The 57,671-nt window shown below is 63.1% G+C and carries 47 protein-coding genes and 4 pseudogenes (1 of these 51 running past the window's edge); 29 read left to right on the forward strand and 22 right to left on the reverse strand.

The window, feature by feature from the left end:
• Nucleotides 1-136: 136 nt before the first annotated feature.
• Nucleotides 137-367 (reverse strand): hypothetical protein, encoded by a 231-nt coding sequence (locus P0D89_RS26400; RefSeq protein WP_408360199.1) that lies wholly within the window; start codon nucleotides 365-367, stop codon nucleotides 137-139.
• Nucleotides 368-795: 428 nt separating this feature from the next.
• On the opposite strand from P0D89_RS26400, the gene P0D89_RS26405 reads away from it, so the two are divergent.
• From P0D89_RS26405 to P0D89_RS26425, 5 genes are all read left to right on the forward strand, one after another.
• Complete coding sequence (locus tag P0D89_RS26405) at nucleotides 796-1,731, forward strand: RNA polymerase sigma-70 factor (protein WP_408360222.1); 936 nt, start codon at nucleotides 796-798, stop codon at nucleotides 1,729-1,731.
• A gap of 180 nt (nucleotides 1,732-1,911) precedes the next feature.
• Nucleotides 1,912-2,391 (forward strand): carboxymuconolactone decarboxylase family protein, encoded by a 480-nt coding sequence (locus P0D89_RS26410; RefSeq protein WP_408360197.1) that lies wholly within the window; start codon nucleotides 1,912-1,914, stop codon nucleotides 2,389-2,391.
• Between the two features lie 73 nt (nucleotides 2,392-2,464).
• Entirely contained in the window at nucleotides 2,465-2,872 is a 408-nt protein-coding gene (locus P0D89_RS26415; protein ID WP_408360195.1) for a cupin domain-containing protein, read from the forward strand.
• A 115-nt stretch (nucleotides 2,873-2,987) separates the two neighbouring features.
• Nucleotides 2,988-4,016, forward strand: a complete 1,029-nt coding sequence (locus tag P0D89_RS26420) for a LysR family transcriptional regulator (RefSeq protein ID WP_408360220.1) — start codon at nucleotides 2,988-2,990, stop codon at nucleotides 4,014-4,016.
• Between the two features lie 199 nt (nucleotides 4,017-4,215).
• Nucleotides 4,216-5,025, forward strand: coding sequence for an SDR family oxidoreductase (locus P0D89_RS26425; RefSeq protein ID WP_408360193.1), 810 nt, complete (start codon nucleotides 4,216-4,218; stop codon nucleotides 5,023-5,025).
• 145 nt (nucleotides 5,026-5,170) lie between these two features.
• Here the strand turns inward: P0D89_RS26425 and P0D89_RS26430 are convergent, their stop codons facing one another.
• Together P0D89_RS26430 and P0D89_RS26435 are read right to left on the reverse strand one after the other, a co-directional pair.
• Nucleotides 5,171-6,976 (reverse strand): NAD(P)-binding domain-containing protein, encoded by a 1,806-nt coding sequence (locus P0D89_RS26430; protein WP_408360191.1) that lies wholly within the window; start codon nucleotides 6,974-6,976, stop codon nucleotides 5,171-5,173.
• An 84-nt stretch (nucleotides 6,977-7,060) separates the two neighbouring features.
• Complete coding sequence (locus P0D89_RS26435) at nucleotides 7,061-8,221, reverse strand: GAF domain-containing protein (RefSeq protein ID WP_408360189.1); 1,161 nt, start codon at nucleotides 8,219-8,221, stop codon at nucleotides 7,061-7,063.
• 489 nt (nucleotides 8,222-8,710) lie between these two features.
• Between P0D89_RS26435 and P0D89_RS26440 the strand changes: the two genes are divergently transcribed.
• From P0D89_RS26440 to P0D89_RS26460, 5 genes are all read left to right on the forward strand, one after another.
• Nucleotides 8,711-10,084 (forward strand): MFS transporter, encoded by a 1,374-nt coding sequence (locus P0D89_RS26440; protein WP_408360187.1) that lies wholly within the window; start codon nucleotides 8,711-8,713, stop codon nucleotides 10,082-10,084.
• A gap of 63 nt (nucleotides 10,085-10,147) precedes the next feature.
• Nucleotides 10,148-10,978 carry a phosphogluconate dehydrogenase C-terminal domain-containing protein gene (locus P0D89_RS26445; RefSeq protein WP_408360185.1) on the forward strand — a complete coding sequence of 277 codons (831 nt, stop codon included), beginning with the start codon at nucleotides 10,148-10,150 and terminating at the stop codon, nucleotides 10,976-10,978.
• A gap of 46 nt (nucleotides 10,979-11,024) precedes the next feature.
• On the forward strand, nucleotides 11,025-12,269 hold the full coding sequence (locus tag P0D89_RS26450; RefSeq protein WP_408360183.1) for a ribulose-bisphosphate carboxylase large subunit family protein: 1,245 nt from the start codon (nucleotides 11,025-11,027) through the stop codon (nucleotides 12,267-12,269).
• 7 nt (nucleotides 12,270-12,276) lie between these two features.
• On the forward strand, nucleotides 12,277-13,650 hold the full coding sequence (gene oiaK / locus P0D89_RS26455) for a 3-oxo-isoapionate kinase OiaK (RefSeq protein WP_408360218.1): 1,374 nt from the start codon (nucleotides 12,277-12,279) through the stop codon (nucleotides 13,648-13,650).
• A gap of 113 nt (nucleotides 13,651-13,763) precedes the next feature.
• Complete coding sequence (locus tag P0D89_RS26460; RefSeq protein WP_408360181.1) at nucleotides 13,764-14,468, forward strand: transcriptional regulator NanR; 705 nt, start codon at nucleotides 13,764-13,766, stop codon at nucleotides 14,466-14,468.
• A 74-nt stretch (nucleotides 14,469-14,542) separates the two neighbouring features.
• On the opposite strand, the gene P0D89_RS26465 is transcribed toward P0D89_RS26460, so the two are convergent.
• The 4 genes from P0D89_RS26465 to P0D89_RS26480 form a co-directional block, all read right to left on the reverse strand.
• Nucleotides 14,543-14,926, reverse strand: coding sequence for an SEN1984 family lipoprotein (locus tag P0D89_RS26465; protein ID WP_408360179.1), 384 nt, complete (start codon nucleotides 14,924-14,926; stop codon nucleotides 14,543-14,545).
• 194 nt (nucleotides 14,927-15,120) lie between these two features.
• The gene (locus P0D89_RS26470; RefSeq protein ID WP_408360177.1) at nucleotides 15,121-15,267 is read right to left on the reverse strand and encodes a hypothetical protein; all 147 of its coding nucleotides are present in this window, start codon (nucleotides 15,265-15,267) and stop codon (nucleotides 15,121-15,123) included.
• 66 nt (nucleotides 15,268-15,333) lie between these two features.
• Nucleotides 15,334-15,696, reverse strand: a complete 363-nt coding sequence (locus tag P0D89_RS26475) for a DMT family transporter (protein WP_408360175.1) — start codon at nucleotides 15,694-15,696, stop codon at nucleotides 15,334-15,336.
• 16 nt (nucleotides 15,697-15,712) lie between these two features.
• A complete protein-coding gene (locus P0D89_RS26480; protein ID WP_408360173.1) occupies nucleotides 15,713-17,275 on the reverse strand; it encodes a UbiA family prenyltransferase in 1,563 nt (520 codons plus the stop codon).
• A 598-nt stretch (nucleotides 17,276-17,873) separates the two neighbouring features.
• On the opposite strand from P0D89_RS26480, the gene P0D89_RS26485 reads away from it, so the two are divergent.
• The gene (locus P0D89_RS26485) at nucleotides 17,874-19,145 is read left to right on the forward strand and encodes a glycosyltransferase family 87 protein (protein WP_408377468.1); all 1,272 of its coding nucleotides are present in this window, start codon (nucleotides 17,874-17,876) and stop codon (nucleotides 19,143-19,145) included.
• A gap of 21 nt (nucleotides 19,146-19,166) precedes the next feature.
• Here the strand turns inward: P0D89_RS26485 and P0D89_RS26490 are convergent, their stop codons facing one another.
• The gene (locus P0D89_RS26490; RefSeq protein ID WP_408360167.1) at nucleotides 19,167-20,093 is read right to left on the reverse strand and encodes a LysR family transcriptional regulator; all 927 of its coding nucleotides are present in this window, start codon (nucleotides 20,091-20,093) and stop codon (nucleotides 19,167-19,169) included.
• Between the two features lie 108 nt (nucleotides 20,094-20,201).
• Between P0D89_RS26490 and P0D89_RS26495 the strand changes: the two genes are divergently transcribed.
• The 5 genes and pseudogenes from P0D89_RS26495 to P0D89_RS26515 form a co-directional block, all read left to right on the forward strand.
• Nucleotides 20,202-21,296, forward strand: coding sequence for a tartrate dehydrogenase (locus tag P0D89_RS26495; RefSeq protein ID WP_408360165.1), 1,095 nt, complete (start codon nucleotides 20,202-20,204; stop codon nucleotides 21,294-21,296).
• A 77-nt stretch (nucleotides 21,297-21,373) separates the two neighbouring features.
• On the forward strand, nucleotides 21,374-21,634 hold the full coding sequence (locus P0D89_RS26500; protein ID WP_408360163.1) for an MOFRL family protein: 261 nt from the start codon (nucleotides 21,374-21,376) through the stop codon (nucleotides 21,632-21,634).
• Nucleotides 21,618-23,036 (forward strand): pyruvate kinase, encoded by a 1,419-nt coding sequence (pyk, locus tag P0D89_RS26505; protein ID WP_408377470.1) that lies wholly within the window; start codon nucleotides 21,618-21,620, stop codon nucleotides 23,034-23,036. Before P0D89_RS26500 ends, pyk begins: the two co-directional genes overlap by 17 nt.
• Before the next feature lie 187 nt (nucleotides 23,037-23,223).
• On the forward strand, nucleotides 23,224-24,537 hold the full coding sequence (locus P0D89_RS26510) for an MFS transporter (RefSeq protein WP_408360160.1): 1,314 nt from the start codon (nucleotides 23,224-23,226) through the stop codon (nucleotides 24,535-24,537).
• Nucleotides 24,538-24,769: 232 nt separating this feature from the next.
• A pseudogene (locus P0D89_RS26515) lies at nucleotides 24,770-25,242 on the forward strand (ATP-grasp fold amidoligase family protein); the annotation flags it as partial.
• Between the two features lie 52 nt (nucleotides 25,243-25,294).
• Here P0D89_RS26515 and P0D89_RS26520 read toward each other — a convergent pair.
• The 8 genes from P0D89_RS26520 to P0D89_RS26555 form a co-directional block, all read right to left on the reverse strand.
• Nucleotides 25,295-26,458, reverse strand: coding sequence for a glycosyltransferase family protein (locus P0D89_RS26520; RefSeq protein ID WP_408377472.1), 1,164 nt, complete (start codon nucleotides 26,456-26,458; stop codon nucleotides 25,295-25,297).
• 503 nt (nucleotides 26,459-26,961) lie between these two features.
• Entirely contained in the window at nucleotides 26,962-27,918 is a 957-nt protein-coding gene (locus P0D89_RS26525; protein ID WP_408360156.1) for an ABC transporter permease, read from the reverse strand.
• Nucleotides 27,915-28,922 (reverse strand): ABC transporter permease, encoded by a 1,008-nt coding sequence (locus P0D89_RS26530; protein ID WP_408360154.1) that lies wholly within the window; start codon nucleotides 28,920-28,922, stop codon nucleotides 27,915-27,917. The genes P0D89_RS26525 and P0D89_RS26530 overlap by 4 nt, the downstream gene beginning before the upstream one ends.
• A complete protein-coding gene (locus P0D89_RS26535) occupies nucleotides 28,919-30,457 on the reverse strand; it encodes a sugar ABC transporter ATP-binding protein (RefSeq protein ID WP_408360152.1) in 1,539 nt (512 codons plus the stop codon). Before P0D89_RS26535 ends, P0D89_RS26530 begins: the two co-directional genes overlap by 4 nt.
• Nucleotides 30,458-30,476: 19 nt before the next feature.
• The gene (locus tag P0D89_RS26540; protein WP_408360150.1) at nucleotides 30,477-31,496 is read right to left on the reverse strand and encodes an ABC transporter substrate-binding protein; all 1,020 of its coding nucleotides are present in this window, start codon (nucleotides 31,494-31,496) and stop codon (nucleotides 30,477-30,479) included.
• Nucleotides 31,497-31,747: 251 nt separating this feature from the next.
• Nucleotides 31,748-33,085, reverse strand: a complete 1,338-nt coding sequence (locus tag P0D89_RS26545) for a metal-dependent hydrolase family protein (protein WP_408360148.1) — start codon at nucleotides 33,083-33,085, stop codon at nucleotides 31,748-31,750.
• A 121-nt stretch (nucleotides 33,086-33,206) separates the two neighbouring features.
• Nucleotides 33,207-33,992 carry an alpha/beta fold hydrolase gene (locus tag P0D89_RS26550; protein WP_408360146.1) on the reverse strand — a complete coding sequence of 262 codons (786 nt, stop codon included), beginning with the start codon at nucleotides 33,990-33,992 and terminating at the stop codon, nucleotides 33,207-33,209.
• Nucleotides 33,993-34,871 (reverse strand): fumarylacetoacetate hydrolase family protein, encoded by an 879-nt coding sequence (locus P0D89_RS26555; protein ID WP_408360144.1) that lies wholly within the window; start codon nucleotides 34,869-34,871, stop codon nucleotides 33,993-33,995.
• Between the two features lie 140 nt (nucleotides 34,872-35,011).
• Between P0D89_RS26555 and P0D89_RS26560 the strand changes: the two genes are divergently transcribed.
• The 3 genes and pseudogenes from P0D89_RS26560 to P0D89_RS26570 all read left to right on the forward strand — a co-directional run bounded on the left by P0D89_RS26560 (nucleotide 35,012) and on the right by P0D89_RS26570 (nucleotide 39,238).
• The gene (locus P0D89_RS26560; RefSeq protein WP_408360142.1) at nucleotides 35,012-35,743 is read left to right on the forward strand and encodes a FadR/GntR family transcriptional regulator; all 732 of its coding nucleotides are present in this window, start codon (nucleotides 35,012-35,014) and stop codon (nucleotides 35,741-35,743) included.
• 488 nt (nucleotides 35,744-36,231) lie between these two features.
• A pseudogene (locus P0D89_RS26565) lies at nucleotides 36,232-37,161 on the forward strand (autotransporter-associated beta strand repeat-containing protein); the annotation flags it as partial.
• Nucleotides 37,162-37,774: 613 nt separating this feature from the next.
• A complete protein-coding gene (locus tag P0D89_RS26570) occupies nucleotides 37,775-39,238 on the forward strand; it encodes a PQQ-dependent sugar dehydrogenase (RefSeq protein ID WP_408360140.1) in 1,464 nt (487 codons plus the stop codon).
• 438 nt (nucleotides 39,239-39,676) lie between these two features.
• Here P0D89_RS26570 and P0D89_RS26575 read toward each other — a convergent pair whose 3' ends face one another.
• A complete protein-coding gene (locus tag P0D89_RS26575; protein ID WP_408360138.1) occupies nucleotides 39,677-40,813 on the reverse strand; it encodes an alpha-hydroxy acid oxidase in 1,137 nt (378 codons plus the stop codon).
• Between the two features lie 102 nt (nucleotides 40,814-40,915).
• Here P0D89_RS26575 and P0D89_RS26580 point away from each other — a divergent pair, with 102 nt between their 5' ends.
• Nucleotides 40,916-41,749, forward strand: a complete 834-nt coding sequence (locus tag P0D89_RS26580; RefSeq protein WP_408360136.1) for an IclR family transcriptional regulator — start codon at nucleotides 40,916-40,918, stop codon at nucleotides 41,747-41,749.
• A 37-nt stretch (nucleotides 41,750-41,786) separates the two neighbouring features.
• Here the strand turns inward: P0D89_RS26580 and dapA are convergent, their stop codons facing one another.
• The 5 genes and pseudogenes from dapA to P0D89_RS26605 all read right to left on the reverse strand — a co-directional run bounded on the left by dapA (nucleotide 41,787) and on the right by P0D89_RS26605 (nucleotide 48,273).
• Nucleotides 41,787-42,692 (reverse strand): 4-hydroxy-tetrahydrodipicolinate synthase, encoded by a 906-nt coding sequence (gene dapA / locus P0D89_RS26585; RefSeq protein WP_408360134.1) that lies wholly within the window; start codon nucleotides 42,690-42,692, stop codon nucleotides 41,787-41,789.
• A gap of 23 nt (nucleotides 42,693-42,715) precedes the next feature.
• The gene (locus tag P0D89_RS26590; RefSeq protein ID WP_408360132.1) at nucleotides 42,716-44,533 is read right to left on the reverse strand and encodes an ABC transporter permease subunit; all 1,818 of its coding nucleotides are present in this window, start codon (nucleotides 44,531-44,533) and stop codon (nucleotides 42,716-42,718) included.
• Between the two features lie 3 nt (nucleotides 44,534-44,536).
• Nucleotides 44,537-45,633: pseudogene (locus tag P0D89_RS26595) on the reverse strand (ABC transporter ATP-binding protein).
• Between the two features lie 32 nt (nucleotides 45,634-45,665).
• On the reverse strand, nucleotides 45,666-46,763 hold the full coding sequence (locus P0D89_RS26600) for an ABC transporter substrate-binding protein (protein ID WP_408360130.1): 1,098 nt from the start codon (nucleotides 46,761-46,763) through the stop codon (nucleotides 45,666-45,668).
• Between the two features lie 82 nt (nucleotides 46,764-46,845).
• Nucleotides 46,846-48,273 carry an FAD-binding oxidoreductase gene (locus P0D89_RS26605; RefSeq protein WP_408360128.1) on the reverse strand — a complete coding sequence of 476 codons (1,428 nt, stop codon included), beginning with the start codon at nucleotides 48,271-48,273 and terminating at the stop codon, nucleotides 46,846-46,848.
• A gap of 328 nt (nucleotides 48,274-48,601) precedes the next feature.
• On the opposite strand from P0D89_RS26605, the gene P0D89_RS26610 reads away from it, so the two are divergent.
• From P0D89_RS26610 to P0D89_RS26650, 9 genes and pseudogenes are all read left to right on the forward strand, one after another.
• The gene (locus tag P0D89_RS26610; protein WP_408360126.1) at nucleotides 48,602-49,363 is read left to right on the forward strand and encodes an enoyl-CoA hydratase/isomerase family protein; all 762 of its coding nucleotides are present in this window, start codon (nucleotides 48,602-48,604) and stop codon (nucleotides 49,361-49,363) included.
• A 91-nt stretch (nucleotides 49,364-49,454) separates the two neighbouring features.
• Nucleotides 49,455-50,516, forward strand: coding sequence for an ABC transporter substrate-binding protein (locus P0D89_RS26615; protein WP_408360124.1), 1,062 nt, complete (start codon nucleotides 49,455-49,457; stop codon nucleotides 50,514-50,516).
• A gap of 11 nt (nucleotides 50,517-50,527) precedes the next feature.
• Nucleotides 50,528-51,588, forward strand: a pseudogene (locus tag P0D89_RS26620) (ABC transporter ATP-binding protein).
• Nucleotides 51,589-51,638: 50 nt separating this feature from the next.
• Complete coding sequence (locus P0D89_RS26625; RefSeq protein ID WP_408360122.1) at nucleotides 51,639-53,435, forward strand: ABC transporter permease subunit; 1,797 nt, start codon at nucleotides 51,639-51,641, stop codon at nucleotides 53,433-53,435.
• 20 nt (nucleotides 53,436-53,455) lie between these two features.
• Complete coding sequence (locus P0D89_RS26630) at nucleotides 53,456-55,000, forward strand: AMP-binding protein (protein WP_408360120.1); 1,545 nt, start codon at nucleotides 53,456-53,458, stop codon at nucleotides 54,998-55,000.
• Nucleotides 55,001-55,074: 74 nt separating this feature from the next.
• The gene (locus P0D89_RS26635) at nucleotides 55,075-55,920 is read left to right on the forward strand and encodes an IclR family transcriptional regulator (RefSeq protein WP_408360118.1); all 846 of its coding nucleotides are present in this window, start codon (nucleotides 55,075-55,077) and stop codon (nucleotides 55,918-55,920) included.
• A gap of 429 nt (nucleotides 55,921-56,349) precedes the next feature.
• The gene (locus P0D89_RS26640) at nucleotides 56,350-56,535 is read left to right on the forward strand and encodes a hypothetical protein (RefSeq protein ID WP_408377474.1); all 186 of its coding nucleotides are present in this window, start codon (nucleotides 56,350-56,352) and stop codon (nucleotides 56,533-56,535) included.
• Nucleotides 56,536-56,687: 152 nt separating this feature from the next.
• Nucleotides 56,688-57,173 carry a universal stress protein gene (locus tag P0D89_RS26645; protein WP_408360116.1) on the forward strand — a complete coding sequence of 162 codons (486 nt, stop codon included), beginning with the start codon at nucleotides 56,688-56,690 and terminating at the stop codon, nucleotides 57,171-57,173.
• Between the two features lie 132 nt (nucleotides 57,174-57,305).
• Nucleotides 57,306-57,671: the 5' portion of a flavin reductase family protein gene (locus tag P0D89_RS26650; protein ID WP_408360114.1), read on the forward strand. 186 nt of this gene lie beyond the right edge of the window; 366 of the gene's 552 nt are visible here — the first part of the coding sequence; it begins with the start codon at nucleotides 57,306-57,308; the stop codon falls past the right edge of the window.

Raw genomic sequence — 57,671 nt, forward strand, 5'->3', positions numbered from 1 at the left:
GATCGCGACAGTCAGGAGCGCACAGAACAGCGCGACGCAACCCAGCGCCACGTACAGATAAAGCACTCCTGGATCATCCATAGGATTCCTATTGTTTGAGGCGCAAAGAGAGCCCTCCCGGAACCGGGCGCTCGCGTCAGTGGGTCATGACAGACGGCACTGCAAGGAGATACCACTGACCGCCGCCGTCGTCGTCATCGCTCAGGGCGCTGCCGGAGAGTTCGTCGCGAATCCGGCTAGTGCGTTGTAACACCTTCAGGTAATCGCGACCCTCGTCATGGCACTGCCCTGCCAGTCGCCGAAGTGTTGCCGCCAGCGCGGCGCGGTCGGCTTCGCGCACATCGCCTCGCGCGATGGCTCGCGCCATTGCGCCGATCTTCGCAAAATTGGCCGCCTGACGGTGCGCGGTCTCAACGGCAGCGCGCGCTATTGAGTCGAGAACGGCGTTTTCCTGCCCAAGTCGGAGATTGGATTCGATGAGTTTGGCAAGCGTCGGGGGGCATCGCTTTTCTGCATGGTGCGTCCTTCTTTCCGTGGGGGAAGGAAAATTGAGGTATTCGGAGACTGATGGTTTGATTTTTCAGTTACCGTCGACGAAAGCCCTCCCACACCCGTCATGCCGGCCGGTGAACCTCGCGAACCCGGCAAAGCTGGCGAATCCAACCGCGGTCGTGTACGGTTAGCTATCGTCCGTCACAAAATCCCTTCGTGAAACGTCTTGTGTCTGGCACCCCTTAGCCTCGTGGCCGGCTCGCCCTGCGCAAGCCCCGGCGCGCGTTGACGAGAACCACCGGAATATCCTCGACGATGAAGCCCACTCCATCCCCCACCGCTAACCAACCCCCAAAAATCGACGAAGCCACCCGCGCCTTCGACCAACTTCGTCCGCGTCTGCAAGGTATTGCGTACCGGATGCTCTCGTCGGTCGCGGAGGCCGAGGACGTGGTCCAGGACGCGTGGCTGCGCTGGCACGGCGCGGACCGCGCCAACATCGACAATCCGGAAGCATGGCTGGTGTCCGTCACGACGCGTCTGTCGATTGATCGGCTTCGCGCGGCCAAAGTGCAACGCGAGCACTACGCGGGCATTTGGCTTCCCGAGCCGCTCATCATCGACTCACCGGTCACGCCCGAGGAGATCAAGGAGCGTGCGGACGACGTATCGGTCGCCTTCCTGATCCTGCTCGAACGGCTGACACCGGAGGCGCGCGCGGCATTCCTGCTGAGAGACGTTTTCGATGCCGGTTACGACGAAGTGGCAAGCGCCATCGGCAAGAGCGAGGCCGCCTGCCGGCAGCTGGTGAGCCGTGCCAGGACGCAACTGCGCGACGAGCGGCCACGTTTCGCGGTATCGCGCGAGAGTCATCTGCGGATGCTGCAGATTTTCGCTCAGGCCTTGGAGCGAGGCGACTTTGCCGCGATCAACGGCATGCTCGCTGAAGACGCGGAACTGGTCGGCGACGGCGGCGGACGCGTGCCGAGTTTTCCGAAGCCGATGGTCGGCGGCAGGCGCATCGCGCAATTGTTCTACGCCGCGAGCGTTCGCTTTGGGAGCGCATTGCACATCGAACTGGCGGTCCTCAACGGGCAGTGGGCGTTGTTGCGATTCATCGACGGCACGTTGGAATCCGCACAGACGTACGAGACCGATGGCGAACGGATCGTGCGCATTCAGGTGCAGCGCAATCCCGACAAGCTGGTACGTCTCGCGGCAGCGTTCGGAGGTTGCTAGACGGTTTCATCCAGGGCAAGCGGAATGAGCGGGATTGGTGTCGCGCGGGCAATAGCGTGAGCACGACGGCGTGTCTACCGGGCGCGGGCGGCAAAACCTAACATGAGTTTCGTACGGCGCGTCGCCGACACCGATGTCCGGTCCCGCAGGGCGCCGGTCTTATTCCCGCCAGGAGAAATCATGAGCCAACGCATCAACTACATTCAGCAATCGCCCGAACTGTTCAAGAAGTATCTGGAGTTCAGCAACCGCCTGCACGACAGCGCGATCGAAGAATCGGTCCGTGACCTCGTCGCGATCCGCGCCTCGCAGATGAACGGCTGCGGCTTCTGTGTCGACATGCACGTGAAGCAGGCGAAGATCCACGGCGAACGCGAGCTGCGCCTGCATCATCTCGCGGCATGGCGCGAGTCGACGCTGTTCGCGCCGCGCGAGCGGGCCGCGCTCGCGTGGACCGAAATCCTCACGCGGCTGCCCGAACAAGGCGTGCCCGATGAGATCTATGAGCGCGTGCGCACGCAACTCTCGGAGAAGGAGCTATCGGACCTGACCTTCGAGGTGATGGCGATCAACGGTTGGAACCGCGCGAACGTCGCGTTCAAGACCGTGCCGGGCTCGTCGGACAAGGCGTTCGGTCTCGACAAGGCCGGCCTCGCGTAAGCGGGATCAGGCGCTATCAACAGGCATGAGTGGCGGCCGCGCATCGCGCGGCCTTCTTTACTGAGGAAACGTCATGTCAATATTGAAAAGACTCGCATTGCTGACACCGCTGCTAGGCGCGGCGTGGCTGGCGCAAGCGGCCGGGGCCGCGCCAGAAGCGGCCGTCACACCGCTGATGGAAAAGCCGCTTGCGGACTACCCCGGCAAGGAAGCATTGATGATCACGGTCGAATACCCGCCGGGCGGCGCTGATCCTGTGCACCGGCATGACGCGCATGGCTTCATCTATGTGCTGGAAGGCTCGGTGGTCATGGGCGTCAAGGGCGGCAAGGAAGTGACGCTGACGCCGGGCCAGACCTTCTACGAAGGGCCGGACGACATTCACACGGTCGGCCGGAACGCCAGCGCCACGCGGCCGGCGAAGTTCATCGTGTTTCTGCTGAAGAATCAGAACGCACCTGTGCTGATACCGGTGAAATGATTGGCCGTTCTGTGACACAGTCCGTCGATCAAAAAACGGCGGACTATGTCACAGAATGCTCGCGCGGCCCGTCTTTGGGATATGCACCCCTTCGATTCGAGCCGCCATGTCTGACATGCACACGTTGCGCCGATCTTCGGCACAGTCTTCCACTTCGTCCGGTTGCGATGATTCGCTCGCAAGCAGCTTCGCCACCAGTTACGCCGGCGTCATCGCGTTTCTCGCGGTCGCCAGCGAAGGCAGCTTCGCGAAAGCCGGCGACCGGCTCGGCATTGGCCGCTCCGCCGTGAGCCGCAACGTCCAGAAGCTCGAGGCGCAACTGGACGCACGCCTCTTTCTGCGCACCACGCGTAGCACGTCGCTGACTCGCGAAGGCGAACTCTTCTACGAGAACTGTCATCCGGGTGTGGAGCGCATCGCCCAGGCACTGGAAGAAATGCGCGAGCTTCGCCACGGGCCGCCGCGCGGCCAATTGCGCATCTGTTCGACAACCGGTTTTGGGCGCGCGATCGTCGCGCCGCTGCTACGCGGTTTTCACGAACGCTATCCCGGCATCGCGCTCGACCTGCTGCTCAACGACAGCCCCGCTAACTTCACAATCGATCGTGTCGATGTCGCGTTCCGCGACGGACGCATGGAGGACAGTCAGGTCGTCGCCAAGCAGTTGATCCCGATGCGGATGTTCGTCTGCGCATCGCCAGAATACGCGCGCATGCACGGCTTGCCACGCAGTGTGGACGAACTGGCGGGGCATCGCTGCATCAACTTGCGGATGGCATCGGGGCGCATCGGAGAATGGGAGTTCAAGGTGGGCGGCCATCCACAGCGGGTGACGCTCAACGCGCCGCACACGTTCAACGATCCGGACCTTGTGCTGCAAGCCGTCCGCGAAGGGCAGGGCATCGCGCAACTCGCCGCGTATCAGGTCTGCGACGCGCTGCGTGACGGGCTGCTGCTGTCCTGTCTCGATCAATACGCACCCGATGATCGCGGCCACTACATCTGCTACCTCAGCCGGAAACATCTGCCGACACGCATTCGTGTGTTCGTCGACTACATGACCGAGCAGACGCGCGCGCTCGACCTCGACTGCGTGACCGTGCTGCCTGCGCTCTCCTCATTGTCCGCGATGGGCGCGCGCTGATTGGTGTCGCGGCGGCAACAGGGCGAGTCGCGGCGCGGCTCTACTGCGAACCGCGCGCGACGCCTACGATCTTGTCCGTACCGTGGCCGACCGTAGCAGGCTTCGGACACAGCCGTTGCGGCGCATCGTCTACGATGCGCGCCGGACCCAGCGACATATCCAGCGGTGCATAGCGCCCGAAACTCAGTGAGGGAACATCATGAAGATCGTCGTCATTGGCGGTAGCGGACTCATCGGCAGCAAAGTCGTCAACGAGCTGCGTGCGCGCGGTCATGAAGCGGTTGCTGCGTCGCCGGCGTCGGGCGTGAATACGCTTACCGGCGAGGGGCTCGCAGAAGTGCTGACCGGCGCGCAGGTCGTTGTGGACGTCGCCAACTCGCCGTCGTTCGAAGACAACGCCGTGCTCGAATTCTTCGAGACGTCCGGGCGCAACCTGTTCGCGGCGGAAATCGCGGCGGGCGTCACGCATCACGTCGCGCTGTCGGTGGTCGGCACCGACCGGCTCGCGGAGAGTGGTTATTTCCGCGGCAAGATCGCGCAGGAGAAACTGATTCGCGTGTCCGGCGTGCCGTACACAATCGTCCATTCGACCCAGTTCCTCGAATTCCTCGGCGGTATCGTGCAATCGGGCACCGAAGGCGACACCGTGCGGCTTTCTCCCGCGTACATCCAGCCGATCTCGTCGGACGACGTCGCGCTTGCAGTCGCGGATTATCCGGTCGGCACGCCGCTGAATGGCGTCGTCGAAGTGGCGGGCCCGGAACGGTTCCGGCTCCCGGACCTCGTGCAGCGCTTCCTGAGCGCGACGCACGATCCGCGCAAGGTGATCGCGGACCCGCACGCGCGCTACTTCGGCGCTCAACTGCATGACGACACGCTGGTGCCGGGCCGCAACCCGCGCCTCGGCACGGTCAACTTCGACGCGTGGTGGTCGAATACAGCTCGCGAAAATCCTGCCCGTAGTACTTGTCGAGCAGTGAGAGCGGTGGCGGGCGCAACGGCGTCATGACGGGCGGCTTGCGGGCTATGCATCAGCGAGCGGCTTGCGAGCGGCTGAACCATTCGCTCAAGGAGAGTCCGTACAAGGCTGGCTGACGGTCGCGGCGCTCACTCGCTCGTGAGGCACGCTTGCGGCGTGCCCCACGACCCTTCGCCTACGAAAGGTGATGCACTTCCTGCAACCCGAACACCGGCGTCGGTATGCCTTCCATCCGCGCCTTCAGTTGCAGCGACAGATACTGCGAGTAATGGCGCGACTGATGCAGATTGCCGCCGTGAAACCACAGCGCCGGCTGCTGCGTGGGCTTCCACATGTTGCGCTGTTCGCCTTCCCAGGGCCCGGGGTCCTTCGTCGTATTCGAACCGAGTCCCCACACCTTGCCGACCTTGTCGGCGACTTCGCGCGAGATCAGGTCGGCGGCCCAGCCGTTCATCGAACCGTATCCGGTTGCGTAAACCACCACGTCCGCTTCGAGTTCGCTGCCGTCGCTCAGCAGCACCGAGTGCTCCTTCAGCTCCACCACGTCGACGCCGCTCTTCAGCTTGATCTTCCCGTTAGCCACCAGCTCGGACGCGCCGACATCGATGTAGTAACCCGAGCCGCGCCGCAGGTACTTCATGAATAGGCCCGAATCGTCATCGCCGAAATCGAGCATGAAGCCGCTCTTTTGGAGGCGCTCGTAGTACTCGGCGTCGCGCTCCCTGATCGCGTTGAACACCGGAATCTGGAATTCGTGAAGGATCGCGTACGGAATCGATGCGAAGGTCAGATCGGCTTTCGCGGTCGTCATTCCAGCGGCCACCGCGCGCTCCGAATAGAGATCGCCGAGCGCGAACTCCATCAGCGAGTCCGACTTGACGATGTGTGTGGACGAGCGCTGGACCATCGTCACGTCGACGCCGGCTTCCCACAGCGCGGCGCAGATGTCGTGCGCCGAATTGTTCGCACCGATCACGACGACCTTCTTGTCGCGATAGCCATCCGGGCCGGGATGCCGCGACGAATGGTGCTGCTCGCCCTTGAACACGTCCATGCCCTTGAACTTCGGCAGGTTCGGCTTGCCCGACATGCCGGTGGCGAGCACGAGCTGCTTGGGCCGTAACGTGACGTTGCGCCCGTCGCGCTCGACTTCCACGATCCATTCGCCTTTGGCCTCGTCATAGCGCGCGGACTTGCAGTTGGTCGACCCCCAGTAGTTCAGCTCCATCACCTTCGTGTACATCTCCAGCCAGTCGCCGATCTTGTCCTTCGGCGTGAACACCGGCCAGTTGTCAGGGAAGGGCAGATACGGCATGTGGTCGTACCAGACCGGATCGTGCAGGCAGAGTGTCTTGTAGCGGTTGCGCCACGCGTCGCCGGGCCGGGCGTTCTTATCGATGATGATGGTCGGCACGCCAAGCTGCCGCAGCCGCGCACCCAGACCGATCCCGCCTTGCCCGCCGCCGACGATCAGGCAATACGGCTGCGACGAGTTGCCGAGCGCGTCGAGCTCGGCCTCGCGGTTTTCCTTCCAGCTCGTGCGGTCGGGACGCGCGCCGTGCTCGGCGCCCATCGGCCGACGCTGTCCCTTCGGCTCTTCGTGGCCCTTGAGTTCGGCCATCGTCGTGAGCAGGGTCCAGATGCGTCCGTTTTTCAGGCGAATGAATCCGCTGCCGCGCGCCACGTCGGTTTCGAACGTGATCCAGCCTTGCGTCACGCCGTTCGCGTCGGTGGCGGGCTCTTCTTCTTCCGCGAGCTTCAGCTTCGAAGGCTTGATCGCGCCGAGTTGCGAATCCAGCATCGCGGCGATCTGCTCGCGGCCTTCCATGGTCTTGATGTTCCAGGTGAACGCGACCAGATCGCGCCAATAGCAATCGGGCTGGAACAGTTCGACGGCTGCCGCGGTGTCGCCGCTTTGCAGTGCGGCGTCAAGCGCTTCCAGAACGCGGGAGATCGGTCGGTTGACGTTGTTTTCAGGCATGGTTGCTCCTCCATACAGAACGGATAGTGAACTTCGATTGGAAACGCGGGTTCTGCGCCCGCTAAGGGAATCGATGCAGCGCGGCTAGCACTTGTGCGGCGGCAGGATGTGCAGCTTGGCAATGCGCCGGTATAACGTCGCGCGTGACATGCCGAGCGCCTGCGCGGCCTGCTCCGTTCGCCACTTTGCCTCGCCCATCGCGGCGACGATGCGGCTGCGTTCGAGCGCATCGCTGTCGGACATCGCGGGCGTGCCGGGTGCCTCGGCAGCGGTGGCGTTGGCGCGTTGCACTGGGGCCGCCCGTTTCGCCGGCATGCGCGCGACGGGCGGCGGCCGTACGCGTGCATAAAGCGTCGAGCCCGAGTCGTTCAGTCTGAGTGCGACGAGGCCACGGCTCGCCTTGGCGGCAAACAGGCGCTCCGGCGCAATGTCGAACAACTCGGCGACGGGACGCGGCAACTGGTTGAGCGCGGGCACGCATTCGCGCGCGCGGCGGTTCGCGGCGATCGCGTGGCCGCATGCATCGATCGCAATGAGAATTTCCGGCTGCGCTTCCACGTAGTGACGATTGCGATGCGCGAGCAGCACCCAGCAGTCCGCTGCGGCGTTCAGAAAGTACGCGTCTTCGATCAGCAGTGCACTCTGCCGCACGATATGGTTGACGAGCCGTTGGCTCTCGCGCTCGTCGGGCGAGCGCACCGCCGATGCGTCCAGCACGCCGAGCAGTTCACCGTGCAAGCCGAAGATCGGCGATGCGCTGCAGGTCAGCGTCGTGAATGCCGCGCGAAAGTGATCGGTTCGGTGCACGGTGATCGGTTCGGCGTCGAGCAGCACCGACGCAACGCCGCAGGTGCCTTCTTCGCTCTCCGACCAGCACGAGCCGAGGTAAAGACCCGCGCGCTTGAAGTCGTGGCGGCGGTCGCGATCGACGCGGTAGTCGATCGTCACGCCTTGCGCGTCGGTGAGCATCACGCAGTAGTCGGCTTCGCGCACCATTTCATGCAATCGCGACAGACACTGGCCGGACGCACGCAGGAAGGTTTCCTCACGATGCTGCACGTCGCGCAATTCGGGCGTGGTGAGAACGCGCGGACCGGCGGTCGCGCCGGGGTCGAGATGATATTGCTCCAGCGAACGCCGGTACGACGACGCGAGCCGCTTGCCGTCCGCGCCGGGCCGCATGGTCCGTCCTTCGATCACATTGCAGACGCGGTCGATATGTCGGGTCGACGGAACGTAGGGCATCACGAGCCTCCGGGCGAATACAGCGCGAATACGACGCGAGCAGCGTGCTGGAGGCATTGTGCGCCGCCTGTGGCGCCACGTGTCTCCAAAGCTGAAACGGACAACGTACAGGACGGTTTTTAACATGCGTGTTCCGGCAAATCACACTGCGCTGCACCATGGAGGCGAATGAGATTTTTTTCTCATCGGCAGGTCCGGCCCGACGGGTGGGGCGTGCCTTTTCGGGGCCGCATGACTCTGCTTGCCGGTTGGCGAAAACCCTGGAGCGCATTCGCTTGAAACAGCCATCCTGTTGGAGTGATGACAGCATAAGCGATGGGCGGAACACACCACCGTCGACTGGTTTCAGGCGGTGCCTTGCAGTCCAGTCGTCTCGGTAGTAAACCCAGTGCCCACAATTTAAGCATAGTGGTCTACTCATCACACCAACACAGCACATGTGTGATCTGTGGATTCTCGCCGAGGTCGCGAGTCACGTCGGAGGACGCAATGCAAACCGCAACGCAAACCGCTCAGGCCAGCCAGCTGGAGCGCTCGACCATACGAAAGGTGTCGATGCGGCTCGTGCCGTTCGTCGCGCTGATGTTCTTCATCAACTTCCTGGACCGCACCGCGATTTCCTTCGCGGGACCCAACGGCATGACGAAGGACCTCGGCCTCGATGCCGCGCAGTTCGGCTTTGCGGCGGGTGTGTTCTTCATCGGCTACATCTTTCTGGAAGTGCCGAGCAACCTGGCGCTGCATAAATTCGGCGCGCGCCGCTGGCTCGCGCGAATCATGGTGACGTGGGGCATCGTCGCGCTGCTGTTCACGTGGGTGAGCAGCGTGCCGGGCCTATATGCGCTGCGTTTTCTGCTGGGCGTCGCCGAAGCGGGCTTCTTCCCCGGCGCGATTCTGTTTCTGAGCACATGGGTGCCGCAGCGTCATCGCAGCCACATCCTCGCGCTGTTCTATCTCGCGCAACCGCTGACGATCGTGATCGGCGCGCCGTTTGCCGCGCTGCTGATCGGCGCGCATGGCGTGTTCGGCCTCGCCGGCTGGCGCGTGATGTTTCTCGGCGTCGCCGTGCCGGCGATCGTGATCGGCATTGTCGCGTGGTTCTATCTGGCCGACCGGCCGTCCGACGCGCGCTGGCTCACGCAGGACGAGCGCGGCTGGCTCACCGCCGAACTCGAAGCCGAGCAGCGTCAGCGCGAATCGAGCACTGTCCACCACCGGCATCACGCAGGCGCCGCGCTGAAGAGCGGCCGCGTGTGGATGTTCTCGCTGATGTACTTCGGCCTGATCTACGGCCTGTATGCGCTCGCGTTCTTTCTGCCGACCATCATCGGCGGATTCGAAGGGCAGTTCGGCTCGCATTTCAACGTGTTCCAGAAGGGCTTGATCACCGCGGTGCCGTATCTGCCCGCCGCCATCGTGCTGTTCCTCTGGAGCCGCAACGCGACGAAGCATGGCGTGCGCAACTGGCACATCGGCATTCCGGCGCTGGTCGGCGCGTTGAGTATTCCGCTCGCGCTGTTCATGAAGTCGCCATCGGCGAGCATAGCCGTCATCACGATCACCGCCTGCGCGATCTTCTCCGCGCTGCCGAACTTCTGGGCGCTGCCCGCGCGCTTTCTGTCCGGCGCGGCGGCTGCCGCGGGTATCGCGCTGATCAACACGGTCGGCAATCTGGCGGGCTTCGTCGCGCCCTACCTGACCGGCGCGATGAAAGACGCGACCGGCTCGTATCACGCGCCGATGTTCGTGGTCGGCGCCTTCATGCTGATGAGCGCCGTGCTCGCTTTCGTGTTCTGCGCCGAGCGCCGCACAGGAATGGCCGATGAATCGGCCGCTATCGCGCTCGACCCGCATGCCGGCTGAGCGTCGCGACACATACCGAACAGACACCGAACCAACACCGAACCCTTCGAAGGAGCCAGGACCATGAAAGAGAAAATCGCATTGATCGGCGCGGGCGGAAAAATGGGCTTCCGCTTGACCAGCAATCTGTTGAAATCGGACTACCGCGTGTCTCACGTCGAAGTGAGCGAGGCGGGCCGCAAGCGCCTGAAGGACGAACTGAACGTCGACTGCGTGTCCATCGACGCGGCGATCGACGGCGCGCAGGTGGTGATCCTCGCCGTGCCCGACACGCTGATCGGCAAGCTCAGTCACGAGATCGCACCGAAACTGCCGTCCGGCACGATGGTGATGACGCTCGACGCGGCCGCGCCGTTCGCCGGCCATCTGCCGAACCGGCCCGACTTGACGTATTTCGTCGCGCACCCATGCCACCCGCTGATCTTCAACGACGACCCCGATCCGAAAGCACGGCGCGATTTCTTCGGCGGCGCGTATGCGAAGCAGTCGATCACGAGCGCGTTGATGCAAGGGCCCGAGTCCGCATTCGACCTCGGTGAGGACGTGGCGATGACGATCTACCAGCCGATCCTGCGTTCATACCGGCTGAGCGTCGATCAGATGGCGCTGCTCGAACCGGGCCTCTCCGAGACGATCTGCGCGACGCTGCTCTACGTGATGCGTGAAGCGATGGACGAGACCGTGAAGCGCGGTGTGCCGAAGGAAGCGGCGCGCGATTTCCTGCTCGGCCACATGAACATCCTGAGCGCGGTGATCTTCAACGAGATTCCGGGCGCGTTCTCCGATGCGTGCAACAAGGCGATCGAGTTCGGCAAGCCGCGCTTGATGCGCGACGACTGGAAGGGCGTGTTCGAGCGCGACGAAATTGCCGAAAGCATCCGCCGCATTACCTGATGCGCACCGCGACTTCTCCTTACCGACTTTCAACGGGGACTGCATTGTGAGCGAACGCATCTACGCGACTTACTGGCTGGAAACGGGCGACGATCCACGCCGCGCCGCCGATACCATCGCGGGCGAACAGTCGAGCGGCACCTTCGTGGCGCTGCCGACCGAGACGCCCGAGCTGAAGGCGCGCTCGGGGGCGCGCGTCGAGCGGCTCGAGATTCTCGACACTGCCGACAAGCCCCATCTCGCCGGCGGTCTCGCGGCGAACCGCTATACGCGCTGCGCGCTTGAACTGTCGTGGCCCATCGAGAACTTCGGCCCGTCGTTACCGAACCTGATGTCGACCATCGCAGGCAATCTGTTCGAGTTGCGTCAGGTGTCGGGCTTGCGGCTCACCGGTTTGAAGTTGCCGCCCTCGTTCGCCGCGGCCTATCCTGGACCGGCATTCGGGATCGAAGGCACGCGTCGTCTGAGCGGTGTCACGCATGGTCCGTTGATCGGCACGATCATCAAGCCGAGCGTCGGGCTGTCGCCTGGCGAGACCGCGCAGCAGGTGCGGGAACTCGTCGAGGGCGGCGTCGATTTCATCAAGGATGACGAACTACAGGCCGACGGTTCGCACTGCCCATTCGACGAGCGTGTGAAAGCGGTGATGCACGTCGTCAACGAGCATGCGGATCGCACCGGCAAGAAGGTGATGGTGGCCTTCAATCTGACCGGCGACCTCGACCAGATGCGCCGCCGTCACGATCTCGTGCTCGAACAGGGCGGCACCTGCGTGATGGCAGTGCTCAATTCCGTGGGGCTTGTCGGTCTGCATGAATTGCGACGCCATTCGCAACTGCCGATTCATGCGCATCGCGCGGGCTGGGGTTATCTGACGCGCGGCGAAGGGCTCGGTTGGGACTACGCGCCGTGGCAGATGCTCTGGCGCCTCGCAGGTGCGGATCACATGCACGTGAACGGCTTGCGCAACAAGTTCAGCGAATCCGACGACAGTGTGATCGCCTCAGCGCGTGCGGTGCTCGCGCCGGTCATGCCGGAAGCGCCGATGACCGCGATGCCGGTGTTCAGCTCGGGCCAGACAGGTTTGCAGGCCGCTGACACCTATGCCGCGATTGGACGCGCCGACCTGATTCATACGGCGGGCGGCGGCATCTTCGGCCATCCGCAGGGCGTCGCGGCGGGCGTCGAGGCGCTGCGCGAAGCGTGGGTCGCCGCGATCGAAGGTGTGCCGCTCGAACGTCATGCCGGGCGTCATCCGTCGCTGCGTGCGGCGCTGGGCTTCTGGAAGTGAGTACGTGATGACCGATCCAGCGAAAGAAGCATTCGGCAACGGGCTGCTGCTCGCGTATTACGGCGACGACTTCACCGGTTCGACCGATGCCATGGAAGCCATGACGGCGGCAGGCGTGCCGACCGTGCTGTGCCTGGACACGCCGACGCCGGATCTGCTCACGCGCTTTCCGGACGTGCGCTGCGTCGGCCTCGCGGGTTCTTCGCGCGGCCGCAGCCCCGTATGGATGCGCGACGTGCTGCCCGCTGCATTCGCGGGGCTCGCGGCATTGGGTGCGCCGATCCTGCAATACAAGGTCTGCTCGACGTTCGATTCGTCGCCGCAAGTGGGCTCGATCGGCGCGGCCATCGACATCGGCGTGAAGCTGATGCCCGCGCAGTGGTCGCCGATGGTGGTTGGTGCGCCGCGTCTGAAGCGCTATCAGATGTTCGGCAATCTGTTTGCCGCCGTCGATGGTGTCGGCTACCGGCTCGATCGCCATCCGACCATGTCGCGCCATCCGGTCACGCCGATGGACGAAGCGGATCTGCGCGTTCATCTTGGCCGGCAGACTTCGCGACGCGTGGATCTCGTCGACATGCTGCAACTGCGCGCGGGCGAAGGCGCATCACGGGTGCGGGCATTGAGCGCGGCCGACACGCCCGTCGTGATGATCGACGTGCTCGATGACGAAACGCTCGTCGAAGCCGGGCGGCTCGTGTGGGAGCAGCGCGCGGACGGTGTGTTCACCGCGTCGTCGTCCGGGCTGCAATACGCGCTGGCCGCATACTGGCGCTCGCGTGGCTGGTTGCCCGCGACGCCTTCGTTGCCTGTTGCCAGGCCAGTCGAACAGATTGCGGCCGTGAGCGGAAGCTGCTCGCCGGTCACAGCGGTGCAGATCGCGTGGGCACGTGCGAACGGCTTTCATGTCGAACGGCTCGATCTGCATCGCGTGCTCGATCTCCGCACGGGCAATGGCGAGATTCTTCGCGCGGTCGAGGTTGCCGCCGACGCGATCCGCGCGGGCAAGAGCGTGATCGTTCACAGCGCGGAAGGGCCGGACGATCCGGCAGTGCAGGCATTCGACACGATTGCGCGCGACGCTGGCTTGACGCGGCAGGAAGCCGCGCGGAATGTCGGCGGCGCGCTGGCTGAAGTGATGCGTCAGTTGCTGGAGCGGGTCGAGCTTTCGCGCGTGGTGGTCGCGGGCGGCGACAGTTCCGGCGAAGTCGCGAGCACGTTGGGGATCGATGCGCTGAGTGTCGCCGCCGGGCTCGCGCCTGGCGCGCCGTTGTGCCGCGCATGGTCGTCGTCGGCGCGGCGCGATGGCCTTGAAATCGCGCTGAAGGGAGGCCAGATTGGCGGCGCGGACTTCTTCGGCACAGTCAGAATCGGTCGCTAGCATCTCCTCCGATTGCTTCGATGCACACCGTGCCTCGTCGCTGCAGTTCCTCGCAAAGACCTGAGAGTGTATGGTATCGTCATCAGACCAGAAGCTTGAATGACGAAAACGAAATGGGCGAGATCATCCCGCGGCGGAAACTGTACCAGGAGGTCGTGGACCGTCTGATGGAGCGTATTCGCTCGGGCGAGATCGCGCCCGGTGCCCAGTTGCCGTCGGAACGCGAACTGATGGAAATTTACGGCGTCGGGCGGCCTGCTGTCAGAGAGGCGCTGCAGACGCTCGAACGTTCGGGCATCGTCGAGATCGTGCATGGCGAACGCGCGCGCGTCGTCGTGCCCACCGCGGACCGGCTCATCGGCCAGATTGCCGGCGGCGCGATGCATCTGCTGCGCACGCATCCGGACATGCTGGAGCATCTGAAGCACGCGCGCCTCTTTCTGGAGACGGGCACCGCGCGCATGGCCGCCGAACGTGCGACCGAAGAGGACGTCGCGCGGCTGCAATTGAGCGTGGCTCAACATCGCGCATCGATGGTCAACCTCGAAGAGTTCATTGAACGCGACATGGCATTTCATCGCGAGATCGCTAAGATCAGCGGCAATCCGATTTTTCCGTCGATCGTCGAATCGCTGTTTCGCTGGGCCGGCGAATACTATCGACCGCTGGTCCGCGCACCAGGCGCAGAGGAACTGACGCTTTCGGAGCATCAGCGCATTGTCGATGCGATCGCCCGGCACGACGGCGACCAAGCTGCGGAAGCGATGCGCGCGCATCTGACTCGCGCCAACGAGCTTTATCGCACGTTGATCACGTGACGCAGCCGTGAATCAGGCGCAAGTCAGATAACCAGTTGGTTAAGCGGCTCGTATATTCCACGAGCCGAAGTTTTTTACTGGTTGAAAATGCCCGTCTTGACAGTCACGTCCGACACGCTCATCGAATAGCGCTTCACGACGTTGGACGAATCGAACAGAACGACCAGTTCTTTCTTCTCGCCGCTCTGGCTGGAGCCAAACCAGTTCACCACGGGAATGAAATTAACCCCGTCGGCGTGCATCTTCGCGAATTCATAGCGCCAGACTTCAAGTCCCGCGTCCGTGAATTCCGTTTTCTGCGGCGAGCCGAATCGTGCGCGGATTTCCTGCTTGGTGGTCTTTCCCTCTGCGATCTTTGTCGAGACCGTAGCTTCCGATTCAGAACGCAAGCTCTCATTGCCAGTGCCGGCGCAGCCAGCCAGAACCAAAGCTAGAGCAAGTACAGCGATTTTCTTCACGCATCCCCCGTATGGTCTAAAAGATTAATGAACAACGCCCGCCTGATTGTGAATAGTCGCGGGACGTCATCCATTCCTGTTATCGGGAGGCTGTAAGAAAAATTAAGGGTTGAGGAAATAAATTTTCCGCTTTCGCTTTGCACGGCCATAACGTGAGTACGACAAACAGCACGGGAATAGTGGTCGCTGGTTAGTCACTGCTGACGCTGCCGGCAAAGCCCATTGGCGCGAATGAGGAACTCTGAAAGCTGCCGAAAAAGGCCGCACGTTGCCGGGAGCGAAGTCGTCGTGACCGACAGCGCCATGCCGACGAGCAGCGGGTTCGCCGTGTCGAAGGTCATGAACTGCGGATCGCTGCCCAGCAGCGCAACAGCGTACCGAAGAAGAACACGCGGTGGGCCTCAGACTCAAGCGGGCGCGCCCCGCGACGAATACATCAACCAGACGCCGGCCACCAGCAGCGCGGCGCCGGAGACAGTCTTGAACGACAAACCATCGCCGGTCCATAGACTGAACAGGTATAGCTCGATCACGGTGACCGCCACCATCACCGGATACGCGATGCTCAACTCGACACGCTTGAGCGCCAGCGCATATAACAGGAAACCGACACCATAAGCGCCCAGCGCCGCGCCGCGTATCAGATTTGGCCGCGCGAACAGCAGGGTGGTCAGGTCGTCGCTCACGACCGCATACTGGCTCGCCACACGCAGCAGAATGCTGGCGACCGCGCTGCACGAGCCGCTAATCAGAAGCAACAGAATCGACATGGGTCAACGCGTCCACTCAGATCGCCAGCATGACGGAAAGCACGCACAGACTGATGACGATCAGGCTCGTGCGGTCCTTGATGGCGAACACGATCGGGTCATCGTTCATCTGGCCGCGAAACGCGAGCATCCAGACACGGCTGATCCAGTAGAGCAACAGGCCGAACAGCACCCACAGCGCGGGCTTGTGGCTATACAGCGTGCTGATTTCGGGCGAGTTCATGTAGAGCGCCAGCACCAGCACGGCCGCATAGGCGGAGGCCGTGCCGAATGCGCACAGAATCATGATGTCCTGCGCGAGATAGCCGCGCCCGGCCGCCGCCTGCTTGCCGCTGCGCACCAACGCGTCGAGTTCGGTATAGCGCTTGACCATCGCAAGGCTGAGGAACAGCAAGCCCGAGAACAGCACCAGCCAGTACGACAGCACGATTTCGTCGGCCGCGCCGCCTGCGACGATGCGCGCGGTATAGAGACCGGCCAGCGTGAACACGTCGATCAGAATGTGGCGCTTGAGGAAGAACGAATAGGCGAGGGTGGCGCCGAAATAGCTTGCCAGCACCAGCGCGAATCTGGCGGGCAACAGCACGGCGAGTGCAGCACTGCCGATCATCAGCACGAACGACAGCCCGAGTCCGAGCGACACCGGTAATTGGCCCGACGCGAACGGCCGGTTGCGTTTGCGCGCGTGGCGGCGATCGGCGTCGAGATCGAGCAGATCGTTGAGCAGATAGACCGACGACGCGCACAAGCTGAACGACGCGAACGCGATGGCCGCGTGGACGATCGACGGGACATCGGTGAAATGATGGGACGCGAGCAGTGGCACGAAGATCAACAGGTTCTTGACCCACTGATACACGCGCATTTCCTTGGCAATCAGCCGCAGCAGCGCGCTTTTCTTTTCGAAGAACACGATGCTGCCGTTCACCTTGGCGGCGGCCGCGGCAATCCGTTTGGTCCCCACGACGATCGCGCGGCGCGATTGCACCCACACCGGTATGTCGATCATCGCGTCGCCGCAATAGTCGAAACCGTGTGGACCGAACCGGCCGACCAAGGCCTCGGCCTTGTTCTTGCCGGACAGGTTGTGCGCGTCGTTACTTGCCATCACGCCGTCGAAGATGCCGAAATGGTCGGCGATTTTCTGCGCAAGGCTCCAGTTGGCCGCGGTGCATAGGAACAGGCTGCGGCCTTGTGCCTTCTGTTCGCTCAAATAGGCCAGCAGTGCGGCGTTGTACGGCAGCACGGCGATGTCCATCGCGACGCGCTTAGCGATCTGCGTCTTCAGCCACGCCTTGCTCTTGAGCAGCCAGAAAAAGCACATGAAGATATACAGCGGGTTCTGCTTGACGAGTACGAGAAACGATTCGATCAGCAGATCGGTGTCCGTGAAGGTGTGATCGAGATCGACGCACAGCGGCACGTTCTCGCCGTCGTTGGCGGCGAAGCCGTCGCCGAGCGGCACGCTCATGCTGCCCGTGCTGCCTGCCACCCCAAAGCCGGCCAGCGCCGCGCCGCGGCTGCTGTTCGCAAGGTAATACGCAGTCGTCGTATCAAGTGCTCGTGTGTCTTTGCGCATGCGTGGCTCCTCCATTCCATGAAGAGCTTAGTGACCGTGCCCGCAAAGATATGTGCGCTAAGCGACGCACGCGGATCGGCGCCTCGACTGGATTCAGCGGGTCCAGGCGCTTTCGCGCTGCGTGCGGCGGATAGGTCCGATGTTTGGATGCCTGGCTCGGTAAAAGTTAAGTTGACGCCCCGCTTGCGCGCGTGTTCCCGCAAGACGGGCGACGGATGCGCTCCAACGCACATATCGGAGCAGGGGGAATCGTTAGGCTAGCTCGAGCGGTCCGGGGGCGAGTGCGGCGACGGGTCGGCCGCCGAGGGTTCTGGTGCTTCATACAACGCAGGTTTTGCCGATCTTCGCGCGAGTGACATTCGTCGGGACGCGACTTCCAATTCCGCATCGCATCGATTGATGCATCGCCGGGCCGGTCGGGTCGCGACGCGTTTCAGCGTCTTCAAGGACAGTCCCGGCAAGCAACGATTGCCTCACCGGCCGCCGAGCGACCGGGCATGCAATAACGCGTGCGCGCCATCGCTCGAGTTCGGCATGCGAGCCGGTTACTCCTGCAGTTCGCAAGTTTTCAACTCATACATCGCACAGTGGGGGCTTCATGTTCAATACAAGGGCTATCCGCGCGAAGTCGGGATTGAGCTTCAGTGCAGGTGCAATCATCCTTCTCGTGATTGCGGTGGGCTGCCTCGCGATACACGTCCTGCACCTCTACGTGAAGTTTCGCGCGAACCCGCCCGATGCGTTCGGCGACTTCAATTTCTATCTTTACGCATTCAACACGGTGCTGGAAGATCCGGCGCGCCTCTACGATCACGACGGGCTCGTTGCGTTCTTGCAGGGCATCGGCGCACGCTCCACCGGCGACGATGTCTTCTATGCCTATCCTCCACAGTTTGCGCTGCTTTTTTCGCCGCTCGCGCTGCTCACGCCGCTCGCCGCGAAGTTTGTCTGGATGTCGATGTCGCTTGTGCTGTTCGCGATTGGCGTGCTGCTTATCGTGAAGATGGCGTATCGCGGCGACGAGCGCGGCGTGCCCATATTGCTGGTGGCGATCGCGCTGTTGAGCTTCCCGCTGGTGGAAGATGCGTACGATGGTCAGTCGAACCAATTGCTGTTCTTTCTGCTAGCCGCCACCTTTTTCCTGGTCGATCGCGGCAACCGGTACGTTGCCGGCCTCGTCCTCGGACTGGCGATCGTGCTCAAGCTCACGCCGCTCGCCATCGCCGGCTTGCTGCTGCTGCGGCGCGAATGGCGTACTTTCATCGCCGCCATGGTCGTGTCGATCGCACTCACGGTGATTACCGCGGTTCAAGTGGGCCCGGGCGTTGTGTTGCAGTACTTCCTGTCGGACATGCCGCGCCTGAGTGCACTGAATCAACTGGTGGGCGGCGGGGGCCTGCCGAGCAACAATTCGCTCAGAGGCGCATTCCAGACACTCTCGGCGCAAATCGGCATGCCGATGTCGAGCGACATGCTCACACTCGTGTCGCTCGCGTTTGCGCTGGCCGCGTGCCTGCTTTCCGCGTATCTCGTGTTTCGCCGCCACGAGGACAGTCGGATGGACTACGCGCTCGCCGCGATGACGATGTTGATGGCTTACCCGGTGCTCGAACCGATTCACCTCCTGGTTGCGCTGATCCCATTGTTGATTCTGTTCGGCACCGCGCTCGAATCGGAAAGCAGGCAGCTTTCCGCGATCAAACCCAAAGTGGAATTGCTGTTGGCGGCAATCGCCGTGCTGATCCTGTTCTTCGCGGCGAAGTTCGTGTCTTACACCGTCGCGTCGCTGATCATTTACGGGCTATGCGTCGCGCGCTATTTTGCGCCGAAGGTGGTGCGTCGCCGGCATCGCCCGACGCGGTTCGCGTGACCGGTCGGGTGAGGGGAGCCGCTACGCCTGCTCCCCCACCTCGCGCTTCAGATCGAGCGCGATGAAATCGACGAACGCGCGAATGCGATTGGACATCTGATGCCGCTGCGAATAGACCGCGAAGATATCGGCGTTCGGTGTTTCGTGATCGGGAAGCACGCGAACCAGCGAGCCGTCTGCCAGATACTGCTTGATATCCCATTCGGCCCGCATCAGGATGCCGTGTCCTTCGAGCGCCCATTTGACGGCGATTTCGCCGTCATTGGTCGTTAGCGTGCCTTTGATCCGCACCGCCTCCGTCTTGCGGGCCGCGCCTCTGCCCGACGTCAACCGCCATACTCCATAAGCTTCGTCACCCTGCCGGATGCCGACGCAGTTGTGCCGCGTGAGGTCATGCGCGGTTACCGGCATGCCGTGCGCGGCAATATACGAGGGCGCTGCGCACAGCAGCCGCCGGTTCGCGGCGAGACGTCTCGCGACCACCCGCGTATCGGGCGGCTCGCCGAAGCGGATGCAGACGTCGAACGTGTCGTCGGTCAAAGGCGGCGGCGTCACCGACAACTGAAGTTGCACGGACACCTGCGGATACTTCGCGACGAACCGCGAGATCGCTGGCGCGACGTGGCTGCGTCCAAAGCCGAGCGTCGCGTTCACACGCAGCAATCCCTTCGGACTTTCCCTTGCCGTTCCAAGCAGCTCCGACAGCTGAGCGATCTCGTCGAGAATCCGGCGCGCGTGCTCCACATAAAGCTCACCCTCGGGCGTGAGCATCATCCTGCGCGTGGTCCGGTTGATGAGCGCCACGCCCGCGCGGCTCTCCATTTGCGTCAGGTGCTTGCTGACGGCAGCCGGCGTCAGCCCCAATTCGCGCGCGGCCTCGCTCAGGCTGCCCGACGCCGCAAGCGTCGAAAAAAAACTCAAATCGGCCGGTTGGACGGTCTCGCGCATCGCGTGAACTTGTGAATTAAATTTAAAGATGGTTTGAGTTTAGCACCGGTTTTGGAGTCCGGATGTAGGTAAAGTTCAGTCACACCCAACACCATGAAGGACGGAGACATGAAAACCTATCGCATCGCGACGATTCCGGGCGACGGCATCGGCAAGGAGGTCGTGCCGGCCGGTCAGCAGGTTCTCGAGGCGCTCGCGAATTCAGATAAGTCGTTCGCATTCGAGTTCGAAGACTTCGACTGGGGCGGCGACTATTACCGCAAGCACGGCGTGATGATGCCGGAGAATGGTCTGGACGCGATTCGCGACAAGGACGCGATTCTGTTCGGCTCGGCGGGCGACCCCGATATTCCCGACCACATCACGCTGTGGGGCCTGCGCCTGAAGATCTGCCAGGGCCTCGATCAATACGCGAACGTGCGGCCGACCCGCATCCTGCCGGGCATCGACGCGCCGCTCAAGCGCTGCAAGCCGGAAGACCTGAACTGGGTGATCGTCCGCGAGAACTCCGAGGGCGAATATTCGGGCGTGGGCGGCCGGGTCCATCAAGGGCATCCGATCGAAGCGGCCACGGACGTTTCGATCCTGACTCGCGCCGGCGTCGAGCGGATCATGCGCTTCGCGTTCCGGCTTGCGCAATCGCGTCCGCGCAAGCTGCTGACCGTCATCACGAAGAGCAACGCCCAACGCCACGCGATGGTGATGTGGGACGAGATCGCCCTCGAAATTTCGAAGGAATTCCCGGACGTCAAATGGGACAAGGAGTTGGTGGACGCGTCGACCGCGCGCATGGTCAACCGTCCCGAGTCGCTCGATACGATCGTCGCGACCAATCTGCATGCGGACATTCTCAGCGATCTGGCCGCAGCCCTTGCCGGCAGTCTTGGGATCGCGCCGACCGGCAATATCGACCCTGAGCGCCGCTATCCGTCGATGTTCGAGCCGATTCACGGCTCCGCCTTCGACATCATGGGCAAGGGGCTTGCCAATCCGGTCGGCACTTTCTGGTCGGTCGTGATGCTGCTCGAACATCTCGGCGAATTCGACGCGGCAACGCGTGTGATGCAGGCCGTCGAAAAAGTCACCGCCGACAAGTCTCTCCACACACGCGACCTCGGCGGCACCGCGACGACGGTTCAGGTCACCGACGCCGTCTGTGCGCTGCTCGAAAAGGCCGCGATCCCCGCGAGCCACGCGGCGTAAGCAAGACTGAATTGAACGCCCGGCGCGGCACGTTCGCCCGAGGGCGGGCGTGCACAGCGAGCAGTCGCGACAGCACGATGCGCGCACATGACCGCAGCGGTTCGCGGGCCGGATCGACTCTTCCCGACGCTCTGAAGACGATGAAGCGGGCCCGCGAGCGCGGCATCCGCGCGTCCGAGCGCCTCGACAACAACGACGCTCACGGCTTCTTTCAGGCGCTTGGCGACTCGGCCGTCACCGGGCCGACGCTGACCAGCGTCAACGATTTCGTGCCATCTTCATCGCCGCGCAGCACGGCGAACTTTCCGGGAGCCGATAAAGATGCGCCGCACTCGTAATGCCAAAATCGTCGCTACGCTGGGTCCCGCGAGCACGAGTCACGACACCATCGAAGCGCTGTTCAATGCAGGAGCCGATGTCTTCCGGCTGAACTTCAGCCACGGCACGCACGACGATCATCAGCGTCGCCTCGAAGTCATCCGGTCCATCGAGACGAGCATGGGTCGACCCATTGGCGTGCTGCTCGATCTTCAGGGACCGAAGCTGCGGATCGGTACGTTTGCGCACGGCCCGATTTTCCTGGAGAAGGGCGCTACGTTTCGACTCGACCTCGATTCGAAGACGCCCGGCGGCGTTAACCGCGTTTCGCTTCCACACCCCGAAATCTTCGCAGCCCTGAACGCGCAGACCAACCTGTTGCTCGACGATGGCCGCGTGCAGTTGCGCGTCGAGCGGTGCGGGCCGGACTTCGCCGAAACGACCGTGATCGTCGGCGGGCCGCTGTCCGAGCACAAGGGCGTCAACGTTCCCGATGTGGTGCTGCCGCTCTCGGCGATGACGGAGAAGGATCGCCGCGATCTGGAATTCGGCCTCACGCTGGGCATCGACTGGCTGGCGCTTTCTTTTGTGCAACGCGTCGAAGATATTCGCGAGGTCCGCAAGATCGTCGGCGACCGGATCGGGATCGTCGCGAAGCTGGAGAAGCCGGCGGCGATCGGCTGCCTCGATGCGATCGTCGACGAGGCGGATGCCGTGATGGTCGCGCGCGGCGACCTTGGCGTCGAAATGCCGGCCGAGCAGGTGCCTGCGATCCAGAAGCGAATCGTTCGCGCGTGCCGCAAGGCCGGCAAACCGGTCATCGTCGCGACGCAAATGCTCGAATCGATGGTTACGGCGCCAGTGCCCACGCGGGCCGAAGCCTCGGATGTCGCGACCGCCATCTACGACGGCGCGGACGCCGTGATGCTGTCGGCCGAATCGGCAAGCGGCAGATACCCTGTCGAAGCCGTGCGCATGATGGATCTCATCATCTCGCAAACCGAACGCGACCCTTACTACCGCGAAGTCATCGCGGCGTCGCACGCGGCGCCTCGCGCCAACACCTCGGATGCGATCGGCTACGCGATGCGGCACGTCACAGGCCTCCTGAACGCGGTCGCGACGGTTGCGTACACCAGCTCCGGCTACTCGGCGCTGCGCATGGCGCGCGAGCGGCCGTGCGCGCCGATCGTCGGCATGACGCCGCAGACCGGGACGGCACGTCGTCTGGCGCTGGTTTGGGGTGTCCACCCCATCGTGTGCAAGGAAGTCGTCGATGCGCTCGAAGTGAGCGAGCTTGCCTGCGACACCGTGCGCGACGAAGGTTTCGGCGCAAGCGGCCAGACCGTCGTAATCTCCGCCGGCATGCCGTTCGGCACGCCCGGCACGACCAACCTTCTGCGCATTGCGCAAATCCAGTGAGGCATCGAATGGCACCCATCAGGGACCTTCACGGCTTCTTCGAGCTGCCCGATTCTCGGCGCAGCGGCGCCAGGGTGCTGGCTTCAGAAGTCCGATAAGAAGCGCCGCGCAGACGGCTAGCGGACGACGTACCGATAACACCGCACCTTCCCATAGAGCACTGCTCGACCTCCAAGGAGGAGACAAAATGATTTCCGATCTCGAAGCCCGGGTTTCCCGCAAGCTGATGCTGCGGATTATTCCGTTTGTGATGTTGCTGTACTTCGTCAGCTTTCTCGACCGTGTCAACGTAGGGTTCGCGGCGATGACGATGAACAAGGCAATCGGGCTTTCGCCGGCCGCGTTCGGCCTTGGCGGCGGCCTTTTCTTCATCGGCTACTTTCTTTTCGAAGTGCCCTCGAATCTGATTCTCCACAAGGTGGGCGCGCGCAGGTGGATCGCACGGGTGATGGTGTCGTGGGGCATCGTGTCGGCGGCCTCCGCCTTCGTCGTCGGGCCCACCAGCTTTTACGTGCTGCGCTTCACACTGGGTATCGCCGAGGCCGGCTTCTTCCCCGGCATCATTCTTTACCTCAGCTTGTGGTTCCCGACCCGGCAACGCGCAGTAGCGGCGGCGTGGTTCATGGCGGCCGCTCCGATCTCGACGGCTATCGGCTCGCCGCTTTCGGGCGCAATCATGAAACTCCCGCCGATGTGGGGTTTGGCCGACTGGCAGTTGCTCTACGTCATCGAAGCCGTGCCCGCGATCGTTCTCGGCTTCGTCGTGCTGAAGTTCCTGACGGACTCGCCTTCGAAGGCGCAATGGCTGCAGACTGACGAACGCGAATGGCTGATCGCCAGATTGAAAATGGAAGCGGACGCCAGGCAGTCGCATGCCGGTCACACGGCGGGTGCGCTCAGTGCATTGCGTGACCCGCGTGTGCTTGCACTGGCACTGATCTACTTTGGTACCTCGGCCGGACTCTACACACTGGGTCTGTGGGCGCCGCTGATCATTCGCCAGTACGGCTTCGGTTCATTCGAAACCGGGCTCATTGCAGGGGTGCCCAGCATTCTCGCCGTCGTCGCGATGATCGTGTGGGCGAAGCATTCTGACCGTACCGAAGAACGGACGTGGCACGTGGTGATTCCATGCGTGATTGCTTGCCTCGGATTCATTTGTGCCGGCGGAGCCAGCAGCGCGTTGATGATTATTCTCGCGCTCGTCGTGGTGAACATCGGGATCAGCGCCGCCAAAGCGCCGCTGTGGGCGATGCCGAGCATGTTTCTCTCGGGCGCCGGGGCGGCTGCGGGTATCGCAATGATCAATTCTGTCGGCAACCTGGGCGGCTTTGTCGGCCCGTTCGCGATAGGGTGGCTGAAGGAGGTGACGGGCGGGTATGCGGCTGGTTTGTATGTGGTGGGAGCGACGCTCGCTGTGTCTGCGGTGGTGACGCTATTGCTGAGCCGGCAGGCGAAGCAGCAGACGCCGGCTGTGGCGGGCGAGCGGCACGGGCATTGATGGCGTGGGCGAGATCCGCAACTCGCTTCTCTGGATATTCGACGCCATTGCGATACGGGCTATGTCGATGAACTCCTGGGGCGTGGCGGAACATGCTTGCCACCTACGACATAGCATGTCTACCGCCCCTGTGAACACCTACTGTCGCTGAATAGAAGTCCGATTGAAACTGATTCGCCCCAGATCTGCGAAGAGACAGGGAGGGGTGATCCAAACCACGTCGCGAGCAGATCCGTTGATTGCGACGCCACCGTTATCACGCGGGCGGTCTTCGATGCGCTGCCCAACACCTTCGTAATGAAAGCGGATCACGGAAGCAGTTTTGTCGAAGTCGTTCGGGACAAGTCGCAACAAACCTTTGAGAGCTTGCAGGTTCTTACAGACCTGTGGATGTCTACCGACTTCTACAGAATCGCGCGGGAATGCCATTACCGGGAAATTCAGCCGCGTATTTTCGGAACCATCTTGACGTGGGGATCTGCCCTTACGCTCGCAGTACGACGCCCGCGCCGCCTGCGGAGAATCTGCCATCGATTCTGGAGACGGCGGCTATCTTGTCGGAGGATTTCAACTATGTTCGCGTACGACCTGTACGCTCCCAACAATGATGTGTACTTTGGCGAGCGAACCTTTACGCCGGGTGCTGGTGTGGTTCTCATGAGGCCCGACCGGGTCGATTTCGAGTGGGGACGACCATTGACGTGAGCAGCTGAACTACGCAATAGATCGCAATGCGCTAATTCAACAGAACTGTTCACTAAACGGCCGGCCTCTCAGCCGCATTCTCCTGGCCCACGACGGTTTCAAAGAACTGCTCGTAACGCCGGCAACAGGCATTCCAGCCGAATTCATCGACAGCCACAGCGTTGCTCGCATTGCTGGCAATGGTCGGCCACGACTCGCTAATTGAGCGCACGATCTTCGGCAGTTCGGAGACGTCATTGAACAGAATGACATTGTCGAACTTCCTTGCAGCCCAGATCATGAAAGGCGTCGAGCGCGAGATGAGCAACGGCACCCGTCCGATGGCCTCGAAAAACGCGCCGCTCACCAGCATTGAATCTGCCGCGTGCGGCAGGATTAGTACGTCGCTATCGACAATGCTTTGCGCAAACTCCGCATCGGACAGGAACTTGGCGTCCAGTTGCACGACGTCGCGCAGTGACCGCTTATCGATAATCTGATTCAGCGTTGCGAGGTAGGCTTGCGTGCCTTGTCCGGCGATGTACAGCTTGCTCTCGCTTGGCCAGACATCGAGTACCGCATCGATCTGCTTGTACGGGCGAATAACGCCGAGCATCGAGAACAACGGCGTTGCATGAACGGTCTTGGGTTTAGTCGGCGTCTGGCCAGGCGCGTCCCAATACAGCGGATGTGGCAGATAGCGCGCGTTGTACTCGGCCTGAAAATCCGGCGCATGGACGACACGGAAGTCCGCCAGCCGGCGCACGAAGCCGATAATTCGAATCGACAGGCTCCGGTTGAAGCCGACCGTATCGTGGACCGCTTGATCGTGGACGAAATACACGACCTTGGCCCGCCCGATCAACATCAGCGAGCAGTAAAACGCGAAGAGCAGGGAGCCCGCCAGGTTCAGGCGAGCGGTGCCTTCTTTCCGCTTGAATGGCCGGTATTCAAGCCAATGAAAAGCAAGAATGTTGTTCGGTTTGAACAGCTGGGCGAATCCGCCTTTGAATAGCCCTTTTATGGAAAGCGGCACGACGTCGTAACCGATCGATCTGTAGAGTTCCTTTTGAATCTCTATATAGCGATTTGTATGGTTAGTGAACGGGGACATCATCACAAGCGGCCGTGGTCCATTGATCTGGCCGCTTTCAATCGTGCTATCTGCTTCCTCGATAGACTGCGTCATCTGTACATTTCCAATTGAGCTGTACGTCGCAAGGTATGGGATGCGCACGCCGGAAATCAGCCGGGTCTTGCCTCAATTTTAAAGCGTGCAACGCACTAAGCGTCTAATGAATGGCTTCATCTGTGTGTTTAGCTTGCAGCAAAAGCTATTTCTACGGGGCATCAAATTCCGCCAATTAGTAGGCGTAATTCGGCAATGAGGTGGCGGGCTTCTTCGATGCGGTCGCCGCGCACCAGGCAGGCGGTGACTTTATTGCTGCTGCGATTTACAGGGTCCGGTAATAGTTATCGAATCGAAGGCCGTTGCCCGCGTATAGGAGACCGGATTTTTCGTGGGTGCGTAGGCATCCGCGCTCGCGGGTATTGGCGGTTTGGAGCGTGACGCGCTGAGCGACGTCGCGGGGTGATAGCGAGCCCTTCTTAGCGTCTTGAACACGGGCGGGTGGGGTTCCGCTCTACTGCAATCGGCGGCGCGCGCGGCCGATTGCAGCGTTGACGCTCATTGCGCAAATAGGGAATGGCGCGCTGGGATCGTACCAGCCGTTCGACTCATCAAGCCGCCACCGCACGCCTTCCCATCGACCACCCATTGACTGCCAGAAACACCAGCAGCGTGGCGCCAAAAATGCACTGCCGTCCAGCCTCGCCGATCTGCAACGCGGTCAGCAAACTGGTCAGCACAGTGATGAACACTGCCGCGATCGCCACGGCCACGTAGTCGCCACGTCCACCGCCAAGCGACACGCCGCCGATCACCGCGACGACCACGCTGGTCAGCACGTAGCCGCTGCCGAGACCGAGAAACGCCTGCCCCACGTAGCCCACCAGCAGAACGCCGGTCAGCGCGGCAATGACCGCGCTCGCCGTATAGGCCGCGATCCGCACGACGCGCACACGCGCACCGGTCAGGAGCGCGGCGGTCGGATTCGCGCCGGTCGCCATCAGCCGGCGACCCCACGCCGAGCGGTCGAGAAACCACCACACCAACGTTCCCGCCACGAGCCACAGCACGGCAACCGTCGGCACGCCGGCGACGCTTCGCCCGGCCAGTGCAACGAGCGTCGCGCTGGCGGCGGTATTCACGTGCAGCAACGATGACCACACGATCAACCCGCCGTCGACGAGGCTTGCCATCGCAAGCGTCATCACAAGCGGCGGCACTCTGAACACCGTAATGCCGCAGCCGTTGATCACGCCGACCACAGCGCCGCACAATGCCGCCGCGACCAGCGCCAGCGGCAGCCCCGCGGACCCGGCGCCGATGACGGCCGCGCCGACTATCCCGCCCAGCGTGGCCGCCGCGCCGACTGACAGATCGAGTCCCTGGCCGCCGGCGATCATCACGAGAGTCTGCGAGATGCCGAACAAGCCAAGAAACGTGGCGATCTTCAACTGGTTCGCCAATTGGTCCGCATTCGTAAAGCCGGGCACCGCCCACTGTCCGCCCACCATCACGACGACCATCAGCACCAGCAACAACGTGCGTCTGGAATTGAGCATCGCGTTCATACCGGTTTCCTCGCGCTGATGAACGTGCAGCCGAGCGCGAGCAGGATGACCGCGCCCTTGAACACTTCCTGGTAGTTGCTGGGAATGCCGGCGAAGTAGACGACGTTGCCGATCAGCACGAGCACCAGTGCTCCGCAGATCGCACCGATCATCGACCCGCGCCCGCCCGCCAGCGAAACACCGCCGATCACGACCGCGGCCACCGAATTCAACGTGTAAGGCAGGCCGAGGCGCGCATCGCCGGACGATGTCTGCGCGGAAATGCAGAGCGCCGCGCCGAACACGAACAACCACGCGAGCACGTAGCCAAGCAGCTTGACGACACGTGTATCGACGCCCGACTTGAACACCGCGTCCGCCGAACTGCCGGTCGCGATCAGACGGCGTCCGAAACGATGACGTTGCAGCACCGCCCACAGCGCCCATGCCGCGATGACCGGTACGGCCGCGAGCGGCAGCACGCCGACGCGCATCGCGAACCACTCGCCGAGCACCTCAGGTACCGCGCCGCCAGGCTGCGGCATCAGCAGCAACGCACCGCCGAACCAGATTGCGCCGGTGGCGAACGTCGCGATCAGCGCGCTTTGCCGGAAGTAGCCGACCAGCACGCCGTTGCAGACGCCGGCCGCGAGCGCGACGGCGAGCGCCGCCACACAGGTCGCGGCGGTGCCCCAGCCGGTCAGCGACGGCACGGCGGCGAGCACGCAGTTGACCAGCGAAATTCCCGCGCCGACCGACAGATCGAGTTCGCCGAGCAACACGATCACGGCCTGCGCCATGCACACGAGAATCACCGGCGCCGCGTTCTGCAGATTGCTCGACAACGAATCGGCACTAAAGAAGTCCGGTTGAAGAAACGCATTGCAACTGACCACGATCAGCAGCATCACAAGGCCGGGCAATGCGCTGGCATTGCGTGATGCGATCGCATTGATGCCTTGGCGAACCCTGCGCGAGCGCTGCTCGTGGGGAGCGTGGAGTCGTTCGGTCAGGCCGGCCTTCATGCGGCGCTCCTGCCGAACAGCGCGCTTGTCACGCGGGCTTCGTTCATCTCGGGTCCTTCGAGTTGTGCGACCACGCGGCCCTCGTACATCACGATCAGGCGGTCGCAAACAGCGAGCAGTTCATCCGTATCGGATGCGTAGACGATCGCGGCAGCGCCCGCCTCGGTCAGTGCGCCAATCGCTTCATAAATCTCCTTGCGCGCGATCACATCGACGCCCTTGGTCGGATCGCTTAACAGCAGCACTCTGACCTGCCGGTCGAGCCAGCGGCCGATCACGACCTTCTGCTGGTTGCCGCCCGACAGCGCGCGCACGGGCTGCCGCACATCGGCAGTCTTGATGCGCAGCCGGCTCACGGAGAAGTCGACGAAGCGCCGGATCGATTGGCGGCGCAAGCGCCACGGCTCGCTCTGAAAATTGACGGCAACCTGCGCGAGATTGAACTCGACCGAATGATCGAGCCACAGGCCTTGCCGATGGCGGTCGTTCGGCACGAGACAGACGCCCGCGTCGATCATGTGCCGCGGCGAGCGGACCGTGAGCGGCGCGCCGTCCAGCGCGATTTCGCCAGCGTTGAGTTTGCGGTAGCCGGCCAGCGCATCGAGCAGTTCCTCCTGCCCATGTCCCTGCAGTCCCGCGACGCCGAGGATTTCGCCTTGCCGCAAATCGAAGTCGACGCCACGCAGACGAGCGCCGGCGCGCAGTCCGCGTGCGCTCAATGCGACGCGGCCACTGCCGTTCGCGGCACTTGTGCGCAGGCGCTTTTGCGATTGCTGGGCGGCGTCGTGCAGATGCGCGGCAGCGGCGCCACCCGCCGCGCCGCCCATCCATGCCAGCACGCGGGCTTCGTCGAGCCGGCCTTGCACTTGCAGTTCGCCGGCATAGCGTCCGTTGCACAGCACCATCGCGCGATCGCACAGCGCCTCTATCTCGGCCATCCGATGCGAGATGAACACGATCGCCGTGCCGCGCGCGGCCAGCGAACGGATCACGCGCATCAGGCTGTCGACTTCGGCGGCGGCGAGCGCCGCGGTCGGCTCGTCGAAGATCAGCACGCGCGGTTCGAGCGCCAGCGCCTTGGCGATTTCGACGAGCTGCTGATCTGCAACGTTCAGCCGGCCCGCCGGCATGTCGAGGTCCCAACCGGCGCGCAGGCTCGTCAGCAGTTCGGCCGCGCGCCGCCGTGCGGCGCTCCGGTTGAGGAACCGTCCCGCGCGGCACACTTCGGCGCCGAGAAACACGTTCTCCCACACCGGCAGATTGGGCGCGAGCCCCGGATGCTGATGCGCGATCGCAATTCCCGCGTTGCGCGCCGCGCGCGGCTCACCTGGCGGCAGCGCCACGCCGTCGAGCGACAGCGTGCCGTGGTCCGCCCGGTTGTCGCCCGCGAGAATGCTGGACAGCGTCGATTTGCCCGATCCGTTCGCGCCGAGCAAGCCGAGCACTTCGCCGGCATTCAGTTCGACGCTGACGTTGTCGAGCGCGACGACCCCGCCGTAACGTCGGGTGATGCCGTTGGCAGTCAATAAAGGCATGCTGGGTCCGTCACGGGGGTCATGGGGTGAAGAGCGCGTCGAGTTCCGGCTCGCTTAGCCATTGCCCCAGGAAGTAGCTGTCGGGCTTGCCGTTCATCGACGCGAGCGTTGCGTCGAGCGTGTCGGCCGTGACGGTCTTCGTGATCGGGAAGTAGTAGGTGTTCTCCGGCAGCGGCTTGAGCTTGCGTCCCTGAGCAAGCCGGACCGCGATGCCGAGCGCGGTCCGGCTGATGTCGGGCGGGTTCACCTGCACGAACACCTTCATCGGATTGCCCGCGTCATGCTGTTTCTTCCACTCTTCGAGAAAGCCTTTCTGCGCTTCGCCCGTCATTACCGCGACGCGCCGGTTGGCGTTTTCGAATGCACGCAGGACGCCGAGCGCCATCGCGTCTTCGGTGAACACCGCATCGATTTGCGGTTGCGCGGCGATCACCGTGGCCATCACCGCCTGCGCCTTGGCCTCGTCCCACTCGCCGTAGCCGGACCACACCACCTTGATGCCGGGATACTTCGCGAAGGTGTCGAGCGCCGCCTTCTTGCGCGCCTCCGCGGCAGGATGGCCGGGAATGCCGTCGAGCACCACGACGTTGCCCTTACCGTGCAATTGCTCCGCGATCCACTCGGCGTAGCGTTGCCCCCACTTGTAGTGATCGACGGTGACGTTCACCGCGTACTTGTTCGACACGGCCTGATCGAACGAGACGACTGGGATCTTGCTGCGCTCGGCTTCGGAAATCACGCCGTTCAACGCGGTGGCCGAATTGGCGTCGACCATGATCGCGCCGGTTTTCTGGCGGATCATGTTGCGCATGTCCTGAATCTGCTGGCCGGTATTCGCGCCCGACTGCTGGACGATGAGGTTCGAGGCCAGGCCCTTGGCCTTATAGGTCTGGAACTGTTCCTTGGCGCCGTCGACCATCTGGTTGCGCCATTCGGTGCCGAAATAGCCGTTCGATAAGCCGATGTCCGGCGCGGCGGCCCATGCCGACGCGCACACGAGGCTCGCTGCGCAAGCGGCGAGCAGAGTAACCGGTTTCATTCTGTCTCCTGTGTCGCCCAGAGTTGGCGCTTTAGCGCCTACTCTGGGCCCATGCAAAGCGGTCGCCCAGAGTTGGCGATTTAGCGCCTTACTCTGGTCCCATGCAAAGCGGTCGCCCAGAGTTGGCGATTTAGCGCCTACTCTGGGCCCATACAAGGCTGTCGCCCAGAGATGCCGCCTTAGCGCCTCACTCTGGGCCCATGCAAGATGGTTGTTGTTATCTGGTGTCGTCCCACAAGACTCCGCACCGCTCAATGCACCGGTGCGTGAATCGTCTGCGCGACGCCCGCGTCGACCGGCAACGTGGCGCTCGCATGCACTTCGCCGCGCGGCGGCACGACATCATGCGAGGTCTTGAAGATTTCGCCGTCCTTCATCACCAGCGTGATTTTTTTCGGGTCTTGGAGCACCGCGAGGTCTTTCAGCGGATCGCCGTCGACAAGCAGAATGTCGGCCAGATAACCTTCGCGAATCTGCCCGAGTTCGTGCGGCTGCATCATCAGTTCGCCACCGAGCCTGGTGGCCGACAGCAGCACTTCCATCGGCGTCATGCCGATGTACTTCACGAAGTATTCGAGGTCGCGCGCATTCGTGCCGTGCGGCATCCACGCGAAACCGTAGTCGCCGCCAGGCAGGATGCGGATGCCGCGCTTGTGCATCTTCTGCAGCGTGAGCGCCGCCGTTTCGAGTTCGCGCTTGTAGCCCATCTTCGTCGCGGCCGCTTCGCTGATGCCCCACGGCTCCGCGTGATAGAGCGTGCTGATCAGCCAGCCGATTCCCGGCGCGACGAAGTGCTTGTCCTTGTTCGCTTCGAGCATGTCGAGCGCTTCTTCGTCGGCAAAGCTGGCGTGGAAAATCAGTTCCAGCCCGTGGCGCACGCATTGCTTGACCGACTCGCTCGAACGCGCATGCGCGGCGACGCGCTTGCCTGCGCGCCTGGCCTCGGCGGCGAGCATCGCGATCTCTTCTTCCGAAAATGGCGACGACTCGGCCGAAATGCCCGCGATGTACTCGCCCGACAGATTGATCTTCAGATGATCGACACCGTACTTCACGAACATGCGCGTAGTCGCGCGCATTTCTTCGGGACCGCTCACCACCGCGCCGAAGTTCAGTTCCTTGAACGGCATGTGCGGCAGTGTGTTGTCGGCGAGGCCGCCGAGAATCGTGATCTCCTGGCTGCCGGCCAGATAGCGCGGGCCGGGAAACTCGCCCGCGTTCACCGCGTTGCGCAGCACGACATCGAGCCGCGGCTTGGCGGCCGCTGCGCCGAGCGCCGAGGTCCAGCCCATCTCCAGATAGCGCCTCGCGACCCTCACGCACCAGAGCATGTGTTCTTCCGGCGGCATGAACTGAATCGCCGACAACGAAGGCTGATCGTTCCATGAGAAATGCGTGTGGGCTTCCGTCATGCCCGGCATCAGGAACGCGCCCTTGCCGTCGATCCGCTGCGCGTGCGGCGCGCTGATGGGCGCGCCTTCACGTCCTACCTTGGCGATGCGCTGTCCTTCTACGAGAACTTCGCCCCTGAAGGGCTGCGCGCCGCTGCCATCGAATACCGTTACGTTCGTCAATACGATCGAGCTCATGTGTCTCCTCCAGGCGGGCGGATTGCGACTCTCGCGCATCTCGCCCTAAGGTTCGTGCTTCGCTAAAGACGTTTCACCAGTTTTGCTCTGTCAGTCGTTCCATTGCATGCCGTGCGATGTATCAGCGGGCGGCGCGATAGAAGGCCTGCAATTCCGCCTTCGACTCCGCGGGCTTTTCGAACGTGGTCCAGTGTCCGCAGCCGTTCAGCACCACCACCTTCGCGCCGGCGATGCGCTCGCCCATCGCCTTCACCGCGTCGGGTTTGCCGACGCCGTCCTGAGCGCCGGTAATCAGCAGCGTCGGTACCTTGATCTGTTCGATCGGCGCGGGCTGTGCGCCCGCCAACGCTTCGCAGCTTTGCGCGTAGCCTTCCGGCGATTGACGCATCACGCTCTCGCGCACCAGCGCCAGAGCGACCGGACGCTGCGCCCTGGTTTCGTCGCTGGTTGCGCCTTTGACGATCGCGTCGGCAATTTCCTGCAAGCCCGCCACGCCCTTGTCGCGCGCGAGCGCCGCGCGCTGGCGGATGCCGTCGCGGCCCGCGTCGGGTGGCGCGAGCATCGGGCCGAACAGCGCGAGGCTCTTCACCAGGTGCGGATGCCTGACGGCCAGATGCTGCGCGACGATCGTACCCATCGAATGCGCGACCACGTCCGCCTGTTCGACCTTCAGTTCCCGCAGCGCGGAAGCGATGATGTCCACATACACGTCGATCGACAGCTTCTGCGACGGCAGCTCAGAACGCGCGCTGCCCGGCAGGTCGATGCGGATCACCCGCTTGCCTTCGAACGCGCCGAGTACCGGCGTCCAGTTGTTCGACGAGCCGCCGAGACCGTGAATGCACACGACGGGCGCGCCGTCGCCTTCCGTTTCGATGTAAAGACCCTGGACCTGGATTGTCGCCATTTATGCCACCTCGTTTTCAAGAATGCCGACGCGCGGAATTTCCATTCGCACGACGTCGCCGGTTTGCAGGAAGCGGGGAGGATTGAAGCCGATGCCGACGCCAGCCGGTGTGCCGGTTGCAATCACGTCGCCCGGTTGGAGTTCGATGCCGGCCGAAATCGTTTCGATCAGCGTGGGGATGTCGAAGATCAGATCCCGCGAGTTCGAGCTTTGGCGCAGTTCGCCGTTGACCCAGCAGCGCACGTCGATATTGGCGGGATCGAGTTCGTCGGCGGTCACGAGATGAGGACCCATCGGGCAGAAGCCGTCGAGCGATTTGCCGAGGAACCACTGGCGGTGCCGCTTCTGCAGATCACGCGCGGTCACGTCGTTGATGAGCGTGTAGCCGAACACGTGCGCAAGCGCGTCGGCCTTGCGGATGCCGCGGCCCGCCTTGCCGATCACGACGCCGATCTCGACTTCGTAGTCGAGTTGCTGGGTGACTGCCGCGTGACGCGGAATTTTGGCGCCGGGGCCGATTACCGTCGATGCGGGTTTGGTAAAGACCACCGGCGCTTCGGGAATGTGCTCGCCGGCTTGCGCGCTCTTGTCGAAGCCGGATTTGCTGAATTCTTCGGCGTGGTCGTGATAGTTTTTGCCCACGCAGAAAATGTTGCGGCGTGGCTGGTCGATCGGCGCGAGCACCGCGACGCTCGCCAGCGGCCGGCCGTCGTGCTTCGGCAGCAGCGCGCTTTTGATCGTGTCGTAATCATGAACCAATTGGATCATGTCGCCGCGAAAGCCGTCGCTCAATTCGGTCACGGGCCAGTACTGCTGCCTTTCCGGATCGACCACTGCAATGGTTTTCACGCCGTCGACGAGCAAAGTTGCCAATTTCATGTTGAGCCCTTAATCTAGGTCCAGTTGGTGAGAATTTCTGTCACTGTAGGACCAAATGCGACCAGAACCAACTAGGGTTAACCAAAAATAGATACCAATTGGTTCTATGTAAAAGAGCTTCTGCGGCAAGGAATAAGGTCATGGGCAACGTCGAGACAGGCAAGATTTCCGTTAGAGCGGAGGGCGCGCGCGCGCTCGCGAGCTATCTGGAGGAAGCCATTCGCACGGGGCGCTTGCGCGAGGGCATCAAGCTGCCCGCTGAGCGCGAGTTGAGCGAGGAGTTCGGGGCGTCGCGCGGTGCGGTGCGGCGGGTGCTGGCCGATCTGAAGGGGCGCGGGTTCATTACGCAGGCGGTGGGCAGCGGCACCTTCGTGTTGCCGCAAGGGAATGCGGCGGGCGCGACGGTGGGCGCCGAAGCCGGGGCTGCGTCGGCGGCTTCGCATGAAGTCGTGCAGACCAGCCCTGCCGAGTTGATGGAGGCGCGTCTGCTGATCGAACCGCTGATGCCCGGCCTGATCGTGCGTTATGCGACGGTGGGTGACTTTGCGCGAATGGTCGAATGCATCGAGCGGTCGGAAGCCGCGCAGAGCATCGAAGAGTTCGAGAAGTGGGACGGCGAGTTGCACAAGACATTTGCGCTCGCCACGCACAACAGCTTCTTTCTACGCGTGCTCGAACTGACCAACGAAGTGCGCGAGCAGGGCGAGTGGGGACGGCTCAAGCGCAAGTCGCTGACGCCCGAGCGGCGATCGGAGTATGAGGCGCAGCATCGCGCGATCGTCGAAGCGCTACGCGACCGCGACGCGGACCTCGCATGCGAACTGCTGACCGGGCATCTGAAGCAGATCCGGCACAATCTGTTTGGCGGGTGAGCATCTGTCGTTGGGCCGAGGGTGGTGTGTTCCGGGTTGTCGCGTTGCGATCCAGCCAGCACTTCGACTTGCATCGCGTGCCTTGCGCGGAGAGGTCGGCGATTCGCCGCCGCCACGCGTGCCATCAGTGTTGACGGATTTGCGCCGCCGCTTGCCTGGCGAGCGACAGATCTGTGCTGTACCGTCCTTCGCGGTCGCCCGCAGCGATTCGCGTGCGTCGCCTGCACGCGAACGCAAGACAAGGCTGTGAAGAATCGCCGCCGCCACTTTCGCGAGGGCCGCGGGAGTCGCCGCCGCATCCAGTTCACCCTGCGCCTTCGCGCGCTTGAAGCGCCGCTCGAATGCGGCATCGAAGGTATTCAGTCCGTTCGCGCACTTCGCGCATCTTTCATGAAGCATTCGTGAACTTTACTTAACCTCACGCGCTTCACTTCCCACGCCACAAAGAGAAGAAAGCGCCATGTACAAGAACCTCCAATCGCTGCGATGACCCGACAAACGCCACGCTCAAGTCCGACGCGTACACGCAGGCGCACACTGCGCTGATGTCGCTAACAGGTACATCGGCGACGACGTTCAATGCGTTTGCCCACTCGGGCGACACCAGCATCGATCGCTTCGCCGATTACACAACCAACCGCACCAACTTTCTGCGCCGCATGACGCTCTCCTTCTCGCAGATCGGCGCAACGAACGCTGCGCCGATCGTGCCCAAGGGCGCAGAAGTACTGCTCGAGACGCGCTTCCCCTATCTCGACGCCAACCAGCGCCGCGTCGTGCTGAAGACGACCGAAATGTCTTCCGGCTATCCGCTGATGGACGACGCCGAGGGCTGGGGACGTCTCAACCTGTTCGCCGCGGCGGACGGCTACGGCGCGTTCAACGGCAGCGTAGTCATCGCGATGGACGCGAGCAAGAGCGGCTTCAACGCAGCGGATACCTGGCGCAATGCGATTTCCGGCACGGGCAAACTGACACTGCAGGGTAGCGGCACACTGACGCTCGCCGGCACCAACACGTATTCGGGCGGCACTGAAGTGCAAGGCGGGACGCTGCGCGCCGCATCAGGGAACGCGTTCGGCAGCGGCGACGTCTACCTGGGTTCGGGCACGGTGGCGATCGGGTCAACACAGGCAGTCGTCGTCGCCGGAAAGTACACGCAACTTCAGAACACGACACTCGAACTCGACGTCGGCCCGAACGGACAAGGTCTACTGCGCGTCGGCGGTCAGACGACACTCGCTGGCGGCACGTTGCACGTGAAATTTGCGAGCGGCTATACACCGAAATCAGGCGACCTGCTCAACCTGATCTCCACGGGCGCGCTGTCGGGACGCTTCACTAGCATCGTGGTCGATGGCTTCACCGCCACGCCGACCTATGATGCAACGGGCGTGCATGTGCAGTTGAAGAGCTGAGCAACACTAGTTGCGTGCCGCCGGGCTTGCGCCGGGCGGCGTCCGCTTTCGCGTGCTGTTGCCGATATTGCCCCGGCACTGGCGGATGAAATTCTCGATGAGGGCCGCCAGCATCTCCTCACTGCCATGGATGTACAACCCGGAATTCGATCACGTCGTCGCTCGCGCCAGGGGTAGCCCAATGTCCGTTGGGCCAAGGCTGACGGACATACCTCTGCACCGGGCCGACCGCCGCTATTCGCGGCACGTTGCTTGCTGGGGCACAAAAGGCAGGGAACCTTGGCGCGAAACGCCGAGGTATAAACCTGCCTTTACGATGCCAACGCCTATCCTTCATAAATTGCGATGTGCGCATTTCCGTTCGGTTTCTCGCGCGTCGTCGGCGGCCGTTCCGCGCTTACGCCGAAGGGGAGGATATATGGGACGTTCAGCTTCGCCTGTGCCCGCGCAACGCGCACCGCGTCGCCGGCAACCAGGCAAACGCAAGTGGCTCGCAATAGGCATATCGCTGACTGGACGAAGTAATGAGTCAATCGACGCTAATACCAATGATTCACGCCCAGGCAGTGGTGGTGCGTGGAGGTGTCCCGTGGTTCGGGAGCAGGAGTATAAGATGTCGCGCTATATCGAACACTGGTTAAGTCAAAGCCGTGTGATCGCCGCACTGGCGGTGTTGCTGACGTTACTGTCTGTGGCCAATCTGGCGCACGCGGTCCCTCCCGATGCGGCGGCCGTACCCACTGCCGCTGCTGTTGGTCAGACGGTTACGTGCCAACCCACTTCCACGACCAGGCCGCAGCCGACTCTACCGAAGGGATTTACCGAGCAGATCTTATACAGTGGCTGTCTCAATCAGCCAACGGCGATAGCTTTTAACGGAAACAAGTCTCTGGTTTTCGTCGCCGAAAAAGGGGGCAAGATTTGGCAATGTGATTTGTCGGCCGCACCTCGGTGTTTCCTATTTGCCGACCTCGGCAGTAAAGGTGAAGTCTGCAATGATGCCGACCGCGGACTTCTCGGACTTGCGGTCGATCCGCAAAGCGATGGCAATAGTATCTACGTGCTTTACACGACGCCTCCTGCCATAGGAGCGTCGTGTAGCGGAGACGTCCTTACCCATGGCCAACTTTCCCTTTTGACAGGACCGGACCACGAAACCAAGATCCTGCCCCCGGAAGGGTCAAGCAGCCAGACCTGGTGTTTTTTCTACAGTTCTCACAGCATCGGCGACCTGACCTTCGGAGCCGATAACAAGACGCTTTATGTCAGCGCCGGCGAGGGCGCAAGCTTCATCCAGGTAGACAACGGCCAACTGGATAACGCTTGCGGCGATGGCACGAATCTGCCGCAGGGGGCATTTCGCAGCCAGGGCTTTTCGCCTTACTACGATGGCGTCATTCTCCGGATAGCGAACCCAGGCACGACAACCCAAAGCGTCGACGTTGTTGCAAACGGCTTGCGCAATCCTTTCCGCTTCGCCCGCGTGCCCGGCATCACGGATGACCTGTATGTCGGCAATGTGGGGTGGAACGACTGGGAGGCCATCGATTTCGTCAGCGGCGCCGACAAGATCGGCAACGGCAAAGGCCCGAACTTTGGCTGGCCGTGCTACGAAGGATGGAACCCCGATAACTTGAGCGCGGCTCCTCAGGCTGCATACAACAACCCTCCTCCGCCTGACACGAGCTACTGCGGGCGCGTTGTAGGTCCCGTTGCGCCGCCGTTCTTTGCGTACGCTCATCAGAGTTACGTTTCGCCCGAGGACAGCAGGGGAAGGACCTGCGGTGGCAAGCCGAACCGCGGAGGGCCGGACCAGAGCGGTAGTGTGATTTCCGCCATTGGGTTCACTGACGACACGAGCGCAACTTATCCTGCTCAATTTAAGAACGCCTTGTACTTTGGCGATCTTCTCCGGCAATGCATCTGGACAGTGCAGCCTGCGAATGGAGTGCCTGTGCCTCAGACTTTTGCAAAGGGTCTGGAGGGGGGGGCGGTGGACCTGAAGGCTGGTCCGAGCGGCGACCTTTTCTACGTAGACATTGTTACGAGTACCGTGAGGCGAATTACGCACAAGTAACAGGGAGATTTCTGTGGGCTCTTCTCAGCGGCGCCGCAAGCAAGCCGTGCATCCGCGCATTGGCATTTGTGGCCCCTTCGCTATGCACTTCAATGGCGGATAGCTGTTGTTTATATGCTTGACTCAATAGGCGAAGAGCGAACGACACGTCCGAAGAGCCCGCGGTCTTTGGTCGGGTAGTAGATTCTGCAAGACCGGCCCTTGGGACACACTGAATCGGCCGAGGGCAGTCCACACTTCACCTTCGAATGGCCATTGGCGGATCCGACGTCGGAACGTCCGACCGACGGGACAGACGAATGTGGGTTCATGGCCGAACTCGCCCCAACGCGGCGTTCCCTGAAGCGGACATTCAGAAGCAATCCAGTGCAGCGACGAATGTCCGCAATGTCCGATCCCGCGACGAACATCTGCCTCACTCATCTCACCTGCTCAAACTCACACCCGCTCAACAAACCCACGTCCTAACCCCGCCAACTCCCCACACCCCAACAACCGCATGGTGATCAGCATCTCATTCATCAGCAACGCCAACACTTCATCGACTCCGCCGCCACCCCGCCACGCAAGCCCATACAGCGGTGCGCGCCCAAGCAACACGCCCCGCGCGCCCAAAGCGACAGCCTTCACCGCATCGCTGCCGCGCCGGACACCGCCGTCGATAAAAACAGCGAGCCGCTCGCCAAGCTCATCGGCGATTTGCGGCAACAGCTCCAGCGGCGACAAAGTGCTGCCTAATTGCCGCCCGCCGTGATTCGACAGAACGATCCCATCTGCGCCATGCATGGCCGCCAGCACCGCATCCTCGCGCAGCTGAACGCCTTTCACGATCAACTTGCCGCTCCAATGCCGCCGGACCCATTCGAGGTCCGTCCATGCCAGCGTCAGATCCATCTGCCGACTCAGCATCGCCGCATGCCGCGACAGGTCCGCGCGCTCGCCGACGCTGCGCGCGAGGTTCTTCAACTGTGGCGCGCCATGTCGCGCGATCTGCCAGCACCAGCGCGGATGCCGGATGCAGTCGGCAACGAGCCTCGGCGAAACGCGCAATGGCAGCGCGAAACCGTTGCGGGTGTCGTGATCGCGTTTGCCGTGAACCGGCACGTCGACCGTCAGAACCAGCGTCGAAAAACCGGCGGCGCTGGCCCGCCGCATCAGATCCTCGGCGATACGCCGATCCTTGGGGACGTACAACTGCATCCACAGATCGCCGCCGGGTGCCGCCGCGCGCACGTCTTCGAGCAACGAAGTCGACGCGGTCGACAGCACGAACGGCAAGCCCGCGTTGCTCGCCGCCTGCGCGAGCAGCTCATCCGCGCGCGGCCAGAACAAGCCGTTGAGCCCGGTCGGACCGACAATCAGCGGGGCCGCCGCCGCGCGTCCGAAGAACCGCGTCGCTAGCGAACATTGCGACACGTCCGTCAGCACACGCGGCTTGAAGAGCCACTGCCGGTAAGCGTCGACGTTGCGCCGCAACGCGTCGCCATCGTCGGCGCCGCCGTCGAGGTAATCGAACGCAAGGCGCGGCAGGCGTCTGCGCGCGGCGATCCGGTAGTCGGCAACACATGCAAGCATGAAGGCTCCGTGGTACGTCGAATTGGCTTCGGCGATCCGGTTCAATCGCATTACAATTGACTCAACCGCCATCCGATAAACATTCAACAACCTGACACGACCATGGCAGAACGCACCGCACGAACGCCTCGCGGCGAGAAGGCCGCCGGGCCGCAGACGCCTCGTTCGTCGCTCTTCGTCGGCTCGACCGAGAAAGCGTTTCAGGTGCTGCACGCTTTCGATGGCCCAAGCCGCCACATGACGCTCGTCGATATCGCGCGCGCCTCCGGCCTCGACCGCAGCGCCACGCAACGCCTCGTCCACACGCTCGAAGCGCTCGGCTATCTGTACCGGGTGCCCGACACGCGCAATTACGGCCTCACGACGAAGGTGCTGCAATTCTCGTACAACTACGTGCGCGCCAACGAGCTGATCGACAAGGCTTCGCCGTACCTGCTGGACATCAGCCGGCGCCTTGGCGAGACGACCAATCTGCTCGAACTCGACGGCCACGAAATCGTGTTCGTCGCGCGCTTTCCAGGCCAACATCTGGTGAACATCGACATCGTGGTCGGCGCCCGTTTGCCCGCCATGTTCACGGCGGCGGGCATCGCGATCCTGTCGCGCCTGTCCGACGAACGCGTGCGCGAGATCCTCGCGCAAACCCGCCTCGAACCGCTCACGCACTACACCGAAACCAACCCCGACAAACTGCTCGAACGCGTGCGCAAGGTCGCGCGACGCGGCTACGCGGTGATCGAAAACGAAACCGTGCTCGGCGACATTTCCGTTGCCGCGCCGGTGACCGATTACGGCGGCATGGGTGTCGCCGCGATCAACATTTCGGTGCCGACCTCGCGCTGGTCGCGTGAACGCGTGGAAGCGGAACTCGCGCAACACGTGCAGGTCGCCGCGACTTCGATTTCCAAGTCGCGGCTCTCGGGCTACGCGCGCTGAACGCTCAGCGGCCGCTTATTGGCCTCTCACCGCACACTCACTGACGCCGCTCGAAGCGCTCAAGCTGCTTGTCGAGTTCGACGCGCAGATTCGCCGACAGATCGGGCGCGGCCTGCACGAGCGGCGAAAGCATCGCGGGCGCATGCACGCCGATCAGGTCCATCACCGATTTCATCGGTCCCGGATTGGTCTCGGCGAACGCCATGTTCATCAGCGGAATCAGCGAGCGATGCACCGCTAACGCTTCCTGGGTCTTGCCTTCGCTCGCGAGCCGGTGGATGGTGCGCCACGCGGTCGGTAGCAAGGTGGCGGTGACCACGATGCCGCCGCGCGCGCCCGCGGCGACATGCAGCGGAAACAGCGTGTCCTCGCCGCTCAGCACCGCGAACGACGCATCGACGCCTGCCACGGTGCGCAGAAAATGCCACATGTCCGTGTTGCAAGCCTTCATGCCGATGATACGTTCGTGCTTCGACAACTCGTGCAGCACCTCAGGCGCGATCGCGATACGCGTGCGATACGGGATCTCATAGATCAGGATCGGCAACGGCGACTCGTCGGCGTAGCGCATGAAGTAATCGCGAATGCCTTGCTGCGTCGGATTCGTGTAGTAGGGCGTCAGGACCAGCAGGCCATCGGCGCCCGCGGCGGCGAATTCCTTGCCGGCCTGAAGCGCGTCGTGATACCCGGGATCGAGCACGCCCGGAATCACCGGCACCGTGCCGCCGGCTTCGCTAACCGCCAGTTCCGCCATCCGGATGCGCTCGGCGCGCGCCAGCGCACCATATTCGCCGGTGCCGCCGAGCGGCACGAAGCCGTCCACGCCCCGCTTCAGCAGGTAACGCATCAGCGTGCGCGCCGCTTCGGCGTTGATGCTGTCGTCGGCATTGACGGGGGTCGGGATGGCCGGCAGGATGCCGCGCAGTTGTTGTGCTGAAAGCATGAAAGAGTCTCTGTGAGAGGGGGTCAGGAAGCGAGGCTGCGACGGCGCAAGCGGTCGGCCACCCAGATCAGCGCAGCGATGAACACGAACAGGCAGGTCGACACCGCGGCGATCACCGGCGAGATCTGCATCGTGATTTCGTCCCAGAACTGCTTGGGCAAGGTCGTGCTCACGCCGCCCGACGTGAAGAGCGCGATGGTCAGTTCATCGAACGAAGTGGCGAACGCGAACAGGAACGACGACATCAGGCCCGCGCCGAGAATCGGGAACGTGACGCGGCGCAGCATCGCCCACGGCCGCGCGCCCATGCTGTGCGCCGCTTGGTCGAGGCGTGTGTCGTAGTTGCGTAGCACGGCCATCATCGTGACCACCACGTAGGGCACGGCCACGGTGGTGTGCGCGAGCACCAGTCCGAGCGACGAACCCACCAGGCCGATCTTCGCGAAGAAATAGAACACGCCTACGGCGATGATCATGCGCGGCACGACGATCGGCGCGAGCACGAACGCGAGCATGGCCGCCTTGCCGCGCATGCCGCCACGCACCAGCAGGAACGCGGCCGGCGTGCCGATCAGCATGGACAGGATGCCGGTGCCGATGCCGACCAGCATCGAGCGCGTGAGCGCCTGCATCCACAGCGGCGAGTCGACGATCTGCTGATACCACTGTAGCGAGAAGCCATGGGGCGGCCAGGCGAGGCCGGAGCCGGCGTCGAACGATAGCGGAATCATCAGGAACGCGGGCGCGCTCAGGAACACCAGCAGCAGAATCACGACCGCGCGCAGCACGAGGCTTTCGCCGTTGCCGGCGGCGCGTTTGCGGCGGCGCGGGAGCAGGCTGATCAGCGCGTCCGTCACGTTGCCGAGGCACGTCAGCACGGCGTCGCCGAACTGGCGGCTCCACTGTCCAGAACGGCCCGGCTTGCGGGCGGTCGAACTGCCGCCCGTCATGGTCGAAAGCCCTACCATCCGGTCGTAGACGAGGAACACCACGAGCACCACCGCCAGCAGCAGCACCGAGATCGCGCCGGCGAAACCCCAGTTCAGCGCCTGCATCACCTGGTCGATGATGAGCTGGGTGATCATCGTCTGATGGCGTCCGCCGAGCAGCGTGGGCGTGATGAAAAAGCCGATCGCCGTGACGAACACCATCAATGCGCCGGCCGCGACGCCCGGCAACGACAACGGGAAATACACCTTCCAGAACACGGTGCCGGGACGCGCGCCGAGCGTGGCCGCCGCGCTCGGCAAGCGGCGGTCGATGTTCTCCATCACCGACAGCATGGTCAGTACGGCGAGCGGCATCAACGCATGCACCATGCCGACGATCACGCTGGAAAAGTTGTAGAGCAGGCTCAACGGCTGATCGATGATGCCGAGGCCGAGCAGGATCTTGTTGATCACGCCGTTGCGCCCGAGCAGCACGACCCACGCGAACGTGCGCACCAGAAAGCTGGTCCAGAACGACAGCAGCACCCAGAACAGCAGCCGGTTCTTGCGCTCGCGCGTGAGCGACGAGATCAGATAGGCGATCGGGTAGCCGGTCAGCACGGAGAAGAACGTGGTCCACAGCGAGACCTTCAGCGTGATCAGCAGCACGTCCACATACACGGGCGACGCGAACAGCCGCTTGTATTCGATCAGCGTGAAGCCGTTGCCGTTATGCACACTCAGCAAGAGGAGCTGGCCGACCGGATAGACGAGCATCACGAGCAGCAGCACGACGAGCGGCGCGCCTTTCGCGCCGGGTTGCAGCCACGCGCGCCAGCGCTGGCGCCGCGCCGAGGGCGTGGTGGCGGGCGCGGGGCGGGGCGGCTGCGCGGTGAGAGCGGAATGATTCATGGCTTAGTCCGCGATGGCGACCGCGTCGGCGGCGAGCCACGACAAGCCGAGCGTCTGCCCGACTTCGTACTGGCTGCCGAGCCGGTTGGTGGGGAACGCCGCGACGAGCGGCGCCGCATCGCTTTTGTGTGGTTGCAGATAGAGCCGCGTCATGCTGCCGGTGACCATGATGTCGGTGAGTTTCGCCGACAACGTGCCGCCGCCGTCGAACCGGCCGCCGGCATCTTCGTGAACCTTCAGGTTCTGCGGGCGCAGCATCAGCTTGACCGGCTTGCCATCGGCGATCACCGGGTCGTACACCATCGCGCGTCCCTGCCGATGCCCTGCAGGCTGATTTGAACCTGATCGCCGGTACGGCCGGTCACGACCGCGTCGAGCAGGTTCGACTCGCCGAGGAAGTCCGCGACGAACACGCTCTTCGGCCGGAAGTACAGATCGGCCGGGGTGCCGAGCTGCGCAATCGCGCCCGCGTTCATCAGGCAGATGCGGTCGGACATCGTCATCGCCTCTTCCTGATCGTGCGTGACGTACACGATGGTCGTGCCGAGGTCGCGGTGAATCCGCTTGATTTCGAGCTGCATGTGATCGCGCAGTTTCTTGTCGAGTGCGCCGAGCGGTTCGTCCATCAGGATGATCGACGGGCGGTACACCATGCAGCGCGCGAGTGCGATCCGTTGCTGCTGGCCGCCCGACAATTCGCGCGGGTAGCGGTCCGCGACATGCGGCAGATGCACCATCTCCAGCGCCTGCATCACCTTGTCGCGCGCGGCCTTCGCGTCGGTCTTGCGCATCTGCAGCGGGAACGCGATGTTCTGCGCGACCGTCATGTGCGGGAACAGCGCGTAGTTCTGAAACACCATGCCGATGTCGCGTTCGTACGGCGCGCCCCAGGTGACGTCGACACCATTGATGTGGATCTGACCCGCGTCGGGTTGCGCGAGGCCGGCGATCAGGCTCAGCAGTGTCGTCTTGCCCGAGCCGCTCGGGCCGAGCAGGGTCAGGAATTCGCCTTTGGCGACGTCGAGATCGGTCGGCGCGAGCGCGACGAAATCGCCATAGCGTTTGCTCAGACCGGTGATTTGAAGGTTCGAGGCGGACATGGAATCGGCATCCTTGAAAATGAAGGCGGAGCTCAGGTCAGGATCCAGCGATTGAAGCGTTCGAGCGCGACGCTTTGCTTTTCCTGCCAGTACCTGGCGTCGATATGCAGGCCGTCTTTCATGTTCGCCGGGAACGTGGGACAGTTCTTCGCGATATCCGCCTTGATGAAACTGAATGCATCGGGCTGCGTGACGCCGGCCGGGAAGTAATCCACCAGCGCGGCCTGACGCTTCGGATCGGACGCGAACTTGATGAACTCGCGGCATGCGTTTGCATTCGGCGTGCCCTTCAGGATCGACCAGTTGTCGCAACCCCAGATGTTCTGGTTCCACACGATCGCGACCGGCGCGCCGTTCGCGATCGCCGACTGCGCGCGCGAAACCCAGGTGCTGATCATGTCCACTTCGCCCGAACCGAGCATCTGTTCGACCTGGGCGCCGGTGGTCCACCACACGTCGACGTGTTTCGCGATCTTGTCGAGACTCGCGAAGCCACGGTCGAAGTTGCACGGATACACCTGCGAGGTCGACACGCCATCGGCCATCAACGCTTCTTCCATCGTGTCGAACGGATATTTGCGCAGCCCGCGCCGGCCCGGAAAGTCCTTCACGTTCCACATATCCGCCCACGACTCGGGGGCCTTGCGCCCCTTGAACGCGTCGGTGCGATACGCGAGCACGGTGGTGTAGACATTCGTGCCCACGCCATACGGCGACATGTACTGCTGCGGAATCTTCGCGACCACCGGATCGGCTTCGAGACCGTGCTTCTCCAGATATTCCTTGCCGCCGGCGGTCAGCAACAGGATCGCCGGTTGGCTGATCTTCGCCATGTCCCATGTGTAGCTGCCGGTTTCGACCATGCTCTTGATCTGCGCGGTCGGCTCCGCATTGGCTTGAACGCCGATCACGTCGATGCCGGTTTTCTCGGTGAACGGCTTGTAGAACACCGCGCCGTAGGCTTTCGTGTAGATGCCGCCGTCGTCGCGGATGACGATCCGCTTGTTCGCCGCGCGCGACAGCGTCCAGACAAACGGGAAAGCGACACCCGCCGCGCCGACGAGCGCCGTCTTGATGACCGTGCGACGGCCGGGCTGTTGAATCTGATCGCGTGCGGGCTGCTTTTTCATGTCGGCTCCAGAGGAAGAGGGAAGGCCTGTAGTGCGAGAGGTCGGGTTAGGTGGGCGGCCGGGTTGTCCGGGGCCGCGGAAGTCAGGGCAGCAGACGCCCCGGGTTGAGCAGGTTGTGCGGATCGAGCGCCTGTTTCACCGCGCGCATCAGGCTCAGCTCAACGGCAGACTTGTAATGCGCCATCTCGGTGAGCCCGGTCTGCCCGACGCCGTGTTCCGCGCTGAACGTGCCGCGCAGTTCGTGCGCCACGTCGTTGACGGCGCGGCGCAGTGCGGCGGCCATTGCGGCTGGATCGGCGAGTTCGCGCCACGCGTCGAAGGTGAAGAAGGGGATGAAATGCGCGTTGCCATCGCCGAGATGCGCGACGACGAGAACGGCCAGTCCATCGACGATCGCATGCACGGCGCGCGTGGCCTGATCGATGAACGCGGGCACGGCGGACACCGGCACCGCGCAGTCGGTAGTCAGGCCCACGCCGCCCTTCTTGTTCGCTTCCGACACGCTGTGGCGGATCTCCCAGAGCGCGGCGCGCTGCGAGTCGTTGCTCGCGACCACCGCGTCGACGACGAGGCCGGCTTCGGCGGCCTGTTCGAGTGTCCGCTGCAGCAGGTCGGCCATTTCGTCGCCGCCTTGCGTGTCGGCCAGTTCGATCAGCACGTGCCATTCATGCGCTTCGCCGAACGGATCGCGGCGCTCGGGTACGTGTTCGATCACGAGTTCCAGTTGACGCCGGTTGATCATCTCGAACGCATTCAGCCGCGCTCCGCACGCGGCCTGGAACAGTCCGAGCACGTGCAGCGCGGCGGCGGGATCGAGCGGTGCGAACCACGCGAGCGCGTGATGCGTGGGCAGCGGATGGAGTTTCAACGTGGCTGCCGTGATGATGCCCAGCGTGCCCTCGGTGCCGATGAACAGATGCTTCAGATCGAGGCCGGTGTTGTCCTTGCGTAGCGCGCGCAGACCGTTCCACACGGTGCCGTCGGCGAGCACGGCTTCGAGGCCGAGCACGTTGTCGCGCGTATTGCCGTAACGCAGCACGCTGGTGCCGCCCGCGTTGGTCGACAGATTGCCGCCGATCTGACATGAACCTTCGGCGCCGAGGCTTACCGCATAGAGACGGTGCTGTTCGGCGGCGGCGTCCTGCACGGTCTTCAGCACGCAACCCGCTTCGACTTCCATCGAACCGTTGGCGGCGTCGATATGACGGATGCGCCGCATCCGCGTCAGGTTGACGATAACAGGCGGCACGCCGTGATCCGGCGGCACGGCGCCGCCGCACAGGCTCGTGTTGCCGCCTTGCGGCAGTACAGGCACGCGATGCTCGGCACACAGCCGCACCACAGCGGATACCTGCGCCGTGTTGGCGGGCAGCACGACACAGGTCGCGGGGCTCTTGTAGCGCCCCCGCCAGTCTTCGGTGAAGCCTTCCAGATCGGATGCCGCAGTCAGGACTGCATCCGCTCCGACGGCGGTCTTCAGTGCGGCTAGCAGAGGCGCGACATCGTTCATTTCCGTTCCTCGATCAGGCGGCTGCCGCGGCTCGAATGAGCCCGGATCAACAGTGTCTGGGAAAAGCATAGGAGCAATAAAATCGCATTGAAATGCAATTAATCGCATTGCGATCGAAATGTGCGTATTTACTGAAGCGCCCAGTCCGCCGCCCGGCCACGGGGGCTTTCGCGCTTGGTGAGCGATGCGTGTCGCGCGGCTTTTCATCCCAGACGTTTGACGTCGACGATGCGACGCTCGGCGTAAACCCGAAAACACGAATGCTTGCGCCGCGATTTTGATGTGCGTATATTGAATTGCACTATCTGTTATTACTATGAGATAAAACATGAGCGAAGACATTCTGGTTTCGAATCACGGCCGCGTTGCAGTCATCACGTTGAACCGGCCTGCACGATTGAACGCGTGGACCACCGCGATGCGCGAAATGATCATCGACGCATTGCAGCGTTTCGACGCCGACGACAACGTCGCGGCGATCGTGATGACGGGCGCCGGCGATCGCGCGTTTTCCGCGGGACAGGATCTGGCGGAGGCGCACGACTTCGACGGTGAACGGGCGGTCGCGTGGATCAAGGAATGGGAGCGTTACTACACGGTGCTGCGCAGCCTGAACAAGCCGCTCGTGATGGCGCTCAACGGCACGGCGGCCGGCTCCGCGTTCCAGGTGGCGCTGCTGGGCGACATTCGCGTCGGCCATCCGGGCGTGCGCATGGGGCAGCCGGAAATCAACGCGGGCATTGCGAGCACCACCGGCCCCTGGATCATGAGCGAAATGCTCGGCATGTCGCGCACGATCGAACTCACGCTGACGGGCCGGCTGATGGACGCGGAAGAGTGCGTGCGGATCGGCCTGATTCACTACCTGGTGCCGGCCGACGAAGTGTTCGACAAGGCGCTCGAGATCGCGACCGACCTCGCCGCGAAGCCGCCGGTTGCGATGCGTCTGGACAAGCAGCGTTTCCGCGAGATGACCGAGCCGGGCTTCAAGTCCGCGATCGAAGCGGGTGCGCGGATCCAGCGCGAAGCGTACGACTCGGGCGAGCCGGCGCGAATGATGGAAGCGTTCTTCCGTCAGCGCGCGAAGTAAACCGGGGAATCTGGCGGCACCACAGGCGTAGGCAAACGCGCAGCGTGGCCGCTTTCGTTGCATTCAATCATCCTGTGCGGGAGACCTGAGCATGACGCAAGATTTCAATCCAACGCGGCGCCGCATTCTGCAGGGCGCGGGCGCCGCCGCGCTGGCGGGCGCGATGCCGAGGCTGGCCGGCGCGCAAGCGAAGCAGATCGTGGTGTCGGACCCGGGCGGCCCTTACAACACGGCTTATCGCGCGGCGTTCTACGATCCGTTCGAGAAGGCGACCGCCATCAAGGTCGTCAGCGTCGCGCGCGAGTCGCAGCCGGTCGCGCAACTGGCCGCGATGGTGCAGACGAAGAACATCGTGTGGGACGTCACCACGCTCACGCTCTCCGCCGATATTCCGTACCTCGAATCAAAGGGCTTTCTCGAACCGATCGGTCTGAAGACGGGCGACTTTCCGGACGTGATGTCGGAGGCGGTCACGCCGAACTGGCTCGGCGTCGACGTGTATTCGACCGTGCTCGCGTATCGGCAGGACAAGTTGGGGCAGAAAGGCCCGAAGTCGTGGGCGGACTTCTGGGACGTGAAGCGTTTCCCTGGTCGCCGCTGTCTGCGCCGCAGCCCGCTCGACACGCTCGAACAGGCGCTACTCGCGGACGGCGTGCCGCTCGACAAGCTGTATCCGCTCGACGTCGATCGCGCGTTTCGCAGCCTCGACAAAATCAAGCCGCACGTGAACATCTGGTGGACCTCTGGCGCGCAGGCCATGCAGGCGATCCAGAGCGGCGACGTCGACATGATCTCGACGTGGAACGGCCGCGCGCAGGCCGCACGAGATGCCGGCGCGCCGGTTGCGATCGTCTGGAACCAGGGGCTGTATTCGATCGAAGGGTGGGGCATTCCGAAGGGCACGCCGCGCGCCGAATTCGCGAAGCAGTTCGTGCGCTTTTGCGCCGACGCGAAACGGCAGGCCGTGCTAACGCAGACGCTCGCCTATGGCCCGACCAACCGCAAGTCGTTCGACTCGATTCCGGCGCCGCGCGCGGCGTTGCTGCCGACCGCGCCGGACAACCTTCGCGACATGCGCCTGCCGAGTCCGCAATGGTGGGCCGACAACCGTCAGAAGGTCACCGAGCGCTTCAACACCTGGATCATTTCCTGAAGAGGCCGGCCATGAGTGCAAAACTCGAAGCGATCGGACTCGCCAAAAGCTATGGCGAAACTGTCGCGTTGCAGCCGACCGACCTGACCGTGCAGGCCGGCGAATTTCTCACGCTGCTCGGACCGTCCGGCTCCGGCAAGACGACGCTGCTGCAGATGATCTCGGGGTCGTCGCGCCGACCTCGGGCCGTGTCGAGATCGACGGCCGCGACGTCACGCATGTCGAGCCAGGGCGGCGTGGCATCGGCATGGTGTTCCAGAGTTACGCGCTGTTTCCGCATATGAGCGTATGGGACAACGTTGCATACGGTCTGCGGATGCGGCGCAAGAAGCACGATGAGGTGCGCAGCGCCGTGGACGACGCGCTGAACATGGTGCGCATGAGCGAGTACGCGAAGCGCTTCCCGAAGGAGCTGTCTGGCGGTCAGCAGCAGCGCATCGCACTGGCGCGCTGTTTCGCCTACCGGCCTTCGATAATCCTGCTCGACGAACCGCTCGGCGCGCTCGACAAGAAACTGCGCGAGCATATGCAGTCGGAAATCCGTCGTCTGCATAAGGAGCTGGGCGCGACCTTCGTCTATGTGACGCACGACCAGGACGAAGCGCTGACACTCTCGGACCGCATCTGCCTGATGAACCAGGCGCGCATCGAACAGGTGGGTACGCCGGTCGATCTGTATGACCGTCCGGCGACGCGCTTTGCCGCCGGCTTCATCGGCCATTCGAATCTGCTCGAAGGCGCGCTGGCCGATACGCGCGGCCCGGGCGGCGAAGCGATCCTGCTCGCCGCGGGTGGCCGCGTGCCGCTGCCGCAACCCGTCGCGGCAGCCGCCGGCGCGACGCACTGTTTGCTGGTGCGTCCGGAAGCGCCGCGTCTGGTCGAGCCGAAAAGCGGTTTCGTCGACGGCAAGATCTCGGACATCGTGTTCTTCGGCAGCGATACCCGCGTGCAGTTGACCATGCAGGACGGCAGCCGTCTCACCGTGCGTTGTGCGCGTGGTCAGTCGGCCAGCGTGGGCGATACCGTCGGCATCGTGTGGGACCCGCATCGCACCACGCTGCTGCGTGCCTGACGCAGACCGCGCACCCATTCAGCACCTCAAGCCGTGCCCAAGGAATTTCCATGACCATCGCCCTTCACGCGCGACGTCCGCGCGAAGACGAGCGCCCGCGCCAGTTCGCGTGGTTCGCGCGCGCGCTCCGCTATCTGCCGATCGTGCCGATCGTGCCGACCTTGCTGTTCCTGCTGGTCTTTTTCATCGTGCCGGTGGGAGAGATTTTGCAGGGCGGCCTGTTCAATGCCGACGGCAGCTTCGGGCTCGGGCAGTTCCAGCGCATCGCGAGCACGCCGGTGTACGCGAAAGTGCTGTGGATCACCTTTTCGATTTCCTTCATGACGGCGGCGTTGTCGGTGCTGCTCGGCTATCCGGTCGCGTATCTGCTGAGCCGTTTGCCGGTTCGCCTGCGCGAGCGCTGGCTGCTGTGGATCATGCTGCCGTTCTGGACCAGCTACCTCGTCAAGACCTATGCGTGGATGCTGCTGCTCTCGAAGACCGGCGTGCTGTCGACCGTCGCGCTCGCACTGGGTCTCGTCAGCGAAACCAGCGGCACGATTCCTTCGCTCACCGGCGTGCTGATCGGCATGGTCCACGCGATGCTGCCGCTCGCGGTGATGACGATGTTGCCTGTCATGCGTGGTATCGACGATCGCCTCGCGCAAGCGGCGCAGACGCTGGGCGCGCAACGCAGCATGAGCTTCTTCACCGTGTTTCTGCCGCTGTCGTCGCCGGGTGTCGCGGCGGCGGGGCTGCTCGTGTTCATCACCAGCCTCGGGTTCTTCATCGTGCCCGCGCTGCTCGGCTCGCCGAAGGAAACGATGATCGCGCAACTGGTGATCTCTTCCGTGCTCGAACTGTTCGACATGCGCTTTGCCGGCGCGTTATCGACGGTCCTGTTGCTGAGTTCGGTCGCGATCTTCCTGGTGTATGACCGGATGGTGGGGCTATCTTCACTGGCAGGCGAGGTCGAGGACAAACACCGGGGCTCGCGCGCGCAGGGATTCAAGCTGGCCGCGCTGATCGTCGCGGGCCGGCTCACCGCGCCGCTCGCGCGGCCTCGCGCGAGCGCAGCCGGCCGCGCGGACGGTGGCGGCGGACCGCTGCGTCTCTATACGTTCGCGATCGTCGCCGTGCTGGTCGCGCCGGTGCTCTCGGTGATTCCCTATGCGTTCACGCGCGGCGACTTCATTGCGTTTCCGCCGAAGCTCTTCAGCCTCAAATGGTTCGGCACCTTCCTCGGTTCGCCGGTGTGGCAGAGCGCGATGCTGCGTTCGTTCGAAGTGGGCTTCGGCACGGCGGTCCTCTCGCTCGTGCTCGGATTCGGCGCGACGCTCGCGCTGACCCGCATGCCGCGTCGCGCGAGCAAGCCGTTGTTCGCGCTGCTGGTCGCGCCGCTGATCGTGCCGCGCATCGTCGTCGCGGTCGGCCTTCTGTATCTGTTCGCGCGCTTCGGGTTGACGGGCACGAATGCCGGTCTCGTGATCGGCCATACGGTGCTGGCTATTCCGTATGTGGTCGTCACGCTGTCTGCCGGGTTCCGCCAGTTCGACTGGCGTCTCGACGACGCCGCGCGCGTAATGGGGGCTTCGCCGTTGCGGCGCATCACGACGATCCTGTTGCCGTTGTTGATGGCGAGCGTCACGTCGGCGTTCCTGTTCGCCTTTATCGTTTCGTTCGACGATCTGACCATCGCGATCTTCGTGAGCGGCGGCATCAATACCACGCTGCCCAAGCAGATGTGGGACGACATTCAGCTTGCGATCACGCCGACGCTCGCGGCGGTATCCACGACGCTCATCGTGCTGATCGCGCTGGTAGTGTCCGTTTCTTCCCGGCTCAAGCGCAACGCGCGCCAACTGTAACGTTTCCGGATCATTCAGCTATGCATCGCTATTCAGAATACTTTCCTCAACGTCATCCAGACGACGCACTGGACTGCGCACCGTTGATCGCCGCCGGGCTGCAACAGGACGCGTCACGCACCGTGCTGCATTTCGACGAACGTGCGGTGACCTGCGCCGAAGCGGCGCAGCGCGCCGCGCAATTGCAGGGCTGGTTCACGCGGCAGAAGCTGGTCGCCGGCGATCGCGTGGCCGTGATGCTCGGCAATAGCCCTGAACATATCCACCTGATCTACGCGCTGATGTTGAGCGGCCTGGTATGGGTGCCCGTGAACACCAAGCTGCGCGGGGCGGGGCTTGAATATCTGCTGGGGCATGCCGAGCCGAAACTGTTCGTGTCGGAAGCCGAATTCGACGCTGTGATCGATGGGATCGAATGCGGCAATACGCGTCGCGTGATGCTGCCCGAATTCGTCGCGAGCGACATGAGCGCGTCTCTACTGACGCCGCCAATTGATGCGCACGATCCTTTGTGCGTGATCTACACGTCGGGCACGACCGGCGCGCCGAAAGGCGTGGTCTTCACGCACCGGATGATGCGCATTGCGAGCGAAGCGGCGCTGAGGGTCGCGGACGTGCGGCCCGGCGATCGTCTGTTTTTGTGGGAACCGTTGTGTCACATCGGCGGCGCGCAGATGCTGTTGCTGCCGTTTCTCGAAAGGGTGGGGCTCTTCGTGGTGCCGCGCTTTTCGGCCACGCAGTTCTGGCAGCAAATCGCGCATTCCAGGGCCACGCAACTGCACTATCTCGGCGGCGTGCTCGATATCCTGATGCAATTGCCCGACGCCGCGCGGCCGGCCTCGCACACGCTGCGCGTGGGTTGGGGCGCGGGTGTGAGCGCGGCGGCCTGGCACGCGGTCGAGTCGCGCCTGCGGTTGCGCCTGCGCGAGTGTTACGGCATGACGGAGTGTTCGAGTTTCGCGACGCTCAATGACAGCGGCAAGCCCGGCTCGATCGGCAAGCCGCTGCCGTGGATCGATGTCGAACTGCTTGACGAACGGGGCGCGCCGGTGACGGACGGCGAGGCCGGCGAAATCGTCTTGTCGAGCCGTGTGGAAGGCACGTTCCTGCCGACCTACCTGAAGAACGGCGAGGCCACCCGCGCCGCGCTGCGCAACGGCAAGCTGCACACCGGCGACAGCGCGCGGCGTGACGCGGACGGCGACCTGTTCTTCGTCGGCCGGCGCACGGACAGCATGCGCGTGCGCGGCGAGAACGTGTCGGCGTGGGAGATCGAGCGCGTGTTCGCGAGCCATCCGGCGATTCAGGCCAGCGCGGCGATCGGTGTCGCGTCGGCGATCGGCGAGCAGGACATCCTGCTGAACGTGCAGTTCAAAAGCGCCGCTGTCGACTGGGACTCGCTGCACGAGTGGGCCGCGCAACGCCTCGCGAGTTTCCAGTTGCCGCGCTATTATCGGGCGGTATCGCAATTCGAACTCACCGCCAGCGAGCGGATTCGCAAACATCTGCTGCCGCGCACGGTGGACGACGCGTGGGACCGCACACAGGCCACGATTGCACCGTGACAATTATCGTATATAGATTGAGCGTTATCTTCATGCGATAATCTTGCTCTGTCATAACAATCGCTATCCCCACCGTGACAACCGCGAAGCCAAAAACCGCGCTCAAAAAGAAAACTGCCTCGGCCGATGTGCCGGAAGCGGCGGCCGATCCGACCGCGTCGTCGCTGTATGTGCAGTCGGTGGAGAAGGCGATGACCGTGCTGACCGCATTCGACGGCAGCAAGCGGCAGTTGTCGCTATCGGAAATCGCGGCGCTCACGGGCTTCGACATGAGTGCCACGCAGCGCTTCACGTACACGCTGGCCGCGCTCGGCTATCTGTTCAAGGATCCCGACAGCCGCAAGTACGAACTCTCTCCAAAGCTACTCGACTTCACCTACCACTATCTGACCTCGAACGAACTGGTGAGCCGCGCCACACCTTATCTGCAGCAACTCGGCTCGGAAACGGAAGAGGCCACTAATCTGACCGTGCTCGACGACACCGACATCGTGTTCGTACTGCGGATCGTGAGCCGCAACGTGTTCAACGCGCACGTGATCACGGGCTCGCGCCTGCCCGCGTATTGCACGGCGCCGGGGCTTGCGATTCTCGCGACCTTCGGCGACGCCGAGATCGACGATATCCTGGCGCGCACGAATCTGGTCGCCTATACGTCGGCGACCGTGCACCAGCCGCGCAAGATCAAGGAGCGCATCACCCAGATTCGCAAGCAAGGCTACGCGCATACCGAGGACGAATATTTCGTCAGCGACATCTCGACCGCGGCTGCCATCACGAACGCACATGGGCGCGCTGTGGGCGCGGTCAACATTGCGGTTGCGCGTCCGCGCTGGCAGGCGGATCGCGACGAACGGCGTTTTGCGGATCTGGTAATCTCGACAGCGTCGGCCATCTCTTCGCGGCGAAGAGCCGAATAAGGTGTTGCCGCAAGCATCGCGGTGCTATCCAGATGCTGCTTGCTCACTGGTAGATGCCAGATTGATCGCTGCGGTCGAAGCGAACTATGCGGGACGTGAGGTGCGTTGTCCGCGGTGGAAAGAGTTTCTCGCGGCTTCGCGCCGGTGCGTGGAGCGAGGCAGGAAGAAACGTCAGGACGAAGTGTTGGCGGGGTCGCTGAGTAAGTAGGGATTTGTATGTGCGTGTTCGTGTCCCGGCATTGCTCATTCGATATTAGCGAAGGCTCGATGGTTGGAGGAGCCTTCTATGTATGCATCAGGTCTACGAATAATAGCCGCCCGTTTGCGCATCGCAGCAATCGCAGCGGCGAACGCCGCCTTCGTGATCCCTCAAATCCAATAAGCGGTCTATCATGGTAGAGACAGCATTCATCAGCGCAGGAGCAAACCATGCCCTCCGACCCATCCGCTGAGCCGACTGACAAGTCTCTCGACCCCGCCCAGAACCCCGCCGACACGACCCGCAAGTCCCACTCACAGCGTGTGCACAAGTCGGCAGAAGACGACCTTCCCAACGCCGATGCGGCAGAGCCCGAACCTCACGAGCATCTGCCACCGCGAAGCGACGACAACTGATTCAACGCCACAGATATCGACGTCGCTCGCATCGAGTCGCGCGGCGCGCCCGCGAGGCGCTCGCGCATGCTTTCCCGCGCCGCCGCGAAGTCGACGAAAGCTCGCGGTTTCAATCAGGGCATGGTCCGGTTTGAACCGCACAGGAGCAGATCATGCAAAACGTGCTGGTAGGTTATGACGGGTCGCCGTCCGCGCGACATGCGGTTACGTTCGCGGTCGATCTCGCGAAGCGCTTCGACGCGCGCCTGCGTGTGCTCGTCGTGGCGCGCGCGCCAGACTGGGGCGCGATAGAGCTCGAAAGAAAGGAGTTGGTCGATCTCGAATTGCGGCATGCCAACGAGATCCTCGACGACGTCAAGGCGAAGCTCGCCTCGAGTGGTGAGCACCCCGAATTCGATATCGTGATAGGACAGCCCGCGAAGGAGATCGTGCTCTACGCGGAGCAGCACAATATCGATCACCTTGTCGTCGGCCATCGCGGTCATACGCCGTTCGATCGCTGGCTGATCGGCTCGGTCGCGCGCCAGGTTCTCGCGTACGCGCCGTGCGCGGTCACCATCGTGCGCGATCCGGCTATGATGAAAAAGCGCCATGCGAAGGAAGAGCAGCAGTCGACGGATGAAATGCCGTTGGTGTGAGCGAAGGCCACGCAGCATCCAAGGATGTGACGCGTCGGGATCAACGGCAGAGGCCATGACGGCAAGCGTCGCGCGAAGACGTGGCGGCATGAACTCGCAGGTCTCGGTTTCGCCGCGCTCGCATCGGGTTGCATGCCTGCGCAGGCAGCCGACATTCTGGTGGTCGAGTACAACTTCATCCCCGGACTCGCCACGAACCTGTCCACCGTTGCGACTGCTCATGTGCACGCCAGCGACGAATTGGGCGGGCAGACGCCGGACATTCCACGCTTGATGGACGACATAAGAGCGGGGGAGCACATCTATTGCTGCGGACCTGCCGTATCCCGTCACGGTCAACAGAGCGGCCTACCGCGCGAAAACCTGCATTTCGAGTGCTTCACTGCATTACCCACGCAAACCGCGGATAGCAATGAGCGGTCGTTTGCCGTTGTGCTAGCGAGGCAGGGAATGCGATGCGTCGTGGAGTCGAATGAGTCAATTCTTCAGAGTGTCGAG

It is taken from the genome of Paraburkholderia sp. RL18-085-BIA-A (genome assembly GCF_046027075.1).
GTDB lineage: Bacteria > Pseudomonadota > Gammaproteobacteria > Burkholderiales > Burkholderiaceae > Paraburkholderia.

Bases quoted from the DNA above. Each gene is read 5' to 3' on its own strand.
- P0D89_RS26400 (WP_408360199.1), bottom strand. From the start codon at position 367: ATGGCGCGAGCCATCGCGCGAGGCGATGTGCGCGAAGCCGACCGCGCC.
- P0D89_RS26410 (WP_408360197.1), top strand. From the start codon at position 1,912: ATGAGCCAACGCATCAACTACATTCAGCAATCGCCCGAACTGTTCAAG.
- P0D89_RS26415 (WP_408360195.1), top strand. From the start codon at position 2,465: ATGTCAATATTGAAAAGACTCGCATTGCTGACACCGCTGCTAGGCGCG.
- P0D89_RS26420 (WP_408360220.1), top strand. From the start codon at position 2,988: ATGCACACGTTGCGCCGATCTTCGGCACAGTCTTCCACTTCGTCCGGT.
- P0D89_RS26425 (WP_408360193.1), top strand. From the start codon at position 4,216: ATGAAGATCGTCGTCATTGGCGGTAGCGGACTCATCGGCAGCAAAGTC.
- P0D89_RS26430 (WP_408360191.1), bottom strand. From the start codon at position 6,976: ATGCCTGAAAACAACGTCAACCGACCGATCTCCCGCGTTCTGGAAGCG.
- P0D89_RS26435 (WP_408360189.1), bottom strand. From the start codon at position 8,221: ATGCCCTACGTTCCGTCGACCCGACATATCGACCGCGTCTGCAATGTG.
- P0D89_RS26440 (WP_408360187.1), top strand. From the start codon at position 8,711: ATGCAAACCGCAACGCAAACCGCTCAGGCCAGCCAGCTGGAGCGCTCG.
- P0D89_RS26445 (WP_408360185.1), top strand. From the start codon at position 10,148: ATGAAAGAGAAAATCGCATTGATCGGCGCGGGCGGAAAAATGGGCTTC.
- oiaK (WP_408360218.1), top strand. From the start codon at position 12,277: ATGACCGATCCAGCGAAAGAAGCATTCGGCAACGGGCTGCTGCTCGCG.
- P0D89_RS26460 (WP_408360181.1), top strand. From the start codon at position 13,764: ATGGGCGAGATCATCCCGCGGCGGAAACTGTACCAGGAGGTCGTGGAC.
- P0D89_RS26470 (WP_408360177.1), bottom strand. From the start codon at position 15,267: ATGACCTTCGACACGGCGAACCCGCTGCTCGTCGGCATGGCGCTGTCG.
- P0D89_RS26475 (WP_408360175.1), bottom strand. From the start codon at position 15,696: ATGTCGATTCTGTTGCTTCTGATTAGCGGCTCGTGCAGCGCGGTCGCC.
- P0D89_RS26480 (WP_408360173.1), bottom strand. From the start codon at position 17,275: ATGCGCAAAGACACACGAGCACTTGATACGACGACTGCGTATTACCTT.
- P0D89_RS26485 (WP_408377468.1), top strand. From the start codon at position 17,874: ATGTTCAATACAAGGGCTATCCGCGCGAAGTCGGGATTGAGCTTCAGT.
- P0D89_RS26490 (WP_408360167.1), bottom strand. From the start codon at position 20,093: ATGCGCGAGACCGTCCAACCGGCCGATTTGAGTTTTTTTTCGACGCTT.
- P0D89_RS26495 (WP_408360165.1), top strand. From the start codon at position 20,202: ATGAAAACCTATCGCATCGCGACGATTCCGGGCGACGGCATCGGCAAG.
- P0D89_RS26500 (WP_408360163.1), top strand. From the start codon at position 21,374: ATGCGCGCACATGACCGCAGCGGTTCGCGGGCCGGATCGACTCTTCCC.
- pyk (WP_408377470.1), top strand. From the start codon at position 21,618: ATGCGCCGCACTCGTAATGCCAAAATCGTCGCTACGCTGGGTCCCGCG.
- P0D89_RS26510 (WP_408360160.1), top strand. From the start codon at position 23,224: ATGATTTCCGATCTCGAAGCCCGGGTTTCCCGCAAGCTGATGCTGCGG.
- P0D89_RS26525 (WP_408360156.1), bottom strand. From the start codon at position 27,918: ATGAACGCGATGCTCAATTCCAGACGCACGTTGTTGCTGGTGCTGATG.
- P0D89_RS26530 (WP_408360154.1), bottom strand. From the start codon at position 28,922: ATGAAGGCCGGCCTGACCGAACGACTCCACGCTCCCCACGAGCAGCGC.
- P0D89_RS26535 (WP_408360152.1), bottom strand. From the start codon at position 30,457: ATGCCTTTATTGACTGCCAACGGCATCACCCGACGTTACGGCGGGGTC.
- P0D89_RS26540 (WP_408360150.1), bottom strand. From the start codon at position 31,496: ATGAAACCGGTTACTCTGCTCGCCGCTTGCGCAGCGAGCCTCGTGTGC.
- P0D89_RS26545 (WP_408360148.1), bottom strand. From the start codon at position 33,085: ATGAGCTCGATCGTATTGACGAACGTAACGGTATTCGATGGCAGCGGC.
- P0D89_RS26550 (WP_408360146.1), bottom strand. From the start codon at position 33,992: ATGGCGACAATCCAGGTCCAGGGTCTTTACATCGAAACGGAAGGCGAC.
- P0D89_RS26555 (WP_408360144.1), bottom strand. From the start codon at position 34,871: ATGAAATTGGCAACTTTGCTCGTCGACGGCGTGAAAACCATTGCAGTG.
- P0D89_RS26560 (WP_408360142.1), top strand. From the start codon at position 35,012: ATGGGCAACGTCGAGACAGGCAAGATTTCCGTTAGAGCGGAGGGCGCG.
- P0D89_RS26570 (WP_408360140.1), top strand. From the start codon at position 37,775: ATGTCGCGCTATATCGAACACTGGTTAAGTCAAAGCCGTGTGATCGCC.
- P0D89_RS26575 (WP_408360138.1), bottom strand. From the start codon at position 40,813: ATGCTTGCATGTGTTGCCGACTACCGGATCGCCGCGCGCAGACGCCTG.
- P0D89_RS26580 (WP_408360136.1), top strand. From the start codon at position 40,916: ATGGCAGAACGCACCGCACGAACGCCTCGCGGCGAGAAGGCCGCCGGG.
- dapA (WP_408360134.1), bottom strand. From the start codon at position 42,692: ATGCTTTCAGCACAACAACTGCGCGGCATCCTGCCGGCCATCCCGACC.
- P0D89_RS26590 (WP_408360132.1), bottom strand. From the start codon at position 44,533: ATGAATCATTCCGCTCTCACCGCGCAGCCGCCCCGCCCCGCGCCCGCC.
- P0D89_RS26600 (WP_408360130.1), bottom strand. From the start codon at position 46,763: ATGAAAAAGCAGCCCGCACGCGATCAGATTCAACAGCCCGGCCGTCGC.
- P0D89_RS26605 (WP_408360128.1), bottom strand. From the start codon at position 48,273: ATGAACGATGTCGCGCCTCTGCTAGCCGCACTGAAGACCGCCGTCGGA.
- P0D89_RS26610 (WP_408360126.1), top strand. From the start codon at position 48,602: ATGAGCGAAGACATTCTGGTTTCGAATCACGGCCGCGTTGCAGTCATC.
- P0D89_RS26615 (WP_408360124.1), top strand. From the start codon at position 49,455: ATGACGCAAGATTTCAATCCAACGCGGCGCCGCATTCTGCAGGGCGCG.
- P0D89_RS26625 (WP_408360122.1), top strand. From the start codon at position 51,639: ATGACCATCGCCCTTCACGCGCGACGTCCGCGCGAAGACGAGCGCCCG.
- P0D89_RS26630 (WP_408360120.1), top strand. From the start codon at position 53,456: ATGCATCGCTATTCAGAATACTTTCCTCAACGTCATCCAGACGACGCA.
- P0D89_RS26640 (WP_408377474.1), top strand. From the start codon at position 56,350: ATGCCCTCCGACCCATCCGCTGAGCCGACTGACAAGTCTCTCGACCCC.
- P0D89_RS26645 (WP_408360116.1), top strand. From the start codon at position 56,688: ATGCAAAACGTGCTGGTAGGTTATGACGGGTCGCCGTCCGCGCGACAT.